The sequence below is a fragment of the Chelativorans sp. M5D2P16 genome (assembly GCF_034427935.1).
Lineage (GTDB): Bacteria > Pseudomonadota > Alphaproteobacteria > Rhizobiales > Rhizobiaceae > Chelativorans.
Window position 1 is genome coordinate 2,501 of record NZ_JAXQNM010000039.1, and the last position, 57,285, is coordinate 59,785.

48 protein-coding genes, 1 tRNA gene, 2 rRNA genes and 3 pseudogenes (1 of these 54 running past the window's edge) are annotated in these 57,285 nt (G+C 60.8%); 38 read left to right on the forward strand and 16 right to left on the reverse strand.

Annotation, left to right across the window (positions count from 1 at the left end; translation table 11 throughout):
• Positions 1–105 precede the first annotated feature (105 nt).
• The 3 genes from SIN08_RS19655 (at position 106) to SIN08_RS19665 (ending at position 3,468) form a co-directional block, all read left to right on the forward strand.
• Positions 106–3,018 (forward strand): 23S ribosomal RNA (locus SIN08_RS19655).
• A 168-nt stretch (positions 3,019–3,186) separates the two neighbouring features.
• Positions 3,187–3,301, forward strand: a 5S ribosomal RNA gene (gene rrf, locus SIN08_RS19660).
• Between the two features lie 90 nt (positions 3,302–3,391).
• A tRNA-Met gene (locus tag SIN08_RS19665) sits at positions 3,392–3,468 on the forward strand.
• A gap of 44 nt (positions 3,469–3,512) precedes the next feature.
• Here the strand turns inward: SIN08_RS19665 and SIN08_RS19670 are convergent.
• Positions 3,513–4,216 (reverse strand): annotated as a pseudogene (locus SIN08_RS19670) (integrase core domain-containing protein); the annotation flags it as partial.
• A gap of 367 nt (positions 4,217–4,583) precedes the next feature.
• On the opposite strand from SIN08_RS19670, the gene SIN08_RS19675 reads away from it, so the two are divergent.
• The 4 genes from SIN08_RS19675 to SIN08_RS19690 all read left to right on the forward strand — a co-directional run bounded on the left by SIN08_RS19675 (position 4,584) and on the right by SIN08_RS19690 (position 10,793).
• On the forward strand, positions 4,584–5,834 hold the full coding sequence (locus SIN08_RS19675; protein ID WP_322453316.1) for an efflux RND transporter periplasmic adaptor subunit: 1,251 nt from the start codon (positions 4,584–4,586) through the stop codon (positions 5,832–5,834).
• Positions 5,831–8,893: an efflux RND transporter permease subunit gene (locus tag SIN08_RS19680; protein WP_322453317.1), complete on the forward strand. Its 3,063-nt coding sequence runs from the start codon at positions 5,831–5,833 to the stop codon at positions 8,891–8,893. The genes SIN08_RS19675 and SIN08_RS19680 overlap by 4 nt, the downstream gene beginning before the upstream one ends.
• Positions 8,894–9,229: 336 nt before the next feature.
• Positions 9,230–9,952, forward strand: coding sequence for a response regulator transcription factor (locus SIN08_RS19685; protein WP_322453318.1), 723 nt, complete (start codon positions 9,230–9,232; stop codon positions 9,950–9,952).
• 208 nt (positions 9,953–10,160) lie between these two features.
• Entirely contained in the window at positions 10,161–10,793 is a 633-nt protein-coding gene (locus SIN08_RS19690) for an isoprenylcysteine carboxylmethyltransferase family protein (protein WP_322453319.1), read from the forward strand.
• A 330-nt stretch (positions 10,794–11,123) separates the two neighbouring features.
• Here the strand turns inward: SIN08_RS19690 and SIN08_RS19695 are convergent, their stop codons facing one another.
• Positions 11,124–11,984 carry a MipA/OmpV family protein gene (locus tag SIN08_RS19695; protein WP_322453320.1) on the reverse strand — a complete coding sequence of 287 codons (861 nt, stop codon included), beginning with the start codon at positions 11,982–11,984 and terminating at the stop codon, positions 11,124–11,126.
• Between the two features lie 280 nt (positions 11,985–12,264).
• Here SIN08_RS19695 and SIN08_RS19700 point away from each other — a divergent pair, with 280 nt between their 5' ends.
• The 6 genes and pseudogenes from SIN08_RS19700 to SIN08_RS19725 form a co-directional block, all read left to right on the forward strand.
• The gene (locus tag SIN08_RS19700; RefSeq protein WP_416208105.1) at positions 12,265–13,581 is read left to right on the forward strand and encodes an ATP-binding protein; all 1,317 of its coding nucleotides are present in this window, start codon (positions 12,265–12,267) and stop codon (positions 13,579–13,581) included.
• 684 nt (positions 13,582–14,265) lie between these two features.
• Positions 14,266–14,886: a (2Fe-2S)-binding protein gene (locus SIN08_RS19705; protein ID WP_322453321.1), complete on the forward strand. Its 621-nt coding sequence runs from the start codon at positions 14,266–14,268 to the stop codon at positions 14,884–14,886.
• Positions 14,887–14,888: 2 nt separating this feature from the next.
• Positions 14,889–15,905 carry a xanthine dehydrogenase family protein subunit M gene (locus SIN08_RS19710; protein ID WP_322453322.1) on the forward strand — a complete coding sequence of 339 codons (1,017 nt, stop codon included), beginning with the start codon at positions 14,889–14,891 and terminating at the stop codon, positions 15,903–15,905.
• Positions 15,905–18,025 (forward strand): xanthine dehydrogenase family protein molybdopterin-binding subunit, encoded by a 2,121-nt coding sequence (locus SIN08_RS19715; RefSeq protein ID WP_322453323.1) that lies wholly within the window; start codon positions 15,905–15,907, stop codon positions 18,023–18,025. The genes SIN08_RS19710 and SIN08_RS19715 overlap by 1 nt, the downstream gene beginning before the upstream one ends.
• 73 nt (positions 18,026–18,098) lie before the next feature.
• A complete protein-coding gene (locus SIN08_RS19720) occupies positions 18,099–18,533 on the forward strand; it encodes a DoxX family protein (protein WP_322453324.1) in 435 nt (144 codons plus the stop codon).
• A 300-nt stretch (positions 18,534–18,833) separates the two neighbouring features.
• A pseudogene (locus SIN08_RS19725) lies at positions 18,834–19,292 on the forward strand (efflux RND transporter permease subunit); the annotation flags it as partial.
• A gap of 300 nt (positions 19,293–19,592) precedes the next feature.
• Here the strand turns inward: SIN08_RS19725 and SIN08_RS19730 are convergent.
• Positions 19,593–21,101, reverse strand: a complete 1,509-nt coding sequence (locus SIN08_RS19730) for an ATP-binding protein (RefSeq protein ID WP_322453325.1) — start codon at positions 21,099–21,101, stop codon at positions 19,593–19,595.
• Complete coding sequence (locus tag SIN08_RS19735; RefSeq protein ID WP_322453326.1) at positions 21,098–21,817, reverse strand: response regulator; 720 nt, start codon at positions 21,815–21,817, stop codon at positions 21,098–21,100. Before SIN08_RS19735 ends, SIN08_RS19730 begins: the two co-directional genes overlap by 4 nt.
• Before the next feature lie 804 nt (positions 21,818–22,621).
• Here SIN08_RS19735 and SIN08_RS19740 point away from each other — a divergent pair.
• From SIN08_RS19740 to SIN08_RS19760, 5 genes and pseudogenes are all read left to right on the forward strand, one after another.
• The gene (locus SIN08_RS19740) at positions 22,622–22,945 is read left to right on the forward strand and encodes a DUF1344 domain-containing protein (RefSeq protein WP_322453327.1); all 324 of its coding nucleotides are present in this window, start codon (positions 22,622–22,624) and stop codon (positions 22,943–22,945) included.
• A gap of 503 nt (positions 22,946–23,448) precedes the next feature.
• Positions 23,449–24,513, forward strand: a complete 1,065-nt coding sequence (locus SIN08_RS19745; protein ID WP_322453328.1) for a PQQ-dependent sugar dehydrogenase — start codon at positions 23,449–23,451, stop codon at positions 24,511–24,513.
• Between the two features lie 243 nt (positions 24,514–24,756).
• Positions 24,757–25,128, forward strand: coding sequence for a MarR family winged helix-turn-helix transcriptional regulator (locus tag SIN08_RS19750; protein WP_322453329.1), 372 nt, complete (start codon positions 24,757–24,759; stop codon positions 25,126–25,128).
• A 3-nt stretch (positions 25,129–25,131) separates the two neighbouring features.
• Positions 25,132–25,947: an NAD(P)-dependent oxidoreductase gene (locus SIN08_RS19755; RefSeq protein WP_322453330.1), complete on the forward strand. Its 816-nt coding sequence runs from the start codon at positions 25,132–25,134 to the stop codon at positions 25,945–25,947.
• Positions 25,948–25,951: 4 nt separating this feature from the next.
• Positions 25,952–26,409: pseudogene (locus SIN08_RS19760) on the forward strand (type IV secretory system conjugative DNA transfer family protein); the annotation flags it as partial.
• Between the two features lie 45 nt (positions 26,410–26,454).
• Here the strand turns inward: SIN08_RS19760 and SIN08_RS19765 are convergent.
• Positions 26,455–27,354 (reverse strand): LysR family transcriptional regulator, encoded by a 900-nt coding sequence (locus SIN08_RS19765; RefSeq protein ID WP_322453331.1) that lies wholly within the window; start codon positions 27,352–27,354, stop codon positions 26,455–26,457.
• A gap of 96 nt (positions 27,355–27,450) precedes the next feature.
• On the opposite strand from SIN08_RS19765, the gene SIN08_RS19770 reads away from it, so the two are divergent.
• The 5 genes from SIN08_RS19770 (at position 27,451) to SIN08_RS19790 (ending at position 32,217) form a co-directional block, all read left to right on the forward strand.
• The gene (locus SIN08_RS19770) at positions 27,451–28,431 is read left to right on the forward strand and encodes a tripartite tricarboxylate transporter substrate binding protein (RefSeq protein ID WP_322453332.1); all 981 of its coding nucleotides are present in this window, start codon (positions 27,451–27,453) and stop codon (positions 28,429–28,431) included.
• A 66-nt stretch (positions 28,432–28,497) separates the two neighbouring features.
• Positions 28,498–29,031, forward strand: coding sequence for a tripartite tricarboxylate transporter TctB family protein (locus SIN08_RS19775; protein WP_322453333.1), 534 nt, complete (start codon positions 28,498–28,500; stop codon positions 29,029–29,031).
• A gap of 5 nt (positions 29,032–29,036) precedes the next feature.
• A complete protein-coding gene (locus SIN08_RS19780) occupies positions 29,037–30,554 on the forward strand; it encodes a tripartite tricarboxylate transporter permease (protein ID WP_322453334.1) in 1,518 nt (505 codons plus the stop codon).
• A complete protein-coding gene (locus SIN08_RS19785) occupies positions 30,551–31,981 on the forward strand; it encodes a sulfatase (RefSeq protein ID WP_322453335.1) in 1,431 nt (476 codons plus the stop codon). The genes SIN08_RS19780 and SIN08_RS19785 overlap by 4 nt, the downstream gene beginning before the upstream one ends.
• Positions 31,981–32,217, forward strand: a complete 237-nt coding sequence (locus tag SIN08_RS19790) for an NAD-dependent epimerase/dehydratase family protein (protein WP_322453336.1) — start codon at positions 31,981–31,983, stop codon at positions 32,215–32,217. The genes SIN08_RS19785 and SIN08_RS19790 overlap by 1 nt, the downstream gene beginning before the upstream one ends.
• Positions 32,218–32,433: 216 nt before the next feature.
• Here the strand turns inward: SIN08_RS19790 and SIN08_RS19795 are convergent, their stop codons facing one another.
• Positions 32,434–33,039, reverse strand: coding sequence for a TetR/AcrR family transcriptional regulator (locus SIN08_RS19795; protein WP_322453337.1), 606 nt, complete (start codon positions 33,037–33,039; stop codon positions 32,434–32,436).
• A gap of 96 nt (positions 33,040–33,135) precedes the next feature.
• Here SIN08_RS19795 and SIN08_RS19800 point away from each other — a divergent pair, with 96 nt between their 5' ends.
• Together SIN08_RS19800 and SIN08_RS23685 are read left to right on the forward strand one after the other, a co-directional pair.
• Positions 33,136–34,143, forward strand: coding sequence for an NAD(P)-dependent oxidoreductase (locus SIN08_RS19800; protein ID WP_322453338.1), 1,008 nt, complete (start codon positions 33,136–33,138; stop codon positions 34,141–34,143).
• 99 nt (positions 34,144–34,242) lie between these two features.
• On the forward strand, positions 34,243–34,539 hold the full coding sequence (locus SIN08_RS23685; protein ID WP_416208107.1) for a LysR substrate-binding domain-containing protein: 297 nt from the start codon (positions 34,243–34,245) through the stop codon (positions 34,537–34,539).
• A 174-nt stretch (positions 34,540–34,713) separates the two neighbouring features.
• On the opposite strand, the gene SIN08_RS19805 is transcribed toward SIN08_RS23685, so the two are convergent.
• The gene (locus SIN08_RS19805; protein ID WP_322453339.1) at positions 34,714–35,544 is read right to left on the reverse strand and encodes an SDR family oxidoreductase; all 831 of its coding nucleotides are present in this window, start codon (positions 35,542–35,544) and stop codon (positions 34,714–34,716) included.
• Positions 35,545–35,641: 97 nt separating this feature from the next.
• Between SIN08_RS19805 and SIN08_RS19810 the strand changes: the two genes are divergently transcribed.
• Positions 35,642–36,562, forward strand: coding sequence for a LysR family transcriptional regulator (locus SIN08_RS19810; RefSeq protein ID WP_322453340.1), 921 nt, complete (start codon positions 35,642–35,644; stop codon positions 36,560–36,562).
• 90 nt (positions 36,563–36,652) lie between these two features.
• Here SIN08_RS19810 and SIN08_RS19815 read toward each other — a convergent pair whose 3' ends face one another.
• On the reverse strand, positions 36,653–36,973 hold the full coding sequence (locus SIN08_RS19815; protein ID WP_322453341.1) for a helix-turn-helix domain-containing protein: 321 nt from the start codon (positions 36,971–36,973) through the stop codon (positions 36,653–36,655).
• 444 nt (positions 36,974–37,417) lie between these two features.
• Here SIN08_RS19815 and SIN08_RS19820 point away from each other — a divergent pair, with 444 nt between their 5' ends.
• Entirely contained in the window at positions 37,418–38,398 is a 981-nt protein-coding gene (locus SIN08_RS19820) for a chromate resistance protein ChrB domain-containing protein (RefSeq protein ID WP_322453342.1), read from the forward strand.
• 18 nt (positions 38,399–38,416) lie between these two features.
• Positions 38,417–39,820 carry a chromate efflux transporter gene (gene chrA / locus SIN08_RS19825; RefSeq protein WP_322453343.1) on the forward strand — a complete coding sequence of 468 codons (1,404 nt, stop codon included), beginning with the start codon at positions 38,417–38,419 and terminating at the stop codon, positions 39,818–39,820.
• 184 nt (positions 39,821–40,004) lie between these two features.
• On the opposite strand, the gene SIN08_RS19830 is transcribed toward chrA, so the two are convergent.
• Positions 40,005–40,307, reverse strand: a complete 303-nt coding sequence (locus SIN08_RS19830) for a DUF1344 domain-containing protein (protein WP_322453344.1) — start codon at positions 40,305–40,307, stop codon at positions 40,005–40,007.
• Positions 40,308–40,714: 407 nt separating this feature from the next.
• Between SIN08_RS19830 and SIN08_RS19835 the strand changes: the two genes are divergently transcribed.
• Positions 40,715–41,674 (forward strand): AraC family transcriptional regulator, encoded by a 960-nt coding sequence (locus SIN08_RS19835; RefSeq protein WP_416208106.1) that lies wholly within the window; start codon positions 40,715–40,717, stop codon positions 41,672–41,674.
• 76 nt (positions 41,675–41,750) lie between these two features.
• On the opposite strand, the gene SIN08_RS19840 is transcribed toward SIN08_RS19835, so the two are convergent.
• Together SIN08_RS19840 and SIN08_RS19845 are read right to left on the reverse strand one after the other, a co-directional pair.
• A complete protein-coding gene (locus SIN08_RS19840; protein WP_322453345.1) occupies positions 41,751–42,119 on the reverse strand; it encodes an Atu4866 domain-containing protein in 369 nt (122 codons plus the stop codon).
• Between the two features lie 112 nt (positions 42,120–42,231).
• Positions 42,232–42,957, reverse strand: a complete 726-nt coding sequence (locus tag SIN08_RS19845) for an SDR family oxidoreductase (RefSeq protein ID WP_322453346.1) — start codon at positions 42,955–42,957, stop codon at positions 42,232–42,234.
• A 170-nt stretch (positions 42,958–43,127) separates the two neighbouring features.
• On the opposite strand from SIN08_RS19845, the gene SIN08_RS19850 reads away from it, so the two are divergent.
• The gene (locus SIN08_RS19850) at positions 43,128–44,027 is read left to right on the forward strand and encodes an AraC family transcriptional regulator (RefSeq protein ID WP_322453347.1); all 900 of its coding nucleotides are present in this window, start codon (positions 43,128–43,130) and stop codon (positions 44,025–44,027) included.
• 10 nt (positions 44,028–44,037) lie between these two features.
• On the opposite strand, the gene SIN08_RS19855 is transcribed toward SIN08_RS19850, so the two are convergent.
• Positions 44,038–44,970: an AraC family transcriptional regulator gene (locus SIN08_RS19855; protein ID WP_322453348.1), complete on the reverse strand. Its 933-nt coding sequence runs from the start codon at positions 44,968–44,970 to the stop codon at positions 44,038–44,040.
• A 209-nt stretch (positions 44,971–45,179) separates the two neighbouring features.
• On the opposite strand from SIN08_RS19855, the gene SIN08_RS19860 reads away from it, so the two are divergent.
• Positions 45,180–45,923 (forward strand): SDR family oxidoreductase, encoded by a 744-nt coding sequence (locus SIN08_RS19860; protein ID WP_322453349.1) that lies wholly within the window; start codon positions 45,180–45,182, stop codon positions 45,921–45,923.
• Positions 45,924–46,280: 357 nt separating this feature from the next.
• Here SIN08_RS19860 and SIN08_RS19865 read toward each other — a convergent pair whose 3' ends face one another.
• The 3 genes from SIN08_RS19865 to SIN08_RS19875 all read right to left on the reverse strand — a co-directional run bounded on the left by SIN08_RS19865 (position 46,281) and on the right by SIN08_RS19875 (position 48,399).
• Positions 46,281–46,664 carry a response regulator gene (locus SIN08_RS19865; RefSeq protein WP_322453350.1) on the reverse strand — a complete coding sequence of 128 codons (384 nt, stop codon included), beginning with the start codon at positions 46,662–46,664 and terminating at the stop codon, positions 46,281–46,283.
• Positions 46,664–47,083 (reverse strand): response regulator, encoded by a 420-nt coding sequence (locus SIN08_RS19870; RefSeq protein WP_322453351.1) that lies wholly within the window; start codon positions 47,081–47,083, stop codon positions 46,664–46,666. The genes SIN08_RS19865 and SIN08_RS19870 overlap by 1 nt, the downstream gene beginning before the upstream one ends.
• 356 nt (positions 47,084–47,439) lie before the next feature.
• Complete coding sequence (locus SIN08_RS19875; RefSeq protein WP_322453352.1) at positions 47,440–48,399, reverse strand: LysR family transcriptional regulator; 960 nt, start codon at positions 48,397–48,399, stop codon at positions 47,440–47,442.
• Between the two features lie 95 nt (positions 48,400–48,494).
• Between SIN08_RS19875 and SIN08_RS19880 the strand changes: the two genes are divergently transcribed.
• The 4 genes from SIN08_RS19880 (at position 48,495) to SIN08_RS19895 (ending at position 52,813) form a co-directional block, all read left to right on the forward strand.
• Entirely contained in the window at positions 48,495–49,370 is an 876-nt protein-coding gene (locus SIN08_RS19880) for an NmrA family NAD(P)-binding protein (RefSeq protein WP_322453353.1), read from the forward strand.
• A 244-nt stretch (positions 49,371–49,614) separates the two neighbouring features.
• Positions 49,615–51,072, forward strand: a complete 1,458-nt coding sequence (locus tag SIN08_RS19885) for a PLP-dependent aminotransferase family protein (RefSeq protein ID WP_322453354.1) — start codon at positions 49,615–49,617, stop codon at positions 51,070–51,072.
• A gap of 264 nt (positions 51,073–51,336) precedes the next feature.
• A complete protein-coding gene (locus SIN08_RS19890; RefSeq protein WP_322453355.1) occupies positions 51,337–52,275 on the forward strand; it encodes a sigma-70 family RNA polymerase sigma factor in 939 nt (312 codons plus the stop codon).
• 223 nt (positions 52,276–52,498) lie between these two features.
• Complete coding sequence (locus tag SIN08_RS19895; protein WP_322453356.1) at positions 52,499–52,813, forward strand: putative quinol monooxygenase; 315 nt, start codon at positions 52,499–52,501, stop codon at positions 52,811–52,813.
• A 109-nt stretch (positions 52,814–52,922) separates the two neighbouring features.
• Here SIN08_RS19895 and SIN08_RS19900 read toward each other — a convergent pair whose 3' ends face one another.
• Positions 52,923–53,753 (reverse strand): NmrA family transcriptional regulator, encoded by an 831-nt coding sequence (locus tag SIN08_RS19900; RefSeq protein ID WP_322453357.1) that lies wholly within the window; start codon positions 53,751–53,753, stop codon positions 52,923–52,925.
• A gap of 478 nt (positions 53,754–54,231) precedes the next feature.
• Here SIN08_RS19900 and SIN08_RS19905 point away from each other — a divergent pair, with 478 nt between their 5' ends.
• From SIN08_RS19905 to SIN08_RS19915, 3 genes are all read left to right on the forward strand, one after another.
• Positions 54,232–55,161: an ArsR/SmtB family transcription factor gene (locus SIN08_RS19905; RefSeq protein WP_322453358.1), complete on the forward strand. Its 930-nt coding sequence runs from the start codon at positions 54,232–54,234 to the stop codon at positions 55,159–55,161.
• Positions 55,162–55,283: 122 nt separating this feature from the next.
• On the forward strand, positions 55,284–56,816 hold the full coding sequence (locus SIN08_RS19910; RefSeq protein ID WP_322453359.1) for an alpha-N-arabinofuranosidase: 1,533 nt from the start codon (positions 55,284–55,286) through the stop codon (positions 56,814–56,816).
• 67 nt (positions 56,817–56,883) lie between these two features.
• Positions 56,884–57,285, forward strand: the 5' portion of a protein-coding gene (locus tag SIN08_RS19915) for an extracellular solute-binding protein (RefSeq protein ID WP_322453360.1). Its footprint extends 843 nt past the window's final position; the window shows 402 of its 1,245 coding nt (coding positions 1–402); its start codon is at positions 56,884–56,886; its stop codon lies beyond the right edge, outside the window.

Genomic DNA, 57,285 nt, shown 5'->3' on the forward strand with positions numbered 1-57,285 from the left:
ATGATTGGCCAGCCTAACCGCGGCCACCGGACAGATCTCGAGAAGCTGGTCTTTTCTGTCAGTGTCGTTCGGGCGCAAGCCTGGATGGGCATTGGCAATGAGAATGATCAAGTGTCTTAAGGGCGACTGGTGGATGCCTTGGCATGCACAGGCGATGAAGGACGTGATACGCTGCGAAAAGCCACGGGGAGGTGCGAATACCCTTTGATCCGTGGATCTCCGAATGGGGAAACCCACCTTCGACAACTAGAAAATCTGTTTTGTTGGACCTCTTTGTGAAGCTCGCATCGAAGCGAAGCTTCGCAAGCGCGACCGCGCGTCGGCCACGTTTGGCCGCGCCCGCGCAGGGCCAGCATTCCGTAAGGAATGCTGTGCGGCCCGTGAGCGAGAACGAAACTGATTTCTAGTTGTCGGTAAAGGTATCTTGTCCTGAATTGATAGGGATAAGAAGCGAACGCGGGGAACTGAAACATCTAAGTACCCGCAGGAAAGGACATCAACCGAGACTCCGCTAGTAGTGGCGAGCGAACGCGGACCAGGCCAGTGGCTTGCAGGAGACAAGCAGAACCATCTGGAAAGGTGGGCCAGAGCGGGTGACAGCCCCGTATGCGTAATGCGACTGCAAGTCCTCGAGTAGGGCGGGACACGTGAAATCCTGTCCGAACATGGGGGGACCACCCTCCAAGCCTAAGTACTCGTGCATGACCGATAGTGAACCAGTACCGTGAGGGAAAGGTGAAAAGCACCCCGACAAGGGGAGTGAAAGAGAACCTGAAACCGGTCGCCTACAAACAGTGGGAGCGCGTGAGCGTGACCACGTACCTTTTGTATAATGGGTCAGCGACTTAGTGCAGCGAGCAAGCTTAAGCCGGTAGGTGGAGGCGTAGCGAAAGCGAGTCTGAAATGGGCGTTCAGTTCGTTGCACTAGACCCGAAACCGAGTGATCTAGCCATGAGCAGGCTGAAGGTACGGTAACACGTACTGGAGGGCCGAACCCGTATCTGTTGCAATAGATTGGGATGACTTGTGGCTAGGGGTGAAAGGCCAATCAAACTCGGAAATAGCTGGTTCTCCGCGAAATCTATTTAGGTAGAGCGTCGACCGAATACCCTCGGGGGTAGAGCACTGGATGGGCTAGGGGTCCTCACCGGATTACCAAACCTAACCAAACTCCGAATACCGAGGAGTACTGGTCGGCAGACACACGGCGGGTGCTAACGTCCGTCGTGGAGAGGGAAACAACCCTGACCAGCAGCTAAGGTCCCCAAGTCATGGCTAAGTGGGAAAGGATGTGAGGACCCCAAAACAACCAGGATGTTGGCTTAGAAGCAGCCATCATTTAAAGAAAGCGTAACAGCTCACTGGTCTAATCAAGGGTCTTTGCGCCGAAAATGTATCGGGGCTAAAGCCATGCACCGAAGCTCTGGGCTCAGCTTGCTGAGCGGTAGCGGAGCGTTCCGTAGGTCCGTGAAGGAAGACCCGTGAGGGCTTCTGGAGATATCGGAAGTGCGAATGCTGACATGAGTAACGATAAAGGGGGTGAGAGACCCCCTCGCCGAAAGTCCAAGGGTTCCTGCTTAAAGTTAATCTGAGCAGGGTTAGCCGGCCCCTAAGGCGAGGCCGAAAGGCGTAGTCGATGGGAACCACGTTAACATTCGTGGGCCTGGAGGTAGTGACGGATTGCGGACGTTGTCCTTCCTTATCGGATTGGAAGGGCCGCCAAGCGGTTCCGGGAAATAGCTCCTCCATATAGACCGTACCCGAAACCGACACAGGTGGACTGGTAGAGCATACCAAGGCGCTTGAGAGAACTCTGCTGAAGGAACTCGGCAATTTGCACGCGTAACTTCGGGATAAGCGTGACCTTCTCGAGGGCAACCTCGGGGGGGTGGCACAGACCAGGGGGTGGCGACTGTTTATCAAAAACACAGGGCTCTGCGAAGTCGCAAGACGACGTATAGGGTCTGACGCCTGCCCGGTGCCGGAAGGTTAAGAGGAGGGGTGCAAGCCCTGAATCGAAGCCCCGGTAAACGGCGGCCGTAACTATAACGGTCCTAAGGTAGCGAAATTCCTTGTCGGGTAAGTTCCGACCTGCACGAATGGCGTAACGACCTCCCCGCTGTCTCCAGCAGAGACTCAGTGAAATTGAATTCCCCGTGAAGATGCGGGGTACCTGCGGTTAGACGGAAAGACCCCGTGCACCTTTACTATAGCTTTACACTGGCATTCGTGTTCGCATGTGTAGGATAGGTGGTAGGCTTTGAAGCCAGGGCGCCAGCCTTGGTGGAGCCACCCTTGAAATACCACCCTTGCGGACATGGATGTCTAACCGCGGCCCGTCATCCGGGTCCGGGACAGTGTATGGTGGGTAGTTTGACTGGGGCGGTCGCCTCCCAAAGAGTAACGGAGGCGCGCGATGGTGGGCTCAGAACGGTCGGAAATCGTTCGCTGAGTGCAATGGCATAAGCCTGCCTGACTGCGAGACAGACAAGTCGAGCAGAGACGAAAGTCGGTCATAGTGATCCGGTGGTCCCGCGTGGAAGGGCCATCGCTCAACGGATAAAAGGTACGCCGGGGATAACAGGCTGATGACCCCCAAGAGTCCATATCGACGGGGTTGTTTGGCACCTCGATGTCGACTCATCGCATCCTGGGGCTGGAGCAGGTCCCAAGGGTATGGCTGTTCGCCATTTAAAGCGGTACGTGAGTTGGGTTCAGAACGTCGTGAGACAGTTCGGTCCCTATCTGCCGTGGGTGTTGGAATATTGACAGGATCTGTCCCTAGTACGAGAGGACCGGGATGGACGCACCTCTGGTGGACCTGTTGTGGCGCCAGCCGCATTGCAGGGTAGCTATGTGCGGACGGGATAACCGCTGAAGGCATCTAAGCGGGAAACCCACCTGAAAACGAGTGTTCCCTATCAGAGCCGTGGTAGACCACCACGTCGATAGGCCGGGTGTGGAAGTGCGGCAACGCATGAAGCTTACCGGTACTAATCGCTCGATCGGCTTGATCATTCTCATTGCTCGTGCCCATCTTTCATGTCCTCACGGATGAGCGCGGCTTACGCCGCTATCCTCCGGACGGGGCGCGCAAGAATGCGCGACGGCCAGTCGGCCTTGCGAAGCTTCGCTTCGTAAGGCGGGGCTGCAAACCCAGCTTCTCGATTTGATGCGCTTGGCCGACCTGGTGGTCATGGCGGGGTGGCTGCACCCGTTCCCATTCCGAACACGGCCGTGAAACGCCCCAGCGCCGATGGTACTTCGTCTCAAGACGCGGGAGAGTAGGTCACCGCCAGGTCTGCCAAACGCATCAACAAACTTCTCTTCAAAACGCCAGAAAAGACGCAAAAACACACGCAATCCAAAACGCGTGGCAAAACCAAAATGACGCGGGGTGGAGCAGCCCGGTAGCTCGTCAGGCTCATAACCTGAAGGTCGTAGGTTCAAATCCTACCCCCGCAACCAACTCAAGCTTTGTACGACCCGGAGACATAGGTAACAGATTGTCCCTAAGACATGGGTGACACACTCGTTCCGAACAGTGTGTCGATTGTCTGCAATGTTCTCTGCTCCAGGTCGATATATCCCAGATCGTAGCGCATGAAGCTCACGAGCCAAATGCTATCGTCCATCTCCTTTGTTCCCAGCTTCTGATCGGCGAGCACGGTCGAGACATTGATCTTCTTGCGATGCATGCAGATGCGCCCGCAGGCGGTGACCAGGATATCCTCGTCGTGGAAGGGGTAATCCCACCTCCGGCAGCCCCTTATAGGCTCTTGAAGACGGCGTGTAGAGTGCGCCCGGCGTCCTCATGGCGATGCCTTCGTGCGGGCGTTGAGCGTTGAATTCACTGACGAATCGGTCGAAGCGGTCCTGTTGTTGCAGGGCGTTCATGCCCGGCGGCCGGGCGGTTTCCTGTTTCAAGGTGCGATGCATGCGCTCGTGTCGGCCATTCGGCATCGATACCAAGCCTTAGCCAGAAGACCGAGAGCTTCGACAGATTGTAGAGCCCGTTGGGCGAGGCGAAAGGAAAGCCATTGTCGCTTCGCATGGCACTCGGCAGCACGCCGCGCTCCCGGAACAGGCGCACGAGGGCCTCGATGACGGGAGTTTCCTTGACTGATTCGAGTGCTTCGCAGGCGAGCAGGTAGCGCGAGGCCTGGTCGGTCACCGTCAGGGGGTAACAGTAGCGGCCGTTGCCGAGCTTGAACTCACTCACCACAGCCCGCCACCCGACTTGTCGTCCTCTCTACACGCCCGCGCGGGCCGCGATGCGTCTTGGCGGCAAGGTCGTTGAGGAACAGCGCATTCAGCCGAAATAGTCCTCTGGGGCGGCAACGGCCTTGGGGGCCGGATCTGATCTCTAGAACAAAAGTTATGATGAACTGGATAAGAGTTCCTCATCGAGGAAAACTCACACTCAAGGACACCCGCCGGGCATATTGGACGGCAGTACAGCCCATTCGAGCGCAATAAATCTTAATGTGATACAACAACTGCGATCTTCGTTGATCGCTAGCGTACGACCGAACTCGCCTGAGGGCTCATCATGCCCGAAGGCAAGAGAGGAGAGGTCGTTCATGAGCATAAAGGCGTGGCTCAAGCCATTTTGTCCGCCGCGGCTGTCTAAAAGATGCGGGATCCTTGCCTCGCTTGCATTGGCTGCTCTTGTGCCAATTGCGCAGGCCCAGCAGCAAATGCCTGTCACCATCATTCTTGCCAAACAGGTCGACGTCACGGACCGCATATCGGTCGTGGGAACGCTTGCAGCTCGTGAGGAGGTCCAGGTCCATCCCTCGGTGTCGGGCCGGGAAATCCAGCACATCCTGGTGGAGGTCGGCCAAAGAGTTGAACAAGGCCAGCCCCTTGCCCTGTTCGACAAGACCGATGCGCTTCTCGCTCTCGACAAAAATGCGGTGAGTGCTCTTCGCGCCAAAGCTGCCGTGGCCGTCGAGGCCAGTAAGGTCGATATTGCGCTTGTTGCCGAGCGCGAAGCTAGAGCGAAGCTGGAGCGCAGCCAGGCGCTGCGGTCGAAGGAGATCATTTCCGAGCAGGTTCTGGACGACAACCAGAACGCTTATGACCGCGCCGCCGCGGAAACCGCCCTTGCGCGACAATCTCTGGCCCTGGCCAAAGCCGAAGAACAGTTGATCGCGCAGGAAAGGAAGGAGATCGAGCTGACGGTCGAGAGGAGTACTTTGCGCGCCCCTGCGTCCGGTCTCGTTCTGGAGCGAAGCGCCCGCATCGGTGTCATGACCTCGGATTCGGGCGATCCTCTCTTTCACATCGCGAAGGACGGCAAGATAGAGTTCCTCGCGGAAGTAACCGAGACAAACTTCGTGCAGCTGCGCGAAGGTATGCGTGCGCAAGTCACCCTCCCTGGCCGTGACCAACCTGTCACCGGCACGCTGCGGCTCAATGCGGCGCAACTCGACCCGAAGACGCGGAGCGGGACGGTTCGTATCGAACTCGATGAGAGCGATGGTCTCGTTCCGGGTGTGTTTGCCCGCGGCGTCATCGATACGTCGACGCGGACGAATGTTCTCCTGCCGGGAACGGCTGTCAGAAGCACGCGGGATTCCCATAGCGTCTATGTCGTCAAGAATGATGTCGTGGAAATTCGAAACGTCAGGATCGGCTCGCGTCAGGACGATCTCGTCGAGATTGTCGAGGGTGTCGAGGACGGTGAAATGATCGTTCTGAAGGCGGGCGGCTTCCTGCAGGATCAGGATCGTGTCGAGCCTGTCGTCGTGTCGGCGGAAGGTTATCCGCAGCAGGAGGTGTCGCAGACGGTCTCATTTGACGGCTCAGAAGGGACGGTTCGTCGATGAGCGCGAATATCTCGGCCTGGGCAATTCGCAACCCGCTGCCATCCATTCTGTTCTTCGTGATCTTGACGGCGGTGGGCCTCTACAGCTTTTCCCGATTGCCGATCACCTACTTTCCGCCAATCATTACCCCGCTCGTCAAGGTCATGATCGAGCAATCCGGAGCGACACCAACCGAGCTTGAGATTGAGGTGACGCGGCGGGTGGAGAATGCGGTGGCACCGCTGACCGGCATCAAGAAAATCACCTCGACCATCGGCCAGGGCAAGTCCGTGACCAATGTCGAGTTCGAATTGGGCGTAGTTTCACCGGACCGGGCGGTCGTCGATGTGCGCGATGCCGTGACAGAAATCCGTTCCGACCTGCCCGCGACGATCGATGAGCCGGTTATCGAGCGGGTCGAAGAGGCGGCTCAGTCGGTCGTGACCTACGCCGTCAGCAGCCCGAGCATGACGGTTGTCGAACTCTCCTGGTACGTGGATGACGTGGTTACCCGCAACCTGCAAGGTTTGCCGGGCGTGGGGCGGGTCGAGCGGGTCGGAGGGGCTGATCGGGAAATTCGCATCGAGCTCGATCCCGACCGGTTGCAGGCGCTTTCGCTATCCGCAACTGCGGTCAACGAAAGCCTGCTACGGACTCAGATCGAGAATTCCGGTGGGAGAAGCGCTCTCGGCGGCCGTGAGCAGGCCCTGACAACCGTAGCGGCCGCCAAGACAGTTCCGGATCTGGCCGATCAGCGCATTGCGCTTTCCTCGCAGGCCGCCGTGCGGCTGGGGGACTTGGCAAGCGTTCAGGATACTGTGGCGGAAGCGCGTTCCTTCGCCACGCTCGACAGCGCGGACGTCGTGGGGTTTGCGGTCTATCCCTCTCAAGGCGCAAGCGAAGTATCCGTTGCGGGTGAGGTCTCCAGGGCGCTGGAGGAGCTGGGTGCGCGCGACACGGATGTGCGTTTCAGCCTCGTGGACGACAATTTCAACTACACGGCCGGCAATTTCAGCTCGGCCATGAACACATTGTTCGAGGGGGCCGCGCTTGCCGTCGTTGTTGTATTCCTGTTCCTGCGTGATTGGCGGGCAACGATCGTCGCCGCGGTGGCACTGCCACTTTCGATCATTCCGACTTTTTTCGCGATCGATCTCCTGGGTTTTTCCCTCAATATCCTGAGCCTGCTGGCCATCACGTTGGTGACGGGCATACTCGTCGACGATGCGATCGTCGAAATCGAGAATGTGGTGCGCCACCGTGACATGGGCAAAACCGCCTGGCGGGCGGCACTCGATGCCTCCGACGAAATAGGCCTCGCCGTCATCGCCATTTCAGCCACTATCATCGCCGTGTTCGCGCCTGTCGGCTTCATGAGCGGCGAAGTGGGTCTCTATTTCCGGGAATTCGGCCTGACGGTTGCCATCGCGGTCTTCTTTTCCCTGCTGGTGGCACGGCTGATCACCCCTGTCATGGCCGCTTATTTCATGACCGGGACCCCGCCTGCCGAGGAGAAAAGGGGGGTCTTCATCCTGGCTTACGAGCGGCTGTTGCGGATGAGCCTGCGCTGGCGATGGGTGACCGTCGGGCTTGCTGCTGGCTCCTTCACGCTCGCAATGTTTGCCCTTTTGTCATTGCCGACCACCTTTCTGCCGGAGGAGGATACCGGGCGCCTGACCCTCTCGGTCGAGCTGCCGCCCGGTTCCACGCTTGATGAGACGCGGGCGGTATCGGACGAAATCGCGAAGCGTGCAGGGCAAATTCGCGAGGTGGAAGGCGTATTCGCCCGCGCCGGTGTAAGCATCACGGGGCTGGAGGATGTGCGCTTCGCCGTCATCCTCATCGACTTGTCTCACAAGAGGGAGAGGGATCGCTCATCGTTTGCGATTGAAACCGAGATCGGGAGGAGCCTCTCGTCCATGCCCGATGTGAAGTTGAGGTTCCTCAACGCGCGTGGCGGCCGTGATCTCTCCTTTGCCGTCCTGGGTGCCGATGGGGAGGCGGCGCTGGAAGCCGCGAACGCCATCGTGGAGGAGCTTTCAGCCGATCAGGCGTTTGTCGATCCAGCCATAGACAATGCCGCCATGCGCCCGGAACTCAAGCTGCAGGTCCAGACGGACAAGGCCTCGATGCTCGGCGTGTCGCCGGCCGCGATTGCTCAGACGATCCGCGTGTCTACTGTTGGCGATGCAGACAGCCGCTTGCCCAGCTTCACCGATGGCGCACGGCAAATCCCTATCCGGGTGGTCATCGACCGCAACGCCCGCGACGATCTGCCGACGCTTGAAATGCTGACCGTGCCCTCTGACGATGGAGCGCATGTCCCGCTATCCGCAGTGGTCGACAGCAGCTTTGACGAGACGATGTCAGCCATAGAGCGGCTCGATCGCGAGCGCCGGTTCGAGATCGGCGTGGACATGGCCGATGGCCTGACGTCGGGGCAGGGCATGGAGCGGCTACTTCAGCTGGAGAGCGTCAGGAACCTGCCGGAGGGCGTTCGCTTTCAGGCAACCGGAGACTCCGATACCGAAAGCACCGTTTTCGAAAGCTTCGCGGTGGCAATGGGTTCGGGCATCATGCTCGTTCTCGTGGTCCTGATCCTGTTGTTCGGAAGCGTGCTTGCGCCGTGGACGATCCTGGCGTCTCTTCCCTTGTCGATCGGCGGTGTTGCCGCGGGCCTGCGGCTGAGCGGCAGCGCCATATCGTTGCCGGTCGTCATCGGCATTCTGATGCTGATGGGCATCGTCACAAAGAACGCCATCATGCTCCTGGATTTTGCAATCGAGCGGGAGGCGCACGGGCTTTCGCGGCTCGAGGCGGTCATCGAGGCTTGTTCCGAAAGAGTTCGCCCGATCGTCATGACGACCCTTGCCATGGCCGGCGGCATGATCCCTTCCGCTCTCGGTGTGGGTGACGGCGGCGAATTCCGTTCCCCCATGGCCATCGCCGTCATCGGCGGACTCCTGGCCTCTACGCTTCTTTCCCTGATCGTGATCCCCTCTCTTCATCTCATCGTTTCAGGCTTCGGCGATCGGATCGCCCGGATATTCAAGCCGTTCCTCCAGTCGGCAGAGATCTAGTCGCACCGAATGCCGAGGGCGCCACCACTGGGAGGTGGCGTGAAAATAGAAGGCCGGGCGGTTCACGCTGTCCGGCCTTCCCCCTGCCGCCGTTCACACTACGGCGCCGTATGTGCACGCTGCATATGGATGTTGAAAGTTAATGAATCTGCGCACGTGCACTCCGAAAGCTGAATCCGTTATTCAGTTGCGCTAGAATGCGTTGATCCTCGAAAGGCAAAATGGCCCCAAATCCTGGAAAGTGTGGCATTCTGTACGCTGCAACAAAACTTAACAAAGCGAAACATACTGGCTCTCTCCGGCGTGCATTCTATGCGAATTGGGGTAAGAAGTTTCATGCAATCGAATACGGCAAATGCGCAGATCCTGATCGTTGAAGACGATCCGGAAATCGCAAATCTGCTTGCCCTGACCATTCAGGACAACGGGATGATCCCGACCGTTGCGGAAGATGGCCGTGTGATACAGTCGCTTCTGCGCAACAATTCATTCGATCTCATAATCCTCGATGTCATGTTGCCGGGCGAGGACGGGCTGAGCCTCTGCAGGAAAATCCGTTCCGAGAAGACCATTCCGATCATCTTATTGACGGCGCTTGGCGAGGAGGTCGACAGGATCGTCGGACTGGAAGTCGGCGCAGACGATTACGTAACGAAACCATTCAGCCCCCGGGAGGTTGTCGCGCGTGTACGTAGCCTCTTGCGAAGGGCCTCCTATGGGCCGACTAAGACGAAAGCGCAGCGAAAGCTCCGCTTCGACGGATGGCAGATCGATCCGATGCGTCGTCAACTTCACGACCCGAGCAATGCCCGCATCGCTTTGACGACGACGGAATTTGACCTCTTGCTGGCTTTTTGCCGGAATCCGGGCCGCGTTATCACCCGCGAAGAGCTCCTCTCCATGACGCACTCTGGACTTGCCGGGCCGATCGAGCGCAGCATCGACGTCCATATCAGCCGTCTTCGGCAGAAAATCGAGACCGACCCCAAGGAACCAGCGCTGCTTCAAACGGTCAGGCTCGGCGGATACATGTTTACCGCTATTGTCGAGGAAGCGTAGGCAGTCGTCTGCCGCCCCGCGCCCAATGGCCCATCCTGCCATTCCCACTGTGAATCAGCGTCCCGACAATGGGCCGGGTCACACAGTCGTCGCAACACCTAATCTGTAGTAACACACCGCAACAAAATCACACGTCTTACCCATGGCGGGTGCGCTACCTCCGGCCTGTTGGCGTCGAAAAATCGCCGGCTATTTCGAGAAGCGCACAATGTCATATATTCATGAGACGCAACATAATCTGGCACGAGTACAGTCGCGCCGAAAGTTCGCGATATGGCTTTTCGGCATTTGCTTCATGCCGGCTTTTTTCTTCACGAAACCCCACTTCGAAGTAGGATCCTGGCAACGACAATGGATTGAAGACATTGGCGCTGTTCTGATCTTTGCCGCAATCCTGGGTCGCGCATGGTGCATAATGTATATTGGCGGCAGGAAGACGAGCACTCTCGTAACAGCGGGTCCGTACTCGGTCATGCGAAACCCTCTCTACTTTTTCTCGTTTATTGCGGCTGCCGGACTCGGGGCGCAGACCGGCAGTGTTATGCTGGCGCTGTTCGTGGCCCTTGCCGCATACATGATTTTTTTGCCGGTCGTTCTGCGCGAGGAGGCCGGATTATCCCGCGTTCACGGTCCTGGCTACGACGCGTACCGCCACTCGGTTCCCCGCTTTTTTCCGCGACCGGCGTTGTGGCGGGATGTGGTTGCCCTGGCCGTCGATCCAGGCATTTGGAGGCGAACCGTCCTCGACGGGATTATATTCATCCTGCTGATCCCCCTGGTCAGAGTCCTCGCGCGGGGGCAGACAACACTTCTCGATCTGCCGCGAGTGACCTTGTACTGAGGCGGTGATCCACCTCGGAAACTTCCCCTCGTTGCGGCTGGCGAGAGTTCCGGGGCAATTCGCGGGAGCAACAAAAGGAAGCGAGGAGCGGCAGGCATTTTAATGCCGCGCCGTGGCAAAGGCACCAGAAAGTCGCTTCCGGATCGCCTGGTCGAGCTGGGAGACGTGCCATACGGCAAGCAGACGGCCGTCTCCACCACACGGGGGAGCCGAAAGCGTGGACGCCGGGGCACACGACAAAAGAGCCGAGGATCGACACCTCGGCTCTCCTATCTGAAATCATGTGTTTGGGAGCTTGAATCGGCCTTCAGGCCAGCGGATCCCCGAACGTCAAAATCTATAGCCGACAAAAAGGGAAAAGGAGGGTTGCACCTTCTCCTCCACGATCGGGCTATCAGCGGCATCTCCGGTCAATATACCAAGGCCTGCCTTGCCGCGGAGGAGCCAGTGCTTGTCCAGCAGATACGTTGCGGACGCTGAGACGTCGAAGCGCTTAAGACCAGCCTCGGGCTTGTGTTCCGGCAGGCCGGAGGCTGCAGACTGGTCGGAATTGACACCGAAATAGGCTTCCATATGCTTGTCATTCGCTACGACCGCCTCGGCATTGGCGCCGAGGATGAGCCTTTCGGTTACAGGTTGCGAATACCCGATACCGAACGTGCCAATAAGGCTTTCGCTGCCGTCTATCGTTTGCTCGACTTCGGCGTAAAGCTCGACCGGACCCCACTCATATGCCGCTTTTGCGCCGACCGTGGCGGCAAGATCGATGTCGCCCAAACCTCTAAGCCGGTCATGATCATCGGCGTCTCTGCCCATCTCATAGCCGATCTTTCCGGAAAGCGAAAAGCCGTTGTGCCGGAGAGGTGTGATTGTGACTCCCGAAGGATCGATCTCGAGCCACTCGCCGTAGGTGAACAGAACGAAGGGGATCGGACTGATCTCGAAGTCGCCGCTGCCTTCGTATACAGGCTCGTACTCACCGCCGCCGCCGACGATAAGGCTCCAATTCCGTTCGGGCTCCTTCTGATTGAACCGCTGGTCGAACCTCTCCTGATCGAACGCCGGTTCGGGCGCTTGTTGTGCAGCAGCAAGATCGGCGGCCATTGTGCTGGACACCATTCCCGTGACACCCATTGCGGCGCCAAAGGCAAAGGATGAAGCACGCCTGCTGTTGTGCTTGGTGAAAAACATGGGGGCTCCAAAAACGAGGTGTCGTCACCGCTCAATTCGGTTGAACGGCGGGGACGTTGACGGCACTAGGTTTCACGGGAGAGCCGCCTCCAGCATGTCGTTATGTTAAGCTTTGTTGCAGTTGGAAAATCCGAGGCGCCGACGTGCGGTCGGATCCAGGCAATTGTTGCCGCAATGAAACTTAACAATCGCCTCGACGCGGGTTGGTTCTCGTCATGTTATCAAGCCTCACGTCCGAGATCGCTTGCCGATACCGGCGCTCTGATGGAGGATGATGAGATTGCGCGCGCCTCTCGGTCTAAGGACCATTCATGGACAGATCATCGCTATAATCGTGTTCGCGGTGCTGATCGTCGTCACTGTGGGGCCCGTGCTTGAACGCTGGGTCCGAGAATACGAGGGGTTGGATATCGAGCGGGTCGCTGAACGCGTCCAGGCAATAAGCGAGCTCTTGGCAACGGCGACACCAGAAGAGAGAGACGTCGTCCTTGGCGCCGCCCAGCGGTCGGGTTGGAAACTCACTCTGGAACCGTTGTCTCTGAGCGAGCAGTTCACAACGTCATCCAGAAACGAGCCCTTCTGGGACCGGGTCATCGACTGGCTGTTTCCACCAGACAGTCCGGTTCCCCCGCTGGGTGGCTGGAGGACGTTCCTGAACCACAACCGTGTCGTTGCGATGCGTGTGGATGACGCAACGATGTTGGTCACTCCGATTTCTGCTGGTGCGCTCTTGAGGGACAATTTCGCTGTGCGCGGTTCATATTATTTGGTCGCGCTGATTACGCTGATTTTCCTGCTGTCTGCGTTTGCCGTCTGGGCCATCGCCTTGCCTCTCAGGCGAATATCCCGCGCGGCTGCCAACGCGGATATCTCGACCCATGGGGAGGTTTTCGAAGAGCGCGGCAGCGTCGAGATCGTTGCCCTCGCCAGAGCATTGAACGCCATGCGCAACCGGATTGCGATCATGGTGGAATCGCGAACCCGCATGCTGCGCGGCATCAGTCACGACCTGCGGACGCCGTTGACGCGACTGAGACTTAAGGCGGAGCGTTTGCCCGGGGGACCGACGAGAGACACAATGTTGTCCGACATCGAGCATCTCGACCGATTGCTGAGTGAGAGCCTTGGCTATTTGCGCGACAACCACAGTCGGGAAGCCGTTGAGCGCACGGATATTGCCAGCATGCTTCAGACGATCTGCAGCGAATTTTCCGATGTCGGCTTTGACCTGACCTACCGGGGACCGAACAGATTGATCGCCAATTGCAAGCCTCTCGCGATCACGCGTGCCGTTACGAATCTTTGCGATAATGCCACAAAATTCGGCAGCTCGGTGGTTGTCGATCTGCGGGAGAATGCCGGCACGATGACCATCGATGTCATCGATGACGGCCCAGGGATTCCGGACCCGAACAAGAAGCGCGTGCTGAAGCCGTTTTTCAAGATCGATAGTGCCCGCAGCGGCGCCAATGCCGGCTTTGGATTGGGGCTTTCGATCGTTGCCGAAATCATGCAGGCGCACGGAGGAAGATTGGAACTCCTTGACCGGCAACCAAACGGCCTTGTCGTCAGGCTGTCGTTCCCCACCATTGAGTAGGCACCGGCGGATTTATCAGCAGAGCCAAACCAAAGCCGCCATCCTGGCGTTCGGCAACAGGCCATTGGTGTTTGCGGTCTCCATTCACGCTTTCGCCACACGGGAGGTTCTGCAGCGCCAACGAGCGATGGCGACCGCCAGGAACGATCTCAAGGGTTCGATCGTGCGCTCATTGCCGAGACCTCGACCGTTCCGAGGCGGTAGCCCCTATTGATGCCGAGACTGCTAGCTCAGTTTGAGGAATGCACGCCGAGTCGATTTACACGACGTTCATCTCACGAATGTGCCGGTAGTAAGCAAAATTGTACGAGAATGTATCGCTGGCGCACGAGCCGCGACTACGTAGGCTCCGGTGCCAATTTGGCTATTTGACCATAGCACGATGCTGGCGGGCTGGACGAAGCTGTAGCGAGCTTGTCGTAGCGGGCTGCGAGGGCATCGCGGTGCTTAAGCTTTCCGAGGCAGCCTCCTATGCCGCCCTGCCGGGATGTAGGAGAGCGTGGCATCAGGCCAAAGCTTTTGTAATAGACAGATTACAAGCTGAGATACTTTGCGACAAATCGGCCCATCGACGGCATATCCCTGCGAAGCCTCCGGCCTATTCTCATGACAGACTATCACACGCAAGCAGTGCGTAAGCACTGCCCTGGATAAGGCACGCAGGTCTAAAGAGGAGAGGTAGTAATGACAGAACACAGCGGCAATAGCGACATTATATCCGGCGTTAGCCGCCGCACGGTACTCGGCGTTGGCGCTGGCGTGACTGCCGCCAGCCTGGTTCCTCTTCGGATCGAAGCTCAAGAGCAACATCCCGTTCCGAGCCCCGAAAACGGTCCGACAACCCACATCTCGTTCCAGATCAATGGTGAACAGGTGGCCATGGACGTGGATGCGCGCGCTTCGCTGCTGGATCTTCTTCGCGAAAGGCTGGCGCTGACCGGAACAAAAAAGGGCTGCGACCACGGCCAATGCGGGGCCTGCACCGTGCATCTGGATGGTCGCCCCGTCTCATCCTGTCTCACCATGGCGGCCAAGGTCGATGGGCGGCAGGTCACCACGATTGAAGGACTTGCGCAGGGTGATGAACTGCACCCTGTGCAACAGGCCTTCATCGATCACGACGCGCTTCAATGCGGGTACTGCACCCCCGGGCAGATCATGTCTGCTGTCGCATGTGTCACTCAGGGGGAGGCAACGGATCCCGATGCCATCCGCGAGTTCATGAGCGGGAATATCTGCCGTTGCGGCGCCTATGTCGGCATTCTTGCCGCCGTCGCGCAAGCCGCCGAAACCATGGAGGGCTGACCATGCATGGATTGAATTACACGATCGCGGACTCGGCGGACGCGGCCGTCGCGCAATTTGCCGAGGCCGGCGGCGCGGCACGCTATATCGCCGGCGGCACCAATCTTTACGATCTCATGAAGCTGGGGATAGAGCGCCCGGTGCATCTGATCGACGTCAGCCGTATCGAAGGGCTGGATGCGATCGAGACGGAGGGCGACGTCCTGCGGTTTGGCAGCCGCGCCCTGATGGCGGATGTGGCGCGTGCGCCGGTGGTGCGCGATGAGTATCCGGTCCTTGCCGAAAGCCTGCTCAAGGCCGCCTCGCAGCAATTGCGCAACATGGCCACGGTGGGCGGCAATCTGCTGCAACGCACCCGCTGCATGTATTTCCGTAACGGCGCGGGGGCGTCCTCCACGGTGGGTGTCTATCCCTGCAACAAGCGTGAACCCGGCTCCGGCTGTGCAGCTATCGACGGGCTCGACCGCACCCAAGCCGTTCTCGGCACCAGCGACGCCTGTACTGCGGTGGCCCCCGGGGATTGGCCCGTGGCACTTACCGCGCTGGACGCCGTGATAGAGATTTTCGGGCCCGAGGGGACGCGCAACGTCCCGATCGCGGACTTCTATCGGCTGCCAGGGGACACACCGCATAGGGAATTCAACCTCGATCCGGGCGAATTGGTGACGGCGATCACCGTGCGTAAAACCCCGGCGGGGCGCGCATCCACCTACCACAAGATCCGCGACCGCGAGAGCTATGCCTTTGCCCTGGCCTCCGCTGCCGTCGCCGTGGAAATGGAGGGGGAGAGCGTCCGCGCCGCCCGCATCGCACTGGGCGGCGTCGCCACCATGCCCTGGCGGGCCAGTGCCGCGGAACGGGCTGTGACCGGGGCGACCCTGACCCCCGAACTGGCCCTCGAGGCCGGACAGGCCGCCTTCGCCGAGGCCCGTCCCGGCCGGCAGAATGCCTTCAAGACGGACCTCGGCGCCAGAGTTGTCGCCGATGCCCTGATGATCGCCGCGCAAAGGAGAGCATAATGGCTGCAGAAGTTTTTTCCGAAATTGCCCGGACCGATGCCAGGGGCAAGGTTCTCGGCCAGACGCAGTTCGGGGCCGATATGACTTTTCCGGGCATCCTCCACGCCATGCTCGTCCCGGCCACGATTGCCAAAGGGACGGTAAGCAATATCGATATCACGCCGGCGATTGAAACCAGCGGCGTGGTACAGGTCCTGTCGTTGGGGGACTTTCCAACGCTTTCGTCCGAAATAAACTATTTGGGCCAACCCATAGCGATGGTCGTTGCCGAGTCGCTCGAGGCCGCGATCGAGGGTGCCGAGGCCGTCACTGCAACTTATGAGACCACGTCTTTCGTCCCGCTGATGGATAGCCCCAACGCCTCGGTCGTTCCCTCCGAGGGCTTTGAAACGGGCGATATCGACACCGAATTCCAGAATGCCGTTGAGATCGTCGAAGGCACCTTTGAAACGCCGGTCCAGCATCACAACGCGATGGAATTGTTCGGTACCGTCGCGCAGTGGTCCGGCAGGTGGCTGACGGTTTACGAGGGTTGCCAGAATTCCGCCTCGGTCAGAGACGCTCTCGCGGAGGCCCTGGGAATTTCCGCCGAGGCCATTACGATCAGGTCCGACTATGTCGGTGGTGGTTTCGGGCAGAAATCCCCGCCCAAGCTACAGACCGCCCTGGTCGCCGAAGCCGCCAGGTTGACCCGGCGTCCGGTCAAGCTGGTCACGCCGCGCGGACAGATTTTTCACATCTCCACCTTCCGGCCACGCAGCATCCACAACATTCAACTCGCAGCCAACAGCGAAGGGCGCCTCACCGCGCTCAACTACGACGTCGTGCAGGAGAATTGGCCCGGCGGCAGATTCCGGTCGAACGGCTATCATGAGGACATTGCCCGGCTCTACGCCATCGAAAATCTCCGCGCGACGGCTGGCGACGTCCATATCGACCGCAATATGCCACGCCATACGCGGGGGACGCATCCGTTTCCGGCCGGGTTCGCCCTGGAAAGCGCGATCGATGAAATGGCGTACAGACTGGACGTGGATCCGGTGCAGCTGCGCCTCGATCATGAGGCCACGACCGACATCATCGTCGGGCAACCGCTCGCGCCGCACTTCCTGAATGACTGCCTGAGGGAGGGCGCCCGCCGTTTCGAGTGGAGCCGCCGCACCCCCGAGCCCGGCTCGATGATCCTGGAAGACGGCACCCTGGTCGGTCTCGGTGTCGCTTGCGGCATCTTCGGGGCGTCGGGATCCGCCGCGGAGACCACGCTCAGGGTCCGGGCGGACGGCACGACGCGGATCATCAGCTCGGGCCATGAAATGGGACAAGGGATTCGCACCGCCGTCGCGAATGCAATCCTTCAAGGGCTTGACGTCAACCCGGATCGGATCGAGATCCTGATGGGCGATACGTCCGTGGGTCCGCAGATGGCCACGGTCGGAGAACGCGGTACGGCAAGTATCGTGCCGGCGACGATAAAAGCCGCAGAGGCCCTGCGGGCCCGCTTCGAGGAGTTGCTGGCGGGATCGCCCCCGCCGCCGGGCAACCTGCACCAGCAGTTGGCGCGCCTGAAACGCCCGTATATCGAGGTGACCGCATCGCAGCTCGCCCCTGGGCAGGACGCCTCCGCACTCGAGGGTTTCCGGGCCGGAAGCTGGGCGGCGGGGGCGGGATCGGAATATCCCGGCTTTACCTCGATGAGCTACATTGCGCAGTTCGTGGAGATACACATCGAGCCGCGCACAGGACGCATCCGAATGCCGCGCGTCGTCAGCATTGCCGACATCGGACGGGTCGTCAGCCCCAGGACCGCGGAAGGGCAGATGTATGGCGGCGTGGTCTGGGGGTTCAGTACCGCGCTTCGGGAACAGTCCGAGATTGATCCGCGATTCGCCGGGTACCTCAATGACGACCTTGCCGATTATGTCATGGCGGTGAACGCCGACATCGGAGAGGTGGACGTCGGCCTGATCGACAAGCCCGATACGATAGTCAACTCGGCCGGCGTCAAGGGTATGGGCGAACTCGTCATGCTCGGCACGGCGCCTGCAATCGCAAACGCGATTTACCATGCAACCGGCAAGCGCATCCGGAAACTGCCCATCCGCATCGAAGACGTCCTTTGATGGACGCAGATCCGCCGAGCATCGCGATTTTATTCCGGCTGACAGGCGGTACGGTTAACCTGGAGATATAGATATGCCCACCTGGAAAGTGACCTACATCAAAGATTTCGCTCCGCACCTATTGAGTATCTTGCGCATTTTTGCGGCGGGGTCGTTCTTCACACATGGCACGATGAAGCTTTTCGGTTGGCCAGGCCCTTTTGAGTATCCCCTTAATCCCATGCTATACACAGCCGGAATTCTCGAAACTTTCGGCGGCCTGTTGCTGGCAGTGGGGCTTTTCACTCGCCCGGTTGCCTTCGTGCTCTCGGGTTTGATGGCCTTCGCGTATTTCATTGCGCACGCCTCGAACGGCTTCTTTCCTGTGCTCAACCACGGCGAAGCAGCCATGCTTTATTGCTTTATTTTCCTCTACTTCGTTGCTGCCGGCCCGGGCGTCTGGAGCTTGGATGCCCTCCAAGAACGCAAGGATAGAGCGACCTCAACCCACCTAGAGAAAGCGATGTGACATTTGAAAGACGTTTCGTCGTAGCCGTAATATGCATTGCTCGAACCCTGCACGGACTTGGTCTTCGAGGTTGTGGCTTGACCGTAGCTACCCTTGGACTCGACAGCTTTCGGACGCGGGCTCGCCGGCATGAGGTGAGTGTCGGTCGCTGATCGTTTGGGCGCATATGTCGAAGTTGGCCGATCCGATCGTCTGGCCAGACTAGCCGCCTGGGTTCGATTTCCTCGTCGCATTCCGGGATGAAAGCTAGCGGGTGGTCACCAGCACAGGAAGGACTCAGGTTACTGCGCTAATTTAGCTGCCATGCTGCCTATTTCGTTCATGAAGGGCGAGGTCGGTCAGCTTTTCGGTGAATTTGGCATTGCCCTAGCCGTGGCTATCTCGGGGCTCGTGGCACTGACGCTTTCCCCGGTGCTCGCTACTCGGCTGCTGCCTCGTGAGGAAAAGCCCGGCCTCCTTACGCGCGTCGTTGGGGCGGTGATCAACCGGATTGAGAATGGCTACCGCGCCAGTCTCAGCCTGGTCCTCGCCCGGCCGGTGCCGATCCTGGCGCTCGCCGCTTTTGCCATCGCCGCCGCCTTCGCGATCTGGCGCGAGTTGCCGCAGGAACTGACACCGGACGAGGACCGCGGCCAGTTCCGCATCTATGTTACCGCGCCACAAGGCGCATGGCCATCGGACTCGTTATCGTCGGGGGGGGCTCAGCTTTGCCTTCATACTGAAGCTTTTCATCACACCGCTGGCCTATTTCCTCATTGAAGGCATCGGTGCACCACGACGCCACAATGAGCCGCCCCCGGTTTCTGCCGAATGAACGGCGCATATCTGACAACAGAGGTAAGCGCCCCGTCCACCCGGGAGGTGATGATGCGTGGTGCTGGTGTCTTGCTTCCCCGGTGATAGATTAGCCCTGTTCACGTTCTGGGCCGCTCCCCGTCTTTGGATCGCCCGGGCGGAAATTCCCGGGTGTTTCATATCCAGGCGCGGGACGCCAAGCTGAGATCCTCACGATTTGCGCCAAGACTGTCGTCTGGTGGATCGTGAGGGAGGTGGTTCGTTCTATTCCGGCAACGGATCGCTTTGCGAAGCGCGTACTGATTTTTCGAAACTCCAGATGCGCGCTTTCCGCGTTGGCGCCGCATCGACACTGCCTTCTCTCGGGAGCGAGATGACGGCTTGCATACCGGCGTCGCCGTTGGAGAACGAAATGTCTCCCCCATGCTGCCTGGCGACCGCTCGCGCTATCGAGAGACCGAGGCCGATGCCGCCGGTCTGCCTGTTTCGCGACGTTTCCAGCCGGACGTAGGGCGCGAAGACCTTCTCTATCATGTCGTCCGGAATTCCGGGACCCCGGTCTTCCACCACGATATCAACAGTCGATGCGGTCTGCCGGATGAACACCTTCGCCTCTCCGCCATACCGCACCGCATTCTCAACGAGATTCCTAATTGCGCGGCGGAGACCATCGGGCCGACAGCGGTATTTCATTTTCGCGCCTTCGATATGCGTGACCGGATGCCCGAGATCGGATTGATCGTCACAGATGCTGCCGACAAGCGCTTCCAGGTCTATCGCGCGCGTTTCCTCTCTGATCGACTCTCCCCGCGCGAACGAAATCGCGGCTTCCGTCATCGACTGGAGCTCGTCGATGGTCGACAGCATCTTGCGCTGGATATCTTCGTCGTTGACGAACTCCGCTCTTAGCCTAAGGGAGGTAAGCGGCGTGCGTAGATCATGGCCGATCGCTGCCAGCATCTTGGTCCGATCCTCGACGAAGCGATGCAGACGACTTTGCATCGTATTGAAGGATTGAGCCGTCCGCCTGATCTCTTCTGGCCCGTCCTCCGACAGTGGCGGCAAGTTTTCCCCTCGCCCGAGAGCTTCAGCGGATATCGCCAGGTGTCTTAGTGGCCGGGCGATGCGCCGCGCTATAAAGACACCGATCAAAGCAAGAATCGACGCCGTAAGACCAAGCGATATCAAGGACTGAGAGGTCCACAAACTTCCCTTGTCGTGCTGATAAAAGGTAGCGTTCAGCCAACGTCCGTCGTCGAGTTGCGTCTTGTACCCATACCCCAGACTTCCCGAAAAACGGAGAACCTTCGCTGGCTGCGGCAGCATCCACAAATAGGGCGTTGGCGTCACCCATGGGTCATCTGCGTTTGCGGTGGCCACATCTTCGGCGTTCGGCAATTGCGGATGCGGCGAACCGGCCCATCCGAATGTTCCGCTCGGATCGACGGAACTTTCCAGTGGACGCGAAAGCTGGTCGAGGGCCTCTAACCTCCAAGCATTCGCATCCATGGGCTCGCTGTCGGTCAACCAGTATCTCAAATAGCTTCCCTCACTCGCGCGAAGCGCTTGCTCCCTCACCTGAGGCGATAGCGATCCCATCAAGCGAGTCACCGATGACGCTCGGCTGATAAACTCGGCTTTCACCGCAGCGTCGAATTTCTTGGTGTACTCATCCAATGAGATGAGGAAGGTGAGTGCCTGCGAGATGATCAACGCCGAGAGCATCAGTCCGATGAACTGTGTCGCCAGACTTTGCTGCCAGAAACGGGTCATTCGAACGCGACCTCGGCGCACAGGCTGTAGCCACCACCCCAATGCGTCTTGATGATCGAGGGATTTTTGGGGTTCTCTTCGATCTTCTTCCGAAGACGGCTGACCTGGTTATCGATGCTGCGGTCGAAGATATCAGCCGTCCTGCCCACGGTCAGATCGAGAAGCTGTTCCCTGCTTAGTACCAGGCCCGGCCGCTCGATGAAAACCTTCAGAAGGCGAAACTCAGCCGTACTGAGCGGAATGCCGACTCCGTCCTCGCCGCAGATTTCCTGGCGGCCCAGATTGACCCGCCAATGGCCGATGCGAACGGTCCTCCGCTCATGCATCACGCGCAACGCCGCAGGAGCGGTTGCTCGCCGAAGCACCGCTCTGATCCGGGCAAGCAGCTCGCGCGGATTGAACGGCTTTACGAGATAATCGTCGGCTCCCAGCTCGAGACCGACGATCCGATCCGTATCCTCGGCCATCGCTGTCAGAAAAATGATGGGAATGTCTTCGGAGGCGCGAATCCGCCTGCACAGGGAAATGCCATCCTCACCAGGCATCATGATATCGAGGATGATCAGGTCGACAGTCTGCCGTTCGAGGATTCGTCTCAGGCTCGAACCGCCTTCGGCCACGCTGACCTTGTAACCTTGCTGCTCCAGATATTGTCGAACGAGATCCCGAATATCGGTGTGATCATCAACGACTACGACATGCGTGGCGTCTTGCATCGCCCCAACCTCTCTCAGAGACTTTACGGAGGAGTTTACAGAGGAGTTAGGGTCTTCTCCATCAGCAAAATGCCTCAAAAACGGGTCGCGCGGGCTGCATTCCCCAATCAAGAAGTGCACGTCGGATGCCTCTAAGCGCGTGCCGCGATCTACACGAATCCGTTGTCACACGCCTGACCATCGCCTCCATAACCACTTGATTGGACAAGCGGGGGTGGAGCGTGATCGATACATTTGATTTGTCGTATGAGTGTGCCGCACCGGCACCAAATTGTAACAAAGTGTCCTCACCGGTCGGGACTTTGCACACAAACTGCCAGGCCTATCGCGGGGTTGCAGAAGGCGCGCGTCAACGACGGGCCCGATGGATCCTGCATGTAGGGAGATTGTGCGACACCGTGGTAGCCGAGAGATCGAGGCGGCTCACTCACCAAGGTCACACCAGTCGGCGGATGCGCTATTGCCTTCAAGGCATCTCACGCATCGGCTTCAAAAAAACCGTGAGAAGTGTAACGAAACGAAGCGCCTCGTTGTCCCTGTGACAACTTGCGATGAACTGCCGGTCATCGAGGCAAAGTTCTGCGACAGCTCCCGCCTAGCGTGGCTCCGTCTAGGCCGCTTCGATCAAGCTGTCGAGATGCTCAGTTCTTGCTGAGCCGCAGATGTGCTTCGGCGAGATCCGCCAAAGTACATGGGGAGGAAACTCCACCACGAGATCCCGGAGATACCCTCGATGGGAGCTCGGCACCCTAAGCTCAGTGTGAACGGAAATGCCCCGAACGCGTCAAAGGATAGGAGATTCAGATGCGTACAATTCTTGCCGCGGCTTTCGCCGCTTCCGTTATTACCGCTGCCTCGGTCGCCTCCGCCAGCTCATTTACCAGCACCGGCGTCATCGCGAATATGAACGACAAGACGAACACAGTTTGGCTCCGGAACGGGGACGCCTACCGGCTGCCCGCCAGTATTGATCTGTCGGGTTTCAAACCGGGCCAGCGGGTTCACGTCAGCTGGAATGCCCAGAACCCCTCGAGCATCGACGGCCGTAACAGCGACGAGAGCATCTGGCTGCTCGATGCTACCGAGATCGGGCACGCTGGAAGGTCCAGCGGCGACATCCTCGGGTAGCTTCTTCGGAGGCGCACACAAACTGTGGGAGCCATCGGACAGAAGAGCCGCATTCCCACGATGAGGAGCGACCCATCCCGTCGGGATGGGTCGACCACACCGGTGCCGCCGATGATCTGATGGATCCGCGTCACCTCTGTCAGAGACTTTACAGAGAAGTGCGGTCTTCTCCCGCGGAAAAATGCGTCAAAAATGGGTGGCGGGGGGTGATGCATTCCCCAATCAAGAAGTGCACGTCGGATGCCTGTAAGCGCGCACCGAGCCGCACGAAGGCGCGGTTGAGCCCTAGTTGGCGCTTTGTGACGAAGCGGATTGGTCTGCTGCCACGCTGCGACAATCTTATACCAGTACGACACACTTGTAAGACAACGCCGTAGTAAGTGCGACCACTTCGCGTCGAAGTGGGAGAGTTGACTATGAAGAGCCGGGATTTCGACAATTGCGTCGGTGCTGGCCCCCTACGGTATGAGGAGTGCCAAACAGGCGTGGGCATTGGAGCGGCGATGGTTGCTCTTGCGTTCATCACGCTCAACGCAACACTGTTTGCGGTTTCGTCCGGCGCTTATGCTCAAGCCGCAAACTCAACCGACTCTTCGATGATGGGTGTGATGCCTGAGGGTACCCCCGTCGATGTTGTCTCAGGGCTCACTATACCTTGGTCCGCTGTGACTGTGGGTCAGGAGGTACTCGTCAGCCAGCGTGGCACCGCGGAAATCCTCGCTTTTCGTCCGGGTGGGGCGCTGCGTTCGGTCGGCTCTGTCCGGGACTTCGTGGCCCGGGGTGATGGAGGGATGCTTGGCCTCGCCGCGCTTGAACAGGGCACCGATGTCTGGGTTTACGCCTATCATGGCACCGCCGCGGGCAATCGGATCGTGCGGATGCCGTACAGCAATGGAATGCTCGGTGATGTGCAGATCGTTCTTGATGGCTTGCCCGGAGGGCGCAGTCACAACGGTGGGCGGATCGCGTTTGGCCCGGATGGAATGCTCTATGCCACGGTCGGCGAAACACGAAATCTTGACCTTCCGCAGGACTTAAATTCACTTGGCGGCAAGATCCTGCGCATGACCCCGGAGGGCGGCATCCCGAGCGACAACCCATTCCCCGACTCTCTTGTCTACTCGTTTGGACACCGCAACCCCCAGGGGCTGGCGTGGGACGATACCGGGCAGCTATGGGCGACCGAATTCGGGGATGATGCATGGGATGAGCTCAATCGCATCGAGCCGGGCGGAAACTACGGCTGGCCGATCGTCGAGGGCCAGGGCGGGAACCCCGACTACATAGATCCGGTCATGCAGTGGCGTACCCGGGAAATGGGGCCTAGCGGGCTTGCTTACATCGACGGCACGTTTTTTATCGCCGGATTGACGGGCCAGCGGGTGTGGACGGTGACAATCGACCCCGCGGGCAATCCCCAAGCAACGGCGTACTATGCGGGCGAGTACGGCCGTATTCGTGATGTCTTCGAGGGCAGCGACGGCAAGCTGTGGTTTCTGACGAACACGCGCGGCGGGGGAGACAACCGGATCCTCTCGGTCCCGCTTACGCCTGCGTCCGCGCCCTGATGCAGGCTGACGGATGTCTCCACTCGGTCTGCAAAATCGACCAAGGGTGACGCGAAGGCGTTGCGTCATCCGCAAAGCCAGATCGAAGACTTGCTCCTCTCGAATTGTGCGGCACTTCACAATGGACTTGACAGTTTGTATGGCACCTAACATTATTGTCAGGTGGCTAACAAACTGAACAATACTCAGCATACGTCTGTCGGCGCCTGGGCGAAGCGGTGCTACCTAGCCGGTCGTGCCGCGATGGAAGGGATGCTCCGTCCATATGACCTTGGCGCGACCCAATGGTACGTGCTGTACCATCTGGCTCACGACGGGCCGACTATGCAGCGGGATCTGGTGCAGACGCTCCAGGTTGAGCGCGCGACTTTGAGCGCGATCGTCAGCGTGCTGGTCCGCAAGGGATTCGTTGAGCAGGTGTCCGACCGTGTTGATCAGAGGCAAAAGCTACTCCGGATGACAGCGGCGGGTACGAAGCTCTGGAATGAGCTGCCCGATCTCGCTGTCATTCACGACGTCGCCTTCGACGGCATTGATGATGCCGCCATCGCCGCGACGATCCAGGTTCTCCAGACCGCTACCGAGCGGCTTGAAAAACTCACAGATAGGATCTGACACATGGCATTATTGATAACCGGTGTGACCGGGTTGGTAGGAGCCCGGCTTCTCCCCCGTCTGATTGAAGCGGGTGTGGATTGCCGCGCCCTCGTGCGCGGCGGTAAAGAGGTTCCTGCCGGGGTAACGCCCGTAGAGGGCGATCTCTTTGATCCAACGACGCTCGCGCGCGCCGTCGAGGGCGTCTCGGACATCATTCATCTCGCTGCAGTTTTTCGCACCCAGGACACCGATCTTATCTGGAAGAGCAACTTGGAGGGAACGCGCAACCTCATCATTGCGGCGAAAGCCCATGCGCCGGAGGCGCGTTTCATCCTCGCGAGCACCAGCAACGTGTATGACATTGACAGCCCGCACCCTGGGCGCGAGGGGGATGTGGTCGATCCGAAGCATGCTTATCCGGCCAGCAAAGTCGCCGCTGAGAAGGGATTGCGGGAAAGCGGACTGAACTGGGCGGTCCTACGGTTTCCCTTCGTCTATGGCGACGGGGACGGACATCTGGAGGAGCTGCCTAAATATGCGATCGCGGGCAAGTGGCATCCCGCCAAAAGGATGAGCGCGATACACCACCGCGATATCGCCACAGCAATGAAACTTGCCTTAGGCGGCGCGATGGATGGCCGCATCGTTAACATTTCCGATGAGGCGCCCACGTCGATCCACGAACTGGCGGATTTGGTGGGCGAAGCGCTAGAACCATCATCCGAGCCGCTAGAGAACCCGTGGCATCTCCATGTCGATTGTTCGCTCGCACGCAGCCTTGGCTTTCAGCCCCGCGTAAGAACCGTTTACCAGGCAGTTCAAGAGAAGCTGATGTAACGCGTATCTGCGTCGTGATGGCCCGGAGCATGTGCTTTGCTTCGCGCCCACTCGCTCTGGCAAAGGCGTCGGGCTCGTCGTGCCGACGCTGCGGACCCGGCCAGGAAGCTGTATCGTTCATGACATCAAGGGCGAGAACTGGAACCTCACGGCGGGCTTCCGAGCAAAGCACGGGCACGTTCTGCTCTTCGATCCGACCAACGCCAACTCTTCGGCCTATAACCCGCTGCTTGAAGTCCGGCAGGGCGAATGGGAAGTCCGCGACGTGCAGAACAGCCGATATTCTGGTCGATCCCGAAGGCAGCCTCGGCAAGCGCAACCATTGGGAAAAGACCAGCCACGCATTCCTGTCGGCGCGATCCTGTATGTGCTTTAGGCCGAACCCGACAAGACACTGCGGGCGATGATGGAGACGTCGCATCTGGCGAGGCCGGCGTTCATCCGTCGGCTGCGCGCGAACTATCGCTCCAAGTCAATATTTGCGGTTGATGCGCCAAATAGAGGGGGTCAGAATTCGTCCATCGTGCAAGCAAGTGTTTTCAAGTGCTCGATCATTCGTTTTGCTGCGGGGCTCAGCCAGTTATCAGGTAATCGCTGAATGCCCGTGGTTCTCTTCGGCAATACGCGCGATAGCGGGAGCGCCGTCAGACCGGGGCGGTCGCGCAGCATCGGGGTCACGGCGAAGGTCAGGGCGTCCGTCTGCTCGATGTAGGTCGCGATGAAGCCATTGGAAGTTGATCGTATCCGCGCAACCGGTGGGGTCATTCCTTCTGTCTGGAACAGTCCGTCAAGACGTTTTTGCGCGTTCACGGCCTTGTCTGGCATGACCCACGGATAGTCTAGCAAGTCGGAAAGTTCCAGTGGCCCTTTCGTTTCCAGCAGATGGCCTCGGCGCGCTATTATGGCATAGCGTGCTGAAGTGAGCGGCTCGGACAGAAGGTCGGTGAATTCCGGATCTTCGGTCAGCTCTGTAAGAATGAAGGCGACTTGGCCACGTCGTGCCAGTTCGGCGAGTTGTCGCTCGAATCCTCCGACGACACTGATCGAAACACCGGGCATTTCCTGCGTTGTAAGGCTGATCGCTCGCGGCAGAAGCCCTGTGAGCCAGATCGGGCCCGCACCGACAGCGAGTTCGGTTTCCTCGTGTTCTTGAAGGTGACGAATTTCGTGCTGTGCGTCTTCCAATTGCCGGAAAACCATTTGCGCACGGCGCACCATAACGTGACCAAACACAGTCAGGCGCATGGTCTTGGGGAGCCGTACGAACAATCGCGCGCCCACTTCTTCCTCCAGGGCAGCAAGGCCTCGGCTCAGTGCCGGCTGGGTCATGTTCAGTTGTTCGGCCGAACGGGTCATCGAACCTGTTTCGGCAATGGACAGAAGGTAGCGCAGGTTCTGAAGGTTCATGGCCTGTAATGATCAAAATGCATTACGAATGCATTGTTAATTATTTGTATTAATGAACTCCCGCATCTAGCGTTTGTCAAATCCAAGGGAGGAGAAATGATGAATCACAGCACGCTGATCCGCTTTGCGGGTATTGCCTTTTCATTCGTCGCTTTTGCCGGAGCCGCTGGTGCGCAGGATTTTCCGACGCGTCCGATCACCATGATCGAACCGTGGGAGGCCGGCACGTCAGGCGATATCACCGCACGTATCGTCGCTGAATTCGCCTCGGAAAAACTGGGCCAGCCGATCGCAGTGCAGAATATCGCCGGCGGCGGCGGCGCCAAGGCGATGCTGACACTTTCGGAAGCCGATCCGGATGGCTACACGATCGGCAATTCGTGGGTCGCCACTCAGATCATGGTGCCGACATTCGAGTCGCGCATCGGTTTCGAGCCGATGGGCTTTGACCCGATCGCGTTGATGTGGGTGAACCCGTTTACGCTCACGGTGACCGCCGATCATCCCGCCAACAACGTCGATGAGTTCGTCGAATGGGCCAAGGCGCAGGACGGTATTCTGCGTGTGGGGGTTTGCCCGGCGGTCAGCCTGCCGCACGTGGTGATGCGGCGCTTCCTCGAGGTGGCCGGAATCACAAACTACCAGCCCATTCCCGCGGATGGCTGCGAGACATCCAACATTCAGGGGCTGTTCGACGGTTCGCTCGATTTCACCACCGGGGCGCTCGGTGCCGAAAAGACCTACGGTGACAAGATCAAGTCCCTTGCGATCTTCACCGAGGAGCGCTCGCCGATCGAGCCGGAGATTCCCACAGCCAAGGAGCAGGGTTACGATCTGGACTGGGGAGCGGCGACAGCCGGCTGGTCCGGACTGGTCGCGCCCGAAGGAACCGATCCGGAACGGCTGAAAGTCCTGCAGGATGTCTTCCGCGACGTCATCAACTCGGAAGCCTTCAAGAAGAAGATGTTCGAAGGCGGCTTTACCGTCCAGTACATGGAGCCTGAGGAATTCAAGGACCTGTGGCGGGTTTCGCTCGAACGGCTGGGGCCCGCGCTGGACGATCTGAAGAAGAACTGAGTGTCGTCGCGCCGCTGCAGCCGATAGTGGCGGCGCGAAGCATGCTTCTGGCCGAGGTTTTTCCCCATGTCCACTGGTGAAATAGCTCAAACCCAGCAAACAGCCGCGACGACGCGATCGCAGGATCTCGCCGCAGTTGTTGTCGGTGCGGGTGCCTTTCTGCTCGGCCTCTGGATGGTGCTGGATATCGCGGCAATGGAAGACAATCCCATCGCCTCATTGTCCGGCGGAATTGACGCCAAGCAGTATCCCACATGGCTGGGCGTAGCGCTGATGGGGCTCGCCCTCGCCGTTGTTGTGCGCCCTGGATACCGGCTGGTCACGACCCACGGCCGGCCTGATGAGGCGCTGCCGTGGGCGCGCATCTTCAGCGTGATCGTTGCCCTGTTTCTTTGTGTTCTGGCCTTCCGCCAGCTTGGTTACATCGCTTCCACCACCTTGTTCGGCGCTGCGCTGATGACTGCCGGCGGCGCACGCCGACCTCTGCCCATCGCCGGCTTTCCATTGGCGCTAACGCTGGTGCTGTACTGGATCGTACGGTTGGTCTTCGACATTCACCTGCCCTTCGGGCGGCTCTGGTCCGGTCTGATCGGGGGGTGAGCGATATGGACGCCTTGTTTGCCGCGCTTGACCTTGCCGGCGTGGCCTCCCTGCTTCTTTCCATCGTTGTCGGCCTGGTTGTCGGCATCATATTCGGCGTGTTGCCGGGTATGGGGCCCTTGCTTGGTATTGCGCTTGCCATCCCGTTCACGTTCTTCATGGAGCCCGTACCCTCGATAGCCCTTCTGATGGGTATCTATCAGGGTGGCAATTTCGGCGGGGCGGTCACGGCAATCATGATCGGGGTGCCGGGCACGCCGATGGCGGCAGCGACGTTGCTCGACGGCTATCCCATGGCTCGCGGCGGACGCGTTTCCGACGCGCTGATATTGGCCACTCTTTCGTCGTTCTCCGGCGCCGTAATCGGCGCTCTTCTGTTGATCCTTCTGTCACCCTATCTGGCCGCCGCCGCCGCCAATTTCGGCCCCATGGAGACGATGCTGCTCGCCGCGCTCGGTCTGTCGACCGTCGCCTCGCTGACGGGGCGGTCCCTGCCGAGAGGTCTGCTCGCCGCAGCATTGGGACTGGCGGCCGCCGCGATCGGTACTGATCCGATTCTGGGGCTGCCGCGCCTGACGATGGGGCTGTCCGGTCTCGACGGTGGATTCAATCTCGTTGCGCTTCTGATGGGCCTATTCGCCGTGTCCGAGCTGCTGGCGCAGGTGGCTGAGGGCGATCATCGCAAGGCGGAGCGGGTGCGTTTGCAGTTGCGCAATGGCATCCTGGGGAACTTCATTCGCCGCTGGACGAACTGGCTGCGCTCGAGCGCGGTCGGCATCTTGATCGGTGCCATTCCGGGTATCGGCGGTGATGCCTCGGCCTATATCGCCTATCGCGTTTCGCGGGGTTTTTCCAAGGAGCCGGAAAAGTTCGGTGAGGGGGCCGACGATGGCGTGGTGGCCGCCGAATCCGCCAACAGCGCCACGACCGGAGGAGCGCTTCTGCCGATGCTCGCCATCGGTATTCCGGGGGATCCGGTGGTTGCCGCGCTGATGGGCGGTTTCCTGATACAGGGGCTTGCTCCGGGACCGCAACTGTTTCAGCAGCAACCGGAAATCGTCTATGGCGTTCTTGCCGCCTTCCTTCTGGGAGCCATGCTGCTGCTTCCAATCGCGCTCGTGATGCTGCGAGCGCTGATACGCACGCTCGCGGTTCCGAAACCCTACCTTGTCGCAGCCGTCGGCATGTTCAGTGTGCTGGGCGTGTTCATGGTGCAGCGCTACATGTTCGACCTGTGGGTATTCTTCGCCTTCGGTCTCATAGGCTACGCTCTGCGGCTGGCCGCAATTCCGCTCGCTCCCCTGATCATTGGCTATGTTCTTGGCGCGACGTTCGAGGAAGAGCTTCGCATGACGTCGCTTGTCACAGGCGGCGACTGGATCGGTTTCTTCCTGCACCGGCCTGCTTCGCAGATCATCCTGGCACTTCTGGTGTTCGTTCTCTTCACGCCCGTCGTGCAGGCGCTGCTGCGCCGTCGCGCGCTGCACAAGCTTTCCACGTCGACACGAGAGTCTCATTCATGACCGAAACCCGTCCCAATATCGTCTTCGTCATCACTGACCAGCAAAGACACGATACAATCCGCGCCATGGGCTTCCCGCACATGGATACACCCAACCTGGATGCGCTTGTGAGCGAGGGTACGGCCTTTTCGCGGATGTATGCGACATCGCCGTGTTGTGCGCCGTCCCGGGCAAGCCTCTTCACCGGGCTCTATCCGCACAATTCCGGCGTGCTGCGCAATGATGAGGTCTGGCCCTCGACATGGGTAAGCGATCTTGCGGAAGCCGGCTATCATTGCTGCAATGTGGGGAAAATGCATACCCACCCCTTCGAGGGGCCTTTCGGCTTTCACGAACGCCACGTCGTGGAGAACAAGGACCGTGCCCATCCCAACCTGCCGTTCTTCCTCGACAACTGGGACAAGGCGCTGATAGCGCGCGGCGTCGAAAAGCCCGACCGGCGAACCTATCGCCGCCGGCAGGATTACGGAACCGCGCTCGGGGCGTTTTCATGGGAGCTCGATCGCGACCTGCATTCCGATGTTTTTACCGGCCGTCTTGCCTGCCGCTGGCTCAGGGAATGGAACGGCTCGAAGCCATTCTTCCTCCAGGTGGGCTTACCCGGGCCGCATCCGCCGTATGACCCTGCACCGGAGGATTTGAAACCTTATCTCGAACGCGATCTGCCCGTACCGATCCCTTCAGACATAGAGGCACAGCCCGCAGCGCTTCAGGAACTGCAGGCGAACCACATTCGCGACGACCACGATGCGGTGCGCCATCTTGCTAACCCGACGGCGGAACAGACACGACGCCAGCGGGCCCACTACTATGCCAATGTCTCGATGATCGACGGGATCGTGGGGGATATCCGGGCCGCACTGGAAGCGCGCGGAGTGGCCGACAACACCATCATCATCTTCACGTCCGACCACGGTGATTGCCTGAACGACCACGGACACAGCCAGAAATGGACGATGTACGAGCACTCCGTCCGCGTCCCGGCAATCATTTTTGATCCACGCCGCTCCGGCGGGACCCATGTCGATCACCTCGTCTCGCTGATGGACCTGGCGCCGACCGTCCTTGAGCTGGCAGGCGTTCGCCCACCCGACTGGATGGAAGGTGTTTCGCTGACGCCATATCTGCGAGGCGAAACCGGGACGCCGCTGAGGACCGAGGTTTTCGCGGAGCTGGCACGCGACATGATCCAGAACAGTGCTGCCTTCTTTACCATGATCCGGTCGGGGCAATGGAAACTGCTGCACATCTCCGGAAGCTCCGAGGGGCAGTTGTTTGACATCGACCAGGACCCTGATGAGCTTGTCAATCTCTGGGACGACCCCGCACACGCGGATGTTCGCCTTGAGTTTACTTCACGATTACTGGAATGGCGCATCGAAAGCGGGCTGGCGGCCCAAGGCTGGCTCGGGAGGATCGCAAGCTGATGACCATCGGCTGGGATTTTTCAGTTGAAGGCAAACGTACGCTGATCACTGGTGGTCTGGGCGGCATCGGGTCTGCTCTCGCCAAGGGATTCGTTCGCCACGGCGCCGAAGTCATCGTCACCGGCCGCGCCCGAGACCACAGGTCGCCGGATGGATGCAGCTATCATGCAGTGGACCTGACGGACGAGGCCGACGTCATGAGGTTGGCGGGCCGGCCGGCGCCATTGATACGCTGATTCACTGCGCCGGGCAGATCGAGCGCGAGCGGGAAATGCAGCCCGAGGTGCCAAGCGGCGCCGATGCAACGATTTGGGAGAGTTGGTCGCGCTATCGGGCTGAAAAGTTCCCATCAACATGCACAGTCACCGGGAGGCCCTTGGGAAAGACTTCCATCAAACAGGTAAGTCCGCCGTTGTGGACGCAACGATGCGGATTTTCGAGCAAGAGACCGGCTAGCGGCGCGCCTGTTGCATTCCACCGCCAATCAATGAGGCGAAGGCTTCGACGACTTCGGCCTCGCTGCAACGCCCGCGCACCATAAGTGCCGAGAGCGCCTCGCCCGCGCCGACCAGACCGACGCAACGTCGCTCCAGGTCGGTTGGCGACAAGGTGCTGTGCGGTAGGAGCACCGAGACAAACATCTGAACGCTGTTGTCGAGCAGCTCCTGGAAAACGGCGGCCTTCTCTTCGCTTCCTGCCAACGCAGCCCCCACCGCATGAAACTCATCGGTCATATCGCCGGCACATCGGATGTAGGCGGCGGCCAGCATATCGACCGTTTCGCCGACGCTTCGTTCGCCGGTGGCCATGGCATTACGGAAAGCCTCCACCCTTTCCGCGTCGATCATCTTGTAAAGCGCGATGAGCAGCCCCGAGCGCGTGCCGAAGTGGTCGTAGGCAACGGGTTTCGAGACCCCGGCGCACGCGGCAAGATGACCGAGGGTAAGCTGGTCCGCACCCTCCTCACGAACGATCTCAAGCGCCGTGTCCAGCAACTGACGGCGCCGGTCCGGCCTGGCAAGCCTGCGGGTCGCCGATCCCCCTGTCGGATCTGTCATCTCGATCTCACGCCTCTTGCAAACCTACTTTTCGTAACTTAATGATAAAAACCTACGATTGGTAGGTTTTCATATCCCGGGCAAGGAAACTCCGCAATGTCATCACATCCCATTCTGCTCATCGGCGGTTCCGGCGTTGTCGGCCGCCGGGCGGCGCGATACCTGCGTGAGGCTCATCCCGAGGTGCCGCTGCTGATCGCGGGCCGCGATCTCGCGAAGGCAAGGAAGGCGGCGGCCGGGATCGGCAGGGCAGAAGGCGTGAGGCTCGATCTTGCCGTCGATGGTCTCGGCCTCGGGGCGCGGCCGGTCAGTGCAGTCGCCGTCTTGTTTGCGGACGAACGCATGGCCGGTCTGCGTTTCGCCCAGTCTCGCGGTGTGCCGTATATCAGCATCTCGCCGCTTCTTCAGGAGATCGGCCCTGAGGTCGGCGGTTACATCCACCGGCCCGGCGCCGCGCCCGTCGTTCTCGGCACGGAATGGCTCGTCGGCGCCACGACCGTCCCGACGCTCGAGTTCGCCAAGGCGTATGGTCGGTTGGACAGTATCTCCATCGGCGCTCTGCTCGACGACGAGGATACCGGCGGCCCGGCGCAGACCGTGGACCTGGAGCGGGTGACGAAGACCGCGCCCGCCGCTCTTGCCCGGCGCAAGGGCAGGTTTGTCTGGCGCGTCGGCGACGATGCCACGGCGACGATCCGCGCCGTCGACGGCACCAGAATGGACGCATCCGCCCTGTCGCCGAACGATGTCGTAGGCCTCGCGATGGCGACGGGCGCACCGAACGTGGAGTTCAACCTCGCGACGGGTGTCAGTTCCACGCGCCGTCGAGGCGAGCCGATGTCGACCGAGATCATCATCGACCTTGCCGGAGAGGATCACGAGGGCCGACCGCTGTGCACCCGGCATGCCGTCGTCCATCCCGAAGGCCAGTTTCCGCTGACGGGGCTCGGGGTTGCAATGGTTCTCGAACGGGCGACCGGGCTGGCCGGGGGGCCGGCTGTTCCCGCCGGCCTCTACTTTCCGTACCAGTTGCTGGACCCAGACGCCTATTTTACACGCCTCGAACAGATTGGCGGCAGGGTGCTGACGCTCGATCTCCAATAGTTAGGCATCCCCACCAAAGAGGGTGGTGTGTGGCCCGCTCCCCGAAAGCCGCGCAATGCGTTTGCGACCGCCCCCCAGGGCGAGGTCTGACGGTAAACGATTCACGCCGCCGTTCGCGGTGTCGGGCTGGCTTGCGTTGCCAAACCCTATGCCACAAAGGATCTGGCGGCTGGACGCCTCGTCCGCCTGCTCCCGGGCTGGTCGACCCTGCTTCTCGCATGGGATCTTTATTATCCGAACCGCCAGCAGCTTCCGCCCGCGTTCCGGGCCTTTCTCGATTTTTCCGCGCAGCGGTGCGTGAAGGTCCGATGCAAGGAAGTGACGGACGTCCTGTTTGATCGGACCTCATCGCCGCGACACCCCTGTGATGCATGCGCCACCTCCAGCGTGCGGTAATGAATTGCATAGCATGGCATGAGACTGGTTTTGCCAGATCGCTCCTGTTTAACTGGGAGCTCCAGCGCGCGGACGCAGCGGCCGATGCCGCGAATATCTGTCGGTTTTTGACGTCGGGGTCGGCGCCGGCCGGCGTCCGGGTGCCGGGAGCATAGCTGGATGGCGCGAGGGCTATTATTCGCCGCGATCGGCCGAAACGGCAACTTCACGCTGCGCCTGCAGGGACGCAAGTCGATCAGCCAGCGCCTTCGAAATGGAATCGTAGGCAATGCTGCCCAAGGTGAGACGCAGCGCCGGCTTTTCGCTGTCAGCGGCCGTAATGATGGCGTCTACAGTCCGTGCCGCATCACCCTTGATATCGAAGCTTCCGCTGTCGATGGCGCGCCGCACCTCTCCGGCGGGCGTGTCCTCGTACACCTCCATCGATGCTGGGCGAACAAGGCTGGCACCGAAGTTGGTCGCCGTCGGACCGGGCTCGGCGATGAGGAAGTCGATCCCAAAAGGGGCGACTTCCTGAGCGACGGATTCGACGAAGCCCTCAATGCCCCATTTGGTGGCGTGATACAGGCTGAAATTGGGGTAGGCGATCTGTCCGCCTTCCGATGAGACCTGAACCACACGTCCGCCGCCTTGCCGCCGCAGATGCGGCAGGGCTGCACGGACGATCTGTATGGAACCGGTCAGGTTGGTGGCAATCTGATGCTCGATCTGTTCGTCGGTGAGTTCTTCCGCTGCTCCGAACAATCCATAGCCAGCATTGCTGACGAGGACGTCGATCCGGCCCATCTGCGCGAATGCTTCGTCCATCACATTTCGCACGCGCCCGAAATCGGTAACGTCGAGCTTCAGAACTGCAATGTTCGCGCCATGCTGCTGCTCAAGATCGCCAAGGGCATCCTCTCGCCGCACTGTTGCTACGACACGATCTCCTCGCGCCAGTAATCGGCTCGCCATCTCCCGGCCCAACCCTGAGGACGCCCCGGTAATCAACCATGTTTTGCTCATATGACACTCCTTTCATGAGATCGGTCATGATGTAGGGCGACATAATTCGTGCAATAAGACCGCTATTGTTGCATGAATAGGTGAAGGAGATTCACCAATGAGAAAGCCATCGCTGGCTGACCTGGAAGCGTTCACGGTCGTGGCCACCGAGCGCAGCTTTCGGCGTGCCGCCGATCTGCTGGGCGTCTCGCGATCCGCGCTCAGTCACCGCATGAGGAAGCTGGAAGAGCAAGTGGGGCTGCGGCTTCTGAACCGGACAACCCGCAGTGTTTCACCAACCGATGCGGGATCTCGACTACTCGGCCGGATCGGTCCGGTTCTCAGAAACCTCGACTCGGCGCTCGATACGCTCGCGGTTGACCGCGGTAGCCCCAGTGGTGTGTTGCGGATTAATGCCGACAGAGGTGCCGCTCGACTAATGCTGCGCCATATCATGCCGACATATCTGGAGAGATACCCCGATGTCGAACTCGATCTGGTCAGCGAAGGGCGTCTTGTCGACATCGTGGACCGGGGGTTCGATGCGGGCATCCGGCTCGCTGAGGCGGTGCCCCAAGACATGATCGCGGTAAGGATCAGTGACGATCTCCGCTTCCTCACCGTCGCCTCACCGGACTATGTCAGCCGTTTCGGCAAACCGGTTGTTCCCGATGATCTGCTTAGGCATGGCTGCATTCGTCAGCGCCTGCCAAGTGGCAAGCGCTACCGATGGGAATTCGAGAAGCACGGGCAGGAAATCGCTATCGATCCCCCAGGCGCACTGACGCTCAATGACAATGACCTCATGATCGAAGCGGCAACCCGCGGATTGGGCATCGCCTATGTGCCTGAAACCGCTGCCCACGATTCCCTCGCTGCAGGTCGCCTGACAGCGATACTTGAAGACTGGTGCCCGCCATCCTCCGGCTTGATGCTGTACTATCCCGGACACCGTCACGTGCCTGCGGCACTGCGCGCCCTAATCGACTTGTTGAAGGAACCCGACACGAAGGCGGCCTTGCTTTCCGGCCCCAGGTAGCGGAGCGCTGGCCGTCCCGAGTATGCCTCGCCAATGCGTTTTCTGCGCAGTGTTCAGGCGGATCAAGGGATGCACGCTAAATGCGGGCACTCACCTTGGAGGACAAACGGGCTGCGTTTCTGCGCCGTGGGTTGCACACACGCCGCAACGCGCACCGATCTCGGCAAGCGTGATGTCCGGCGTCTCCTCGATGAGGCCGAGCATGAAGGCCTCATGCGCGTCGAGCTTCGAACGCGACGGCTGGCCTTGTTTGCGCGCTTGTGTCTCGCCGGTCTCGCGATAGCGGCGATACCAGTTCCCGGCCGTCGAAATCCCGATCCGGAAGCGCCGCGCCGCCTCCCGCGTCGACACACCATCTTCAATGGCCGCAATCACGCGCCCGCGAAGGTCAGCGCTCAAGCTCCTGGTCATCATCACCTCCCGCAAATCACCAGGAGAAATGAATCAGACAAAACCTATCGCCTGAATCCCGAAACCGACTCCGCCTTCTTCGAAGAGGCTCTAACTCAATGAGTTGGCGGCATTTTGATTCGGAAGGCTGCGCGCGGCAACCTTCTCCCGGTGACCTGCTCCCGGCGTTGTAGCTGTCTATAGTTAGCCCTGTTCACGTCACCAGTGTTCGCAATCTTTTTTTGGCTGAAGGCGTCGATTTGGTAGGGGGCATGCGCGCCCACTCATGGTCGAGCACGCCATGTCAAACGGCTTTGGCTTCGGCGGACTCAGCGCAAGCGCGATCTTCAGGCATCGGACCTGATGCTGAACGTGACGCTGATTTGTTGCATCGCGTTGCGAGTTACCCGCTATCTGGATTGATACATCTGTTGCTTTTCATATCTCCAATGATACGGTCTTTTCATGCAAGATGACCGGTCACCGAACCGACCCTGGCTACTTCTGATCCACCAGCTGCCCAGCAAGCCGGCCTATTTGCGCGTCAAGATCTGGCGCCGGCTCCAGGGCATCGGCGCTGTCGCCGTCAAGAGCACCGTCTACGCGCTGCCGGCGACCGCCGAGACGCGGGAGGATTTCGCGTGGCTCCTGAAGGAGATCGTCGAGGGCGGCGGCGAGGCGATGGTCTGCGAGGCGCTCCTGATCGACGGTCTTTCGGATGACCAGGCGCGGGCGCTGTTCGATATGGCGCGCGATGCCGACTATGAGGCGATCGCGAACGAAGCCCGGGCGCTCGCTGCGGCGCTAGATGCTGCGGGGGGCAGCGGGGAGAAGACGGAAGCGCACGCCCAGGTCCGGCGCCTGCGCAAGCGGCTGGCTGATATCACGGCGATCGACTTCTTCGGCGCGACCGGCCGCCTCACCGCGGAAGGTTCCATCGCTGAATTCGAGAGCCGGCTCGCAGCGGACGAGGGCATGGACGCCGCAAAGGCGCAGGCTGTGCTGACGGCGGAGGACCTCAAAGGCCGTATCTGGGTCACGCGCAAGGGCGTCCACATCGACCGCATCGCTTGCAGCTGGCTGATCCGCCGCTTCATCGACGTCGATGCCGTGATCCGCTTCGTGCCGGGCAAGGGCTATGTCCCCAAGCCGGGTGAGCTGCGCTTCGACATGTTCGAAGGCGAGTTCACCCACGAGGGTGACCGATGCAGCTTCGAGGTACTGCTCGCCCGCACCGGCCTCGACGACCCGGGCCTTCAGGCGATCGCCGAAATCGTTCACGACATCGACTTGAAAGACGGCAAGTTTGCGCGCGAGGAAGCGACCGGCATCGCCCATCTGATCGCCGGCATCGCCCTGGCGCACGCTAACGACGAGGAGCGCATCGCTCAAGGAGTGCCCGTCTTCGACAACCTCTATCAATATTTCCGCAAGAAGCGCCGGTGACGCGCAGGGGGTGGATCCATGGACAGAAATGCAAGCGACGACATACAAGCGATCCAGCGCAACACCGCGCCGGACCACGGCATCCCCTTCGCCGAGGCGGTGCGCGTGTGGGCACGGGTGGCGGCGCTCAGCTTCGGCGGTCCGGCCGGGCAGATCGCCGTGATGCACAGGATCATCGTCGAGGAGAAGCGCTGGATCGGCGAGACGCGCTTCCTGCACGCGCTCAACTACTGCATGCTCCTGCCGGGACCGGAGGCGCAGCAGCTCGCCGTTTACATCGGCTGGCTCCTTCACAAGACCAAAGGCGGGCTCGTCGCCGGCACGCTGTTCGTGCTGCCGGGTGTCGTTGCCATCATGGGCCTGAGCTGGATTTATGCGCTCTTCGGCAATGTCGGCGTGGTCGAGGCACTGTTCTTCGGGCTGAAGGCGGCGGTGCTCGCCATCGTGCTGCAGGCCGTCGTCCGGGTCGGTAGCCGTGCGCTCAAGAACAACGTCATGGTGTCGCTCGCCGCGGCCGCCTTCATCGCCATCTTCTTTTTCCACGTGCCGTTCCCGCTCATCATCCTGACGGCGGCCCTCATCGGCTTTGCCGGCGCGCGCGCGGGCCTCGCGCCCTTTCTCGCCGCCAATGGTCACGGCAAGGTGGGTGACAGGCAGGTCGCCGACGCGGAGAGCGCCCTTGGCGAGACGATCCCGGCGCACGCCCGGCCTTCAGTCGGCTGGGCGCTGAGGATCGCAGGCGCGTTTCTCATCCTGTGGCTTACACCGGTCATCGCCCTCGTCGTCGCCTTTGGCAGTGGCAACGTCTTTGCCGATATCGCCGTCTTCTTCTCCAAGATGGCCGTGGTGACCTTCGGCGGGGCCTATGCCGTTCTCGCCTATGTCGCGCAGCAGGCGGTGGAGACCTATCAGTGGCTCCAGCCCGGCGAGATGCTGGACGGGCTCGGTCTGGCGGAGACCACGCCGGGGCCGCTCATCATGGTTACACAGTTCGTCGGCTTCATGGGCGCCTTCCGCGCGCCGGGCTCGCTCGATCCGCTGCTGGCCGGCACCCTCGGCGGGCTTCTGACCACCTGGGTCACCTTCACCCCCTGCTTCCTGTGGATCTTTCTCGGTGCGCCCTATGTCGAGGCGCTGAGGAGCAACAGGGCGCTGTCGGCCGCACTGGCGACGATCACAGCGGCCGTCGTCGGTGTCATCCTCAATCTTGCGGTGTGGTTCGGGCTGCATGTGCTCTTCGGGGAGCTCGTCAATGTGAGCGGTTTCGGTATGAGCGTCGATGCGCCAGTGCTGAGCTCGGTCAATGTTGCCTCGCTCGTGCTCACCCTCGGCGCGCTGATCGCCGTGTTCCGCTTCAAGGTCGGCATGCTGCCGGTGCTCGCCGCCTGCTCCCTGGCGGGGCTGCTTTATGGGCTCATCTGACGCTGGAAGAACGGACATTCGGCCGCGCCCGCGGCTCGACCCGGCGACGGCCTCCTCGCCATGCTCTTGCCCCGGCAGCGGCCGGTTTTGGGGGGCGGACAGCGCATTGCTGCCCGCCTTTGGTCAGAAGTTCGCAAGGGCTAACAGATTACATCCGATACCTTGCTACGGGTCGAGCCGCCGGTCAGCCGGCACGCTCGATGCCGGTTGCGTCGAACACCCAGATCCACTCGTCGCTGTTGTGACGGTCGTCTGTGCTCGAGGGGTTTTGGGAGTTCCAGCTGACGTGAACCCGCTGGCCCGCCGCCAGGCCGGAAAGATCGACATGGGTAGGCAGCCGATAGGCATCGCCGTCCCGGATTCGAACGGTGTTCGTTTTGGTGTTCACGCTCTCGATTACACCGGTGCTCGTGAATGTACCGGCGGAGGCAATCGAGGCAGCGCCCATCACGGAAGCGGCAACAGCCGCGGCAAGAAACTTGCGCATTTCAAAACTCCTATTCTTTCGCGTTCAGAGACGGACAAGCCAGTACCCCTGGAACCTTCTTCCGCATCGTCGTCCGGTCCCTTGAGCGGGCTTGTTCTCCGCGATCATCAATACTGCGCGCGCCGATCAGGAGCTTGCCAACGGGTGTTCAAGATTTGCACGATCCTGCAGGATGCGCCAATGCCTGCCTGAGGGGCTGTCAGCCCAAGAGCCCCTGATCCTCAACACGTCACAATGGCGTGGACACTATCTTGGAATGATACGCGTGTCCGTATGCATGCGGCTCTGTATTGTCCCCGCGGGCGGTCAGCTTGCCCAAGAATCCAGAAAACTTGCCTGATCCTGCATCGCCGGTGATTTCCACGTGTTTCGACACTAAGTTCGGCTCTGGTTTCAGGAGAGATCACATGAACCGCTCTACAAAAGATCACATTGAATCCCTCAAAGAGGCAGTTGAGGTTTACGCCGCTCGTCACGCCAACAGCGATGGCCTGGCAATGACGCCGGTGCCGGGGCTCATGATGAAATGCGTCAAAATGCCAAGCGGCGGCCGACATTCGGTTTATCGGCCGCTGGTTTGCGTGATTTTGCAGGGTGCCAAGCGAATGACCGTGGGCCGGGAGGAGCGGGTCTTTTTTGCCGGTCAGTCCGCCATCGTGAGCGCGGACATGCCGGTGACCGGACAGATCATGACGGCGAGCCAAGATGAGCCTTTTCTCGCAGTTGCCATAGAACTCGAGATCGCGACCCTGCGCGAACTTGCGGCGCAGCTGGGCGACGTCCGCTCGCACCATCCTTCCGAGACAGGCAACTTGTTTGCCGTAGATACGGAAACCGCGACGCTGGACAGTATATGGCGACTGATGCAATTGATGGATCGACCCGCCGCAGTGCCGCTGCTTCGTCCCGGAATCATGCGGGAGCTGCACTATTGGCTTTTATCGGGGCCGCACGGTGCCGCCTTGCGGACACTTGCTGATCCGCATAGCCATGCCGGTCGACTTGCAGCGGCCATCGCGATCCTGAGAGCGGAGTATCGCGACCGATTGTCGATCGAGCGTCTTGCAGCGGCGGCGGCGATGAGCCTCACCGCCTTTCATAAGTATTTCAAGCAGATGACCTCGTTGACTCCGGGCCAGTATCAGAAGCGTCTTCGTCTCGTCGAGGCACGCCGCTTGATGCTTGACGAAGGTCTCTCAGCGACGAGCGCCGCATTCGAGGTGGGCTATGAAAGTGTGTCGCAGTTCACGCGCGACTACGCCCGCCTGTTCAATGCACCCCCGAAACGCGATACCCTTCGTCTCCAAGCGGCATCCCGCTGGATCAGCGAGGAAATGCGGAAAGGCGAACAGGCGAACGCCGCCTAGATGCGGCCTTTCAACAGGTCGCGACGCGCTTCAAACCAGAATGGCCGGCTCGCGCGGATAGCGCGAGCCGAACCGATTATCGCTTCTTATCGACCACGCCGTCCCGGTACAGGACCATGCCGGCATGGTAGAGGACGCCATCGACAAAGTCGCCGTCCGCCGTGAAACCGGTATCGTCCCAGTAATCGATGTGATCGCCTGTGATCTCGTATCGACCCTGATAGGCTTTCTCACGCGTTCCGCGCGCTTCGACATAGCGGCCGTTCGGACGCAATTCATGCCGAATGTAGCCGTCCTCGGTGAGCCACATGCCGACATAGGGATGGCTTTGCACCGCCCCGCTGGCAGGAATCTGATCTGCTTTCACTTGAGCAACTCCTTCCGACAGGAATATTGCGCTGGAGCCCACGAGAAGGAGGGCAGCCGATACCCATGAACGTCTCATCGAACCACTCCTACTGAGGCCTTGAGCGTCTCGGCAAGAAACCCGCATCCGCTCCAGGGCCGGGCGGTGGCGCGGCTAAGGTGGCGGGAATACCACTTCATGAAGTGTTTCCCTAAGTGGTCGCCGTGGGACGAATGACGATCTCGTTGACATCGACGTCCTGCGGCTGCTCGATCGCGTAGCGGACGGCGCGCGCGATGGCATCGGGCTGCAGGGCGATGGCCCGGTAGGTCTTCATCGCCTCGGCGGCGACCGGATCGGTAATCGTCGATGCCAGTTCACTCTCCACCACGCCGGGGTGGATGCAGGTGACGCGCAGCTTGTCGTTTTCCTGCCGCAACCCGTCAGAGATTGCACGGACGGCGGATTTCGTGGCGCAATAGACGGCGGCCGTCGGTACGACGCTCAAGGCGCCGACCGAGGCGATGTTGATGATGTGGCCCGCTTCCCGTTTCGTCATCTCGGGCAGCACAGCGGCGATACCGTTCAGTACGCCCTTGATGTTGACGTCGACCATTTGGTCCCATTCGTCGACCTTCATCGAACTCATGAGGGACAGCGGCATGATGCCCGCATTGTTGATAAGCACATCGACGTGTCCCCAGGCGGTTCGAGCCGCGTCGGCAAAGGCGCGGACGCTGTCGCGGTCCGTTACGTCCAGAGCATGGGTGAGGACCGTGCCGCCGCGTTCCTCGATCCTTGAGGCGGCGTCTTGAAGCCGGTCCATGCGCCGGGCGCCCAACATGACCTTTGCTCCGGCGCTGCCGAGTTCGAGCGCGATCCCTGCGCCGATACCGCTGGATGCACCGGTGATTAGAACGACTTTGTCGGAAAGCATCATTGTCTCCATTCCAGGTGTTGAAGCGAGCGTCTCCACGTGGAGCCGCAGCCGCAAACATTGGCGAATGGAGGGGGCAGCGGTAGAATGGCTCTCCGGATTTCTTGCACGATTCTCCAATAGTCATAGATTGAGCTTGCAAAGAGGGAGTCGTCTGGAAAGGATCGTGTATGCGGAACCTTGCCGAACTCACAGGTCTCATCGAGCGCCATGCGCCGACCGACGGGATAACCGCGACACGACTTCCACGGGTCGCACTCTTGCGCTCGAGCGCTCCAACCGAGCCATTGCACACGATGTACGAGCCGTCCGTCTGTTTTGTCGCACAGGGGCGGAAGCGTGCGCATCTTGAGGGCGTCGAATATCTTTACCAGGCGTCCGAATATCTCATCGTGGGCGTCGATCTGCCGGTCATCGGGGCCGTCATCGAAGCAAGCCCGGGCGCGCCCTATCTCTGCTTCAAGCTGCAACTGGATCGAAGCGTGCTCGTCGACATGCTGCCTGACGCACAGCCGGAACGATCCGGTCCGCCGATCTCGGTCGCGGCGGCGACGCCGGAACTGATCGATGTGGCCGCGCGCATGCTGCGATTGCTGGATGCTCCCGACGACATCGAGGCTCTGGCGCCCCTGATCGAGCGAGAAATCATGCACCGGTTGCTGAACGGACCGCAAGGGACGGTCCTGCGCCAGATCGTGGTCGTTGAAAGCCGACTTTCGCGAATCCGGGACGCTATTCAGTATCTCACGGAGCATTTCCACGAGACGTTCTCGGTCGAAGAGCTGGCGGTGAGGGTGGGCATGAGTCCGTCATCCTTCTACGAACAATTCCGCCAGACGACGATGATGACTCCGCTTCAGTTCCGCAATCATCTGCGCCTTCAAGAGGTTCGCAGGCTCATGCTGAGCGAGGGGGTGACTGCGGCCGAAGCCGGATTTCGCGTCGGATACGAAAGCCCGTCGCAGCTCAGCCGCGACTATGCCCGGATACACGGGATGCCGCCGAAGCAGGACGTCGCGCGGCTGAAGCGGCTGCTGCCCGCCGAGGTGGCCGTCGATGCAGCGCTGTGACGGCTGTCAGCTACACCAGCGCGCTTGTTCCGGCCGTCTGGCCGTCTTCAACGATGGTCGATTTGCCCTGCATGCGCAGAGCGTCGCGCTTCGGCGGCGCCCGGAACAGCCGGCCGTATTCGCGGGTGAATTGCGAGACGCTCTCGTAGCCTACCTCGAACGCGGCGCTGCTTGCCGAAAGGCCTTCGTCGAGCATGAGGCGGCGTGCCTCGATGAGACGAAGCCGTTTCTGGTACTGCCCCGGCGTCAGCGACGTCATGTGCTTGAAGTGCTTGTGAAAGGCGGTGAGGCTCATCGCCGCCGCGTCTGCCAGCCGCTCGACAGGCACACGCGATCGATATTCGGTCCTTAGGATCGCGATGGCCGCGGCGAGACGGCTCGCGTGGCTGTCGGGGTCCGCATGCGCCCGCAAGGCGGCGCCGTGCGGTCCCGACAGGAGCCAATAGTGCAACTCCTGCATGATCCCGGGGCGCAGCAGCGGCGTTGCCTCAGGCCGGTCCAGCAGGCTCATGAGCCGCGCAGCACAGTCCAGCACCGCGGCTTCGCTGTCCTGGGCGAACAGGGTGCGTATGTCCGACGGGCGCTGCAGGTGGGCACCACCCATATGTGCCGTCAGTTCGCGCAGGATCGTCACCTCCAGCTCGACCGCGATCGCCAGATAGGGCTCGGCCCGGCTCGTCTGCACGATCCGCCCGAGGACGGGCATGTCGGCGTTGACGATCACCGACTGCCCGGCGCAAAAGACGCGCTCCTGATTCCCAACGACCATGCGCTTGGCGCCCTGCAGGACGAAGCAAACCAGCGGCCTGTAGATCGAATGCAGGTCGCCGGGCGGTGCCTCGACACACATCATTCGCAGGCCCGGCACCGGCGTCAGCGCTAGGCCGTCACGGTTCGCATGGCGGCTGGCATAGGCCCGAACGGCCTGTTTGAGCGTGTCCATGTACTTCCTCCTGCACTTCAGTGCGAAATTAGCATGGCGGCCGGCAGATGCCAGAAGGCATGCACGATGAGGCAAGTTTTGCGCAGATGTTGGCAAGCTTCATCGTCGCTGCGCCGGTAGGAAAGAAGGCGTCGAAATCACAACTCGGCCACGGCGCTTTAGAGTGCGACTTCTGTGCCGAGCCGCCTTGGCAGATGGAGTTTTATCCAATGAAAACGACAGGCAATACGATCCTCATCACCGGGGGCGGATCCGGCATCGGCCGGGAACTCGCCCTGCGCTTCAACGAGCTTGGCAACAAGGTGGTCGTCGCGGGTCGGCGCATCGACGCGCTGGAGGAGACGGTTGCCGGCCGGCATGACATGCACGCGATGGTCCTCGACGTTGGGGATCCGCAGGCGATCAGGGCCTTTGCCGAACGTGTCGTCGCCGAACATCCGGACCTCAACGTCCTGATCAACAATGCCGGCATCATGCGGCGCGAGGACCTGACCAGGAGCCGCGACCTCAGCGATTCCGAGCAGACCATCGTCGCCAACCTGCTTGGCCCGATCCGGCTGACGAACGCGCTGACCGACCATCTGGCAGGCCAGCCGGATGCGGCGATCGTGAACGTATCGTCCGGTCTGGCCTTCGTTCCGCTCAGCGCCACGCCGACCTACAACGCCACCAAGGCGGCGCTTCATTCCTATACGGTGTCCTTGCGCGAGCAGTTGAAGGGCAAGATCGAGATCATCGAGCTGGTCCCACCCGCGGTGCAGACCGAATTGACCCCCGGCCAATCGACACGTGACGGCTACATGCCGTTGGGCGACTTCATCGACGAGGTCATGGCGCTGTTCCACGAAGAGTCGACGCCCAAGGAGATCCTGGTGGAACGGGTGGATTTCCTGCGCTGGGCGGAGCGGGACGGACACTTCGACCAGGCGGTCGAGATGCTCAGCACCCACTGAGCGGAAGCGCGTGCCACGGCGCACGGCCGGCAGACCAGCAATGTCGCGATCCGCGCATCAATCGGTCCGGGGTCAAGGGGTTGGGCGAGGTCGTTCTTGTCGGCGTGGCGCCGGCGATCACCAATGCGGTCTATCACGCAACCGGGGTGCGCGCACGCCACCTGCCGGTCCGCATCGAAGACCTGATCTAGTCGCGGATTGAGGGATCTCCTCTTGTCCCTGTCTTTGAAGCGCCAGATCGTCGGTCCTGCGGGATCCGCCCGGGACTAGCCGGACGGGCATCGCGTCGGCCTCACGCGCCGTTGCGGTGGCCGGGGGCACACCGTTGCATCAGGGCCAACGGCGCAGCAATCCTCTCTATCGCGCGCGCAGCCGCTTGATGTGATCTACGATCAGCCTGTGATCATAGGGCTTTGCGAGATGAGGTCCTTCCTCACAAAGATCTCCGGCCGTATCGGCAATGCGTTCTACGGCGCTGGCGAGCAGAATCTTCACCTCGGGCATGGATTTGCGGATCCAATGCGACAGGTCGAAACCGCTGATTTCGCCAGGAAGCTCGATGTCGGACAGAACGATATCAATGGTAAAGTCCGGATGCTGGAGCGCCTGGATGGCTTCCGTTCCAGTGCCTGCCTCGACCACGCGGAAGCCGCAGTGGCGTAGATACTCGGCGATCACAGTTCGGGTTATCACATCGCCGTCGACGATGAGGATCGACACGGCTGGACCTTCTTTTTCCATCAGCCATCCCGCTTTGCCGGGTTTGCATCGATCATTTCCATTATCGCTCTTGCCAGCTGATTACTGGGGGTCGGCTTTGAAAAGAAGAGATCGATGAGATGCTTGTGTTCGTCCTTTGGCTCCAGATGACCCGACATGACGACAACCCTCACGCCCGGTCGTTCCTGTTTCACGGCCCGCGCCACATCAAGGCCATCGCGATTGCCAGGCATCCGTACATCGGTCACGACGAGGTCTATGCGAGCAGTAGACCTCAGGACGTCGATCGCCTCGTCGGCGCTTCCGGCCTCAATCACCTGGCAACCCAATAGCCTGAGTTCCTCGGCGATGTCGAACCGGATAAAAGGTTCATCCTCCGCCAAAAGCACTACGTTCTTGTCCGCTTGGACTCCACGCCAGGGGTTGGATTTAGCAGCCATCGGCAGCATTCTGGCATGAGATTATCGTGATGCCCATTGTCGCCCCTTGTTTCCCTTATTCGAAAACGAACTTTTCTCGGGCAATCTGGTTCCTTATTTTTTTGAAATAAATCAGCAGTATCTCCGAGCCAGCGGCTCGGAGGCCCGCTACGCTCATGTCGCCCACAATACCCGGTTGCCACTTTAGCAGCGTTCCAATTCACCTACGCTGCTGCCCTGCCTCGTTTTCGCAGCAGGCGGTGATCGCCACCTTGCCGCCTTCCCGACGGTATGCAGCTGCATCGGAGATGTGATCCACGGCACGGCGCTTGCGGCCGGAGCGTCAACGGAGGACGGCGACGGCTCGGGTCGCCGGCTCAGCCTTTTGGGGGTTCGGCATCGCCGGTGGTTCGGTCGGGCGCGGTGACAGTAACGCCTTTTGCTGCCGCGACGACGGTTCGCCGTAGCCAAACGTGCCTGGGCTCGTCCTGATGGCGTGCGTGCCAGGCCAGGCTCATCGTGACGCGGCCGAGGTCGACAGGCGGGGGCACGGTGACGAAACGCCCCATCCCGGCCGCCGTCAATGCTAGGCTCGACGGGAGGGTCATGATCAGGTCGGAGCGCCCGGCGATTTCCACTGCGGCAAGGAAGTTCGGCACGCGCACGTTGACCCGTCGCCGGCGCCCCATGCCGGCAAGCGCAACATCGACGGGAGCCGGGCCCACGCCGGTGATGCTTACCACAATATGGCCGAGTTCGAGATATCGTCCGAGGGTGAGCTTCCCCTTGGCGGCCGGATGTCCGGCACGCATCAGCGTGACGAAGCCATCCTCATAAAGGCCACGCCGGCGGATGCCCGCAGGCGCCTCACCGATCACGCCGACGATCGCATCCACGGCATCGCTTTGCAATGCTTCGAACAGTGATGTACCGGGCGGCTGGATGTCGAGGTCGAGTGCGGGCGCCTCGGCGGCGAGATGGCTGAGCAGACGGGGAGCCAGCGCCGCAGCCTCTAGATCGGCCATAAGCAGTCGCACGTGCCCCGTAGCGGCCGCCGGGTCGAATGGTCTTGCCTCCAGCATATCACTGATACCCGCCAGCATGCTGCGGAGCGTCGGGCGGATTTCCTCGGCACGGGCGGTGAGGATGTAGCCGTTCCGCCCGTCGACCAGCAGCGCGTCTGCAAAGAGCGTGCGCAATCGGGCAAGCGCGCGGCTGACGGCAGGCTGGCTCATGCCGAGACGTCCGGCCGCTCGGGTCACGCTTCTTTCCTCGAGAAGCGCGTGCAGCGTCACCAGCAGGTTCAAATCAACTTGGCGTAAATCCACTTCATGCATGATGACTATATATCTCATGCATTGGACGCATGAAAAGCGGAGATGTATCGAGTCCGCATCGAAGATGCCTACAGCCAGCGGGAAAGGATGAGGTCATGCATGTGGTTTTCGGAGCGAGTGGCAGGGCAGGCGGGGAAACGGCGCGTGCACTGATCGAGTGTGGCGAACCTGTGCGCGTCGCCGTGCGCCGCCCGGAACAGGGAGTCCCGTGGAAGGCGCTCGGCGCGCAGGTCGCAGTCGCCGACCTCGGCGATGCGGATACAGTTACTGCCGCGCTGACCGGCGCGACGGCCGCGTTCCTGCTCAACCCGCCGCCAATGGCCGGCGATCCCTTCGCACAAGCGGCAAAAACAGGCGCAGTGCTTGCTGAGGCGGTCCGGCGCGCGGGCCTGTCGAGGGCAGTCGTCCTGTCGTCGATCGGCGCGCAACACGTCTCGGGCTTTGGCGCCGTTTCCACATTGCACCGGCTGGAGACGGCGCTGACTGGAGTCGTTCCGGCGGCGACCTTCCTGCGATCCGGCTATTTCGCGGAGACCTGGACGGAGGTCGCCGATCCGGCGATAGCCGAAGGTATCCTGCCGACATTTCTCGACCCCGAGCAGAAGATCCCGATGGTGAGCACGATAGATGTCGGGGATGCGGCAGCCCGGCTCATGTGCGAAAACTGGACGGGAACGCGTATTGTCGAACTGTCCGGCCCCGAGGATTGGAGCGCGAGAGACGTGGCGACCGCCTTTGCGGACATTCTCGGTCACACCGTCCAGCCGACGCTCGTGCCGCCGGAGCGGCGTGCGGCGGTTCTGGCCGAGGCGGGGCTACCCACAGACGTCGCCGACGTACTGCTCGGTATGTATGACGGGATCGCGAATGGCCGCTTCGTGCGCCAGGACGGCAACGAGCACTGGCGCGGAAAGATCTCACTGACAACTGCGGTCGAGCGCATTGTCGCCAAGGTTCGTACGGCTGGCTGAACGCGGGATGGAGGTATCGATGCGACCGTGATGATGGCCGGAAGAAGCTCCCGCCATCAAGGCGGATCTAGCGCCATAAAGACGACCCGCAAGCTAGGGCTCAGATCCAGTTCCGGCTTGAGGATCAACCTTGTTGCCCACCGTGGGTTCGCCATAACACCCCTCGAACGGGCGGGCGGTATGTCGTTGCGGGAAAAGGTGGCCAACGGTATGGTTCCACACAGGTCCACTGTCTCGGAAGTTCATGGAGCCAATTCTCGATTTTGCCATAAACCTTCCGGAAAAAGGTTCGCGCGAACTTTTGCGATCGCTGCACCGGCAATTGCGTGCCGCGATTGTCGACGGGCGGCTTCAGGCCGGGCTTCGATTGCCGCCGACGCGTGCGCTGGCGAGGGGTCTCGGCATATCGCGCAACACCGCGATTGCCGCCTACGACATGCTTCTGAGTGAAGGCTACGTAGAGGGACGGAAGGGGGCGGGTACTTTCGTCGCCGATGTGCGCCCGCGGCTCGAGCCCCTGAAGGCTTCGCTGGGGGCCGACCCAGTCGCCGACAGGCGGCTGGCTCCCACCTGGCGCGGCTGGCGACCGCTCGCCGAAACGTGCAGCGGAGAAACCTATCGCTACGATTTCGTGGCCGGTATGCCCGATTCCGAATTTCCGTTCGATATCTGGCAGCGGCTTTCGACGCGGGCGTCGCGCGCCGTCGCCAGGAGCCCCATCAAGGAACACGATCCGGCTGGCGAACCGCCGCTGCGCCAGGCTATTGCCAGCCACATCTCATTCGTTCGCGCGGTCGCATGCCAGCCGGACGACATTGTGGTGACGGCCGGCGCAAGGCAGGCGATCGATCTCATCGCACGCATTCTGGTGACGCCCGGCGAGACCGAGGTCGCTCTTGAAGATCCGGGATATGGACCGACACGCCGGTCGTTCGTGGCGGCGGGTGCGAAGATCCTCTCCGTCCCCGTGGATGAGGAAGGGCTCTTGGTGGAGCGGTTGCCGCCGAGCACGCGTGTCATCTGCGTGACGCCCTCGCACCAGTTCCCCCTCGGCGTCGCCATGTCGGCACGCCGACGCGCAGCACTGCTCGACTTCGCCGAGAGCTTCGGTGCCGTGATCGTCGAGGACGACTACGACAGCGAGTTTCGTCACGGCGGCATGCCGCTCGACGCGCTGCAGACGCTCGACCGCTCGGGCTCGGTCTTTTATGTCGGAACGTTCTCAAAGAGCATGTTCCCCGCGCTCAGGATGGGCTTCGTCGTCGTGCCGGAATGGGCGCGCTATGCGCTCACCCTCGCCAAGCAGATGAGTGACTGGCACAGCCCGCTCATCAATCAGCTCGCGCTCGCGGACTTCATCGCCGAAGGCCATCTGGCGCGCCACGTCCGCAAGATGCGCAGGGTCTATTCGGCAAGGTATGAGGCGCTGCGCGCTGCCCTGAACAGCCATATCGGCGATCGTTTGCGCCCGTTCCGCGCCCATGCCGGTGTCCATCTCGCTGCCGAGTTGACTGTGCCCGGTGATGAACAGGCGGTCGTTGCCAGGGCAGCGACCAGGCGCATAAGGGTCGAGGATATCGCGCGCTATGCCACGCGCGACATCGTGCAGAAAGGCTTCGTATTCGGCTTCGGCATGATCGAAGTGCAGGACATAGAGCCGGCAATCGCCGAGTTGTCGGACATCGGTTTCGGTAGTTCATAAGCGGGAGTGAGGCCAGGACATCTTGGCCTTTCCGGCCGTTTGCGCTGTGATGGTCAGGCACGGGACGGCCCGCGGCGGCATCGGCTGGGTCCGAACGATCCCCACAGTCGCAAGAGGATTGCGAGCGCGAGGGCTGATGATCGATTCTGCGAACGACGGCTGAGCGGCGGGCGGGATTTTTTCGGCGACCGCGTCACAATCTCAATCCCCGGATCGTCAAGGCCAGGGATGAAGCCCATTCCCGAAGGAGAAGGAGCGAGGGCGATGGTGTTCAAGAATCGAACGGCGCGATCACGCTTCACAGCGGGCGCAGGATCGGGCGTCGAGGCGTCATACATTCGCCTCTTCGAGGAGGCGCGCCCGCGGCTCCTCGGCATCGCCTACAGAATTCTCGGCTCGCGCGCGGAAGCGGAAGATGCCGTGCAGGACACATTCCTTCGCTGGCAGGCGGCCAACATCGAGAGCATCGAATCTCCCGGTGCCTGGCTAACCACTGCCTGCACACGGCGCGCGATCGACATGCTGCGGGCCTCCTATCGCAGTCGGGTGGATTACGTGGGCACCTGGCTGCCCGAACCGGTCCAAACGTTCATTGACAGCGGCACGGTGGCGCAAATGGAGCTTTCGTCCTCTCTCTCGACCGCCTTTCTGCTGATGCTGGAGCGGCTGACGCCGAGGGAACGTGCTGCATATCTGCTCCACGAGATATTCGAGATGTCCTATGCGGACGTTGCCGCGTCGCTGGACATGAACGAGCCAGCCTGCCGAAAGCTTGTCTCCCGGGCCAAGTCGCGCATCGGGGACAATCAGGTGAGATACCAGCCGTCCGCGGAACGGCAGGAGGAACTTCTCAACGCGTTCGAGGATGCAATTCGTACCGGACAGCCCGGCTCTCTTACAACGATGCTTGCCAGCGACGTGCGCCTGACCGCTGATGGCGGCGGCAAAGTGGCCACGGTCACCGAAATCCTCGAAGGTGACATGGTGCTGGCGTTCCTCACGGAACGGCTGAGCGAATGGTGGGTGGCCTATGACTGGAGCTTCACCGACCTCAACGGATCGCGAGGGCTTGTCCTGCGTGAGGGTGAAAGGATCGTCGCCACCGTGTCCTTCGCCTACGACGCGGCGGATCGCATCAAAGACATCTTCATCGTGCGCAATCCCGCCAAGCTGGACGGGCTCGGCAAGATCAGGATTCATTGAAGCCAAAGCAAGTCTGGGCGGTGTGTCGCCACCTAGCGGCCCCTCCCTGGTTCAGGCATGGCCATTGCCGAATCATTTGTCTGATTTGTTACCGCGTGCTGCGGCCCCAGGAACGAAAAAGCTCGAGGGCACGTCACAAACACCTCTCCCCGAACGTCACGAGGGCATGGGCACGGAGCCCAGCCATCGGCGGCCAAACGCCGCAAAATTCAAGGAGATCATCATGAGCAAGAAAGCACTCTACATCAGGCACAAGGCGCAACCCGGCAAGCGTGAGGAGGTGAAGCGCATCTGGGAGAAATATGCCCGCGCCTATATCGAGGACGCCGACGGGCAGATCGCCTATGTGTACGGCTTCGATGACACCGACCCCGATGCGATCGTGGCCTATCAGCTCTACGACGGCGAGGCCGGGACGGAGGATTTCGTCAAGCAGCCCTGGTATCCGGACTATGAACGGGAGACGGCCGCTCTGCTCGCAGGACCGTCGGAGTTCCGCACGATCACGCCGCAGTGGATCAAGGGCGGCGCCGCCTGAGATGCCACTCAAGCCCGGCGGCCTGCGGCGCTCCGCTCGCCGGGCTTCCCATCATTGTCCTGGCCGTTGGAAGGGCAGATCCAAGAGTAATCGACCGCGTCTGTTCGCGTTACTGTTTGACCTCCCATGCACCCGCCGCAGCAGCGCGCCTTGCATAGTCTGAAAAGTCGATCGGCTTGCGTCCGAGCGCTTCCTGCACGCCTTGCATGACCTCGACATTACGGCCGTCGAGCACCACGGTGAAAAGCTCCACGAGCAGGTTCAGGATATCTTCGGGCGCGTAAGGCCGCATCTGCGCGATGAATTCGTCGACCGGAATCTGCCGATAGCGGATCGGCCGGCCCGCTGCCCTGGCGATCTCGTCGACGGCTTCGGCAAAGGTCAGCGCCCACGGCCCAGTCACCTCGTAGAGCCGGTTCCTGTGGCCGTCCTCGGTCAGGGCCGCGATCACGACATCGGCAATGTCGTCGGCATCGACAAAGGGTTCGGGGATCGGCTCGGCCGGCAGGGCGAGTTCTCCGGCCAGGATGCTGTCCCGGAACGCACCCTCGGAGAAGTTCTGGTTGAACCAGCTTGCCCGCACATTCGTCCAGGCAACACCGGAATCCTGCAGCGCCGCCTCGGCACGCTGCGCCCCGGGCTCGCCGCGTCCGGACAGGAGCACGACATGCGCCAAACCCTCTTCGCGCGCGAGGCGGGAGAACTCGGCTATATCCTCGTCGGCCCCGTCCACCGCAAGGTCGGGCTGATAGGTGACATAGGCTTTCGCGACACCCTTGAGCGCGGGCACCCACGTCTCGCGCCTGGTCCAGTCGAAGGGGATTGCGCCAGAGCGCGAAACAGGCCGCGTGGCGAGGCCGCGCTCTTTCAGCAGCGCGTTGACGCGGGCGCCGGTCTTGCCGCCACCGCCGACGATAAGGGTTGGCCTGTTGTCGGTCATTGTCTCCACCTGGTTCGGCTTATCACTGTCTTGCGCTGTTCGACGGACGAGCACGATCGCCAGACGTGGGCGGGTGCCCGACGACATCTGTCGGATAAAGCCAGCACGACCATCACGGGCAGTCGATGGTGCCGCAAGCCTGCCTTATGCGCATTGGGCGCGGTGCTCCTCGCCGAGGCGCTTTCCGACCTCCCGTCGGTAGCCTCGGGCAGCATCCTGACCTCCGGGACGGCTTCCGGACAGGTCCAAATCCAGTGAAGCTTGGGGAGCCAATTTTCTGCGGGCGGACAGTTTCTCAGGACGTCGATGGAGCCGGACTATGAATGACAAGCGGCGTGATAGCCTTCGCTGCATCACAAACTCCGGGTCCTTCGGCAAAAACGCTCTATCCGGCCACACGATTTGACAAGGATGTAATGGCCGTATTTATATCCGAAAATCCGATCTTTATCCCAATCAATGTTGACGTGTTTTCGCGATGAACGGCAAATTTATGGTGATCGACCCCAGCAAGGATTTCGCCAAGCTCAAGGGGCTGTCATCGCCGACGCGTCTGGACATTCTCCGACTGCTTCACGAGAACGGGCCGACGAACATCAACGTTATTGCTGAGCGGCTGTCTCTTCCCCAATCGTCCGTCTCCTCGAACGTGCGCATCCTCGAAGAGGCCGGCCTTATCGAAACCGAGACCCGCAAAGGCCGCAAGGGCAATCAAAAGCTGTGCCGCGCCGTCTATGACGAATTCGTCATCATTTTCAACAAGGGCACCGAGAGCCAGGGAAACAATGCGATCGAGGTCTCGATGCCCCTCGGGCTCTACTCGAACTGCGAAGTTACCGGCCCCTGCGGCATCTGTTCGACTGAAGGCATCATCGGGTTGCTGGACGTGCCCGCGACCTTTCTCGATCCGGAGCGGATGAAAGCCTCTCTTCTCTGGTTCACCAGCGGTTTCGTCGAGTACCAGTTTCCCAACAATACGAAAATCACCCAGTCGCCTGTCGATGCAATCGAGTTCGTGATGGAGCTCAGCTCGGAAGTGCCGGGCACCAATGCTAACTGGCCGTCGGACATCACGGTCTCCGTCAACGGGCGGGAATTGGGTGTGTGGACGTCTCCCGGCGATTTCGGCGACAAGCGCGGGACGCTGACACCTGGCTGGTGGAAGCTGAAAGGCTCGCAATACGGGATGCTGAAGAGCTGGACCGTCAACCACAGCGGCACCTATGTCGACGGCGTGAGAATATCGGACGTTACGCTGAACGAGATCGGCCTGAGCGACCATCATTCCATCCGCCTGCGGATCGAAGTGAAGCCGGATGCGCGCCATCCCGGCGGCGTGAACATCTTCGGTCGCGGTTTCGGCAACTACGATCAGGATATCGTCATGCGCATCCGTCCGCGCCACTGAAGCGGGCGGATGTGCCCCCATTGGCGTTGTTCCGGCGGAGGGTTGACCTCGCGGAGCATCGCGTCTTTAATATCAGAATTACTATTCTATATCGGCTTTTTCGATACTGATGGGGAGGAGGAATGGAGGTCCGTGCTGCCGTCCATCGCGACTTCAGGATCGCGGCCATCGATGATCGCCTGTATAGCGCGTTCATCGAGCACATGGGACGTGCCATCTATTCGGGCATCTACGAGCCCGGTCATCCGGAAGCCGATGCCGGCGGCTTCCGCAAGGACGTGCTGGCCCTCGTCCGCGACCTCGATATCCCCGCCATTCGCTATCCCGGTGGCAACTTCGTCTCCGCTTACCGTTGGGAGGACGGGATCGGTCCCGTTGAGGAGCGTCCCGTGCGCCTTGATCTCGCCTGGCGCTCGAAGGAGACGAACCGGGTCGGCATCAATGAGTTCGCTCAATGGGCACGCGAAGCCGGTATCGAGATGATGCTGGCGGTGAACCTGGGATCGCGCGGACTGGAGGATGCCCGCAATTTCGTGGAATATGTCAATCACCCGTCGGGCACCTACTGGTCCGATCTGCGCCGCGGGCACGGGATCGAGGAGCCCTACGGCGTCAGGATGTGGTGCCTCGGCAACGAAATGGACGGCCCGTGGCAGATCGGCCACAAGGAGGCGCGTGTGTACGGGCGGCTCGCCGACGAGACCGCCAAGGCGCTGCGGGCGATCACGCCCGGCGCCGAACTCGTCGTTTGCGGCAGCTCCAACGACGAGATGCCGACCTATCCGGATTGGGAACGTCAGGTGCTTGAGGAGTGCTACGAGAATGTCGACTACATCTCGCTGCACAAATATTTCGGCAACAACAGCCGCGACACGCTGAACTTCTTCGCCAAGATCGAGGAGACGGGCCGCTACATCCAGTCCGTCGCTGGCGTCATCGACTATGTCAAGGCCAGGAAGCGCGCCAAGAAGGACGTCTTCATCTGCTTCGACGAGTGGAACGTCTGGTACCACAAGCGTGCGGAGGACAAGGAGCGCATCAAACGCTGGAACTGGCCCGAGGCGCCTGAACTGCTCGAGGAGACCTACAATTTCGAGGACGCGCTCTTCGTGGCCGGACTGCTGAACGAGTTCATCCGCCGCAGCGACCGGGTGAAGATTGCCTGTATCGCGCAGCTGGTGAACGTGATCGCGCCGATCCGGGCCGAGCGCGGGGGGCCGGCCTGGCGTCAGACGATCTACTGGCCTTACCAGATGGCAAGCCTTTATGGGCGCGGCGAGGCGCTCCGCGTCGCAGTGGACGGGCCGACCTACGATTGCCGCGTTGCCGACGACGTGCCCTATCTCGACATCGCCGTCACCTACGATCGCGCGGCTGAGGTCGTCACGGTCTTTGCCGTGAACCGGCACCTTCACGAGCCGATCGACGTGAACGTGTCGCTGACCGGCTTCGACGGGCTCGGCCTCAGGATGCACAAGACCATGCAAGGCCATGACCTTTTGGAGACGAACGGCCCCGAAGCGCCGGACCGCATCAGCATGGTGCCCGGAGCGTCCGTCGCCGTAGAGGATGGCCATCTGCGCGGCAAGCTGCCCGCACTGTCCTACCATGTCGTCCGGCTGGATGTCGGGCGTCCCGGAGGGCGAAACGGCTGACTGAGCCTGGTCGAACGGGAGGTGACCGGCAGGGACCAGGTTGGAACTGGCGTAGAGGAGGAAAGCAATGACCAGCAAACACGTGAATGCCGTTGCTGCCACGGCCATCGCCACCGCCGTTTTGGCTGGTGGAACGGCGGTAGCGCCGGCACAGGAGCAGATCCGGATCGTCAGCCATCGGCAGCCGGCGCTCGAATACTACACCGGACAGATGCAGGCGGCGCTGCCTGACGGCCGGGTGACCGTCGAGCTGATGCCGATCGACCGCCAGATGGAACTCGCGTCCATCACCATGTCGTCGCAGTCGGACGCCATCGACGTTGTCTACCTGAACGACACGTCGCTCAAGCGCTTCGCGGCGAATGGCTGGCTCGAGCCGCTCGATGAGCTTTGGGAGAAATATAAGGACGAGTACAATCTCGATGACTTTCCCGCCTCGGTGATCGATTCCGTCAGCTACGACGGGCAC

Coding starts and splice junctions, on each gene's coding strand:
- SIN08_RS19685 (WP_322453318.1), top strand. CDS start 9,230: ATGCAATCGAATACGGCAAATGCGCAGATCCTGATCGTTGAAGACGAT.
- SIN08_RS19790 (WP_322453336.1), top strand. CDS start 31,981: ATGACCATCGGCTGGGATTTTTCAGTTGAAGGCAAACGTACGCTGATC.
- SIN08_RS19860 (WP_322453349.1), top strand. CDS start 45,180: ATGAAAACGACAGGCAATACGATCCTCATCACCGGGGGCGGATCCGGC.
- SIN08_RS19745 (WP_322453328.1), top strand. CDS start 23,449: ATGGTTGCTCTTGCGTTCATCACGCTCAACGCAACACTGTTTGCGGTT.
- SIN08_RS19805 (WP_322453339.1), bottom strand. CDS start 35,544: ATGAGCAAAACATGGTTGATTACCGGGGCGTCCTCAGGGTTGGGCCGG.
- SIN08_RS19680 (WP_322453317.1), top strand. CDS start 5,831: ATGAGCGCGAATATCTCGGCCTGGGCAATTCGCAACCCGCTGCCATCC.
- SIN08_RS19875 (WP_322453352.1), bottom strand. CDS start 48,399: ATGCATGAAGTGGATTTACGCCAAGTTGATTTGAACCTGCTGGTGACG.
- SIN08_RS19900 (WP_322453357.1), bottom strand. CDS start 53,753: ATGACCGACAACAGGCCAACCCTTATCGTCGGCGGTGGCGGCAAGACC.
- SIN08_RS19850 (WP_322453347.1), top strand. CDS start 43,128: ATGCGGAACCTTGCCGAACTCACAGGTCTCATCGAGCGCCATGCGCCG.
- SIN08_RS19795 (WP_322453337.1), bottom strand. CDS start 33,039: ATGACAGATCCGACAGGGGGATCGGCGACCCGCAGGCTTGCCAGGCCG.
- SIN08_RS19695 (WP_322453320.1), bottom strand. CDS start 11,984: ATGTTTTTCACCAAGCACAACAGCAGGCGTGCTTCATCCTTTGCCTTT.
- SIN08_RS19910 (WP_322453359.1), top strand. CDS start 55,284: ATGGAGGTCCGTGCTGCCGTCCATCGCGACTTCAGGATCGCGGCCATC.
- SIN08_RS19865 (WP_322453350.1), bottom strand. CDS start 46,664: ATGGAAAAAGAAGGTCCAGCCGTGTCGATCCTCATCGTCGACGGCGAT.
- SIN08_RS19905 (WP_322453358.1), top strand. CDS start 54,232: ATGAACGGCAAATTTATGGTGATCGACCCCAGCAAGGATTTCGCCAAG.
- SIN08_RS19740 (WP_322453327.1), top strand. CDS start 22,622: ATGCGTACAATTCTTGCCGCGGCTTTCGCCGCTTCCGTTATTACCGCT.
- SIN08_RS19705 (WP_322453321.1), top strand. CDS start 14,266: ATGACAGAACACAGCGGCAATAGCGACATTATATCCGGCGTTAGCCGC.
- SIN08_RS19715 (WP_322453323.1), top strand. CDS start 15,905: ATGGCTGCAGAAGTTTTTTCCGAAATTGCCCGGACCGATGCCAGGGGC.
- SIN08_RS19835 (WP_416208106.1), top strand. CDS start 40,715: ATGAACCGCTCTACAAAAGATCACATTGAATCCCTCAAAGAGGCAGTT.
- SIN08_RS19820 (WP_322453342.1), top strand. CDS start 37,418: ATGCAAGATGACCGGTCACCGAACCGACCCTGGCTACTTCTGATCCAC.
- SIN08_RS19840 (WP_322453345.1), bottom strand. CDS start 42,119: ATGAGACGTTCATGGGTATCGGCTGCCCTCCTTCTCGTGGGCTCCAGC.
- SIN08_RS19750 (WP_322453329.1), top strand. CDS start 24,757: ATGGAAGGGATGCTCCGTCCATATGACCTTGGCGCGACCCAATGGTAC.
- chrA (WP_322453343.1), top strand. CDS start 38,417: ATGGACAGAAATGCAAGCGACGACATACAAGCGATCCAGCGCAACACC.
- SIN08_RS19785 (WP_322453335.1), top strand. CDS start 30,551: ATGACCGAAACCCGTCCCAATATCGTCTTCGTCATCACTGACCAGCAA.
- SIN08_RS19675 (WP_322453316.1), top strand. CDS start 4,584: ATGAGCATAAAGGCGTGGCTCAAGCCATTTTGTCCGCCGCGGCTGTCT.
- SIN08_RS19810 (WP_322453340.1), top strand. CDS start 35,642: ATGAGAAAGCCATCGCTGGCTGACCTGGAAGCGTTCACGGTCGTGGCC.
- SIN08_RS19735 (WP_322453326.1), bottom strand. CDS start 21,817: ATGCAAGACGCCACGCATGTCGTAGTCGTTGATGATCACACCGATATT.
- SIN08_RS19780 (WP_322453334.1), top strand. CDS start 29,037: ATGGACGCCTTGTTTGCCGCGCTTGACCTTGCCGGCGTGGCCTCCCTG.
- SIN08_RS19765 (WP_322453331.1), bottom strand. CDS start 27,354: ATGAACCTTCAGAACCTGCGCTACCTTCTGTCCATTGCCGAAACAGGT.
- SIN08_RS19710 (WP_322453322.1), top strand. CDS start 14,889: ATGCATGGATTGAATTACACGATCGCGGACTCGGCGGACGCGGCCGTC.
- SIN08_RS19845 (WP_322453346.1), bottom strand. CDS start 42,957: ATGCTTTCCGACAAAGTCGTTCTAATCACCGGTGCATCCAGCGGTATC.
- SIN08_RS19755 (WP_322453330.1), top strand. CDS start 25,132: ATGGCATTATTGATAACCGGTGTGACCGGGTTGGTAGGAGCCCGGCTT.
- SIN08_RS19885 (WP_322453354.1), top strand. CDS start 49,615: ATGGAGCCAATTCTCGATTTTGCCATAAACCTTCCGGAAAAAGGTTCG.
- SIN08_RS19800 (WP_322453338.1), top strand. CDS start 33,136: ATGTCATCACATCCCATTCTGCTCATCGGCGGTTCCGGCGTTGTCGGC.
- SIN08_RS19730 (WP_322453325.1), bottom strand. CDS start 21,101: ATGACCCGTTTCTGGCAGCAAAGTCTGGCGACACAGTTCATCGGACTG.
- SIN08_RS19895 (WP_322453356.1), top strand. CDS start 52,499: ATGAGCAAGAAAGCACTCTACATCAGGCACAAGGCGCAACCCGGCAAG.
- SIN08_RS19880 (WP_322453353.1), top strand. CDS start 48,495: ATGCATGTGGTTTTCGGAGCGAGTGGCAGGGCAGGCGGGGAAACGGCG.
- SIN08_RS19770 (WP_322453332.1), top strand. CDS start 27,451: ATGATGAATCACAGCACGCTGATCCGCTTTGCGGGTATTGCCTTTTCA.
- SIN08_RS19890 (WP_322453355.1), top strand. CDS start 51,337: ATGGTGTTCAAGAATCGAACGGCGCGATCACGCTTCACAGCGGGCGCA.
- SIN08_RS19830 (WP_322453344.1), bottom strand. CDS start 40,307: ATGCGCAAGTTTCTTGCCGCGGCTGTTGCCGCTTCCGTGATGGGCGCT.
- SIN08_RS19870 (WP_322453351.1), bottom strand. CDS start 47,083: ATGGCTGCTAAATCCAACCCCTGGCGTGGAGTCCAAGCGGACAAGAAC.
- SIN08_RS19690 (WP_322453319.1), top strand. CDS start 10,161: ATGTCATATATTCATGAGACGCAACATAATCTGGCACGAGTACAGTCG.
- SIN08_RS19855 (WP_322453348.1), bottom strand. CDS start 44,970: ATGGACACGCTCAAACAGGCCGTTCGGGCCTATGCCAGCCGCCATGCG.
- SIN08_RS19720 (WP_322453324.1), top strand. CDS start 18,099: ATGCCCACCTGGAAAGTGACCTACATCAAAGATTTCGCTCCGCACCTA.
- SIN08_RS19815 (WP_322453341.1), bottom strand. CDS start 36,973: ATGACCAGGAGCTTGAGCGCTGACCTTCGCGGGCGCGTGATTGCGGCC.
- SIN08_RS19775 (WP_322453333.1), top strand. CDS start 28,498: ATGTCCACTGGTGAAATAGCTCAAACCCAGCAAACAGCCGCGACGACG.